Raw genomic sequence first — 56,291 nt, 5'->3', positions numbered from 1 at the left:
GTGCCCAGCAGCGAGCCGCCGGCGCTGTAGCCGATGTACGTGGTGCGGGCGTCGGGCCGGGTCTCGAGGTCGAGGGCGTGGTCGAAGGCGGCCAGCAGGGGCCCGCCCCGCTCGTTGAACGAGGTGGTGATGTTGTCGGGGACCTCATCCGGCAAGTCGGTGCCCTGCCAGTAGAAGGAGACCGTGCCGGCGGGCGGTTCGCCGTTCACCGCGTCGAGCCGGGCCGAGTAGGCCTCCAGCTGACTCAGGTCGGCGCCGGTGCCCGGGACCAGGGCGGCCACCGTCCTGGTGTCCGGCGTCAGGGTGCCGTTCATGGTGACGATCCTGCCGTCGCCGTCCAGGCTGACCAGGACCACCTGGGATTGATGGCCGACGGCGTAGTCCAGTCCCGTCCTCAGCGTTGCCAGCCGGTCGTGTTCGGCCTGCCAGGTCTCGAGGTCGGCGGTGTACTGCCGGTAGGCCCGCTGGTAGACCATCCGCGGGTGGCCCTGCTGATTCCCCGCGGCCGCGAGGTAGTCGCTGAGGTCGGGCTGTGGGCCCAGCTGTGCCTGCCGGGACACCGCGGTTTCGCGGTAGCCGGCGGCGGTGATGGTGTTGGCCCGGATCCGGCTGGCGAAGGGGATGCCGTTCAGGCTCCCGAACACCGCGGGGTAGAGCAGCAGCATCCGTTCCTGTTCGGCCGGCGCCAGGGTGAGCCAGGCCTCGCGGATTCCCGCAATCCCGCCCTCGGTCAGCGCGGCGTCGCCGGCCATCGCCTCCGCCATGACGGCCTCGGACGAGCCGGGCATCCGCCACGCGGGCAGTTTGTGGGCGGCCAGCAGGGCGGCACCCTCGGGGTTGGCCGCGGCCCAGGCCCGCAGTTCCTCGTCGGTCAGGCCGGCCAGGGACGGCAGGTACGACTCCGGCGTCAGCGGGCCGAACCGCTCGTCGAGACCGCTGGTGAAGTGGGCCCACGGCGGGGAGGACGGACCGGCGGCCAGCAGCGGGGTGGGCGGCAGCGAGTCGACGGTTCCGCCGCCGATGGCCCGCAGGGCGGCGGCGGTTTCCGCGGTCAGCGCCTGCCAGTCGGCCCGCAGGGAGCGGACGCGTCCGTTGAAGGCCTCCGCCCGCTGCTCCGCTTGGTCCGCCTCGTCGCCCTCCTGTGAACCGGCATCCTTCAGCGCCCTGGCCAGGCCGGGGCGTGCCGCCGCGAGTTCTTCGGCCTCCGCCTGCAGCGCCCGGCCGGAGGCGACGAAGGCCGTGACGGCTTCCCGGGCGGCGGCCAGCGCCGCGGTCCATTCCTGCGAGGGACCCTCCAGCTCGTTCAGGGCGGAGTGGACCTCCAGTTCGGTGTCCGGTTGCTGATAGGCGACGCTCAGCCCGGCCCAAGCGGCACCGGCATCGACCAGGTAGTTTGCCGCAGACGCGGCGCGCAGGGACATCTCCCGGACCGCATCGCCGAGCCGGTCCCAGGGGACGTTGATCTCCGGGACGCTGCCCAGCCGCACCGTCACGGCTGCGGCACCCGCCCGAAGCCGCGCGGGGTAAGGACGGCCGAGTGGCCGGCATTCAGGGACTCGGCGAAAGCGGCGGCGTCTGCGGACATCCGCCCGTCCGCCTCGACGAACAGCTCCGCGGTTTCGGCCACGACCCGCGACTTGTTGTACACGAGGCCGGCAATCCGGTGGCCCACGTCCCGCCGCGGCGACCAGAACCCCGCGAACGCGTCGGCCACCTCCGTGGCGCTGCCGAACGACGACGCCGCCTCGTCGCCTGCCGCCGCCGTGTCGCCTGCCGCCTTGTCCAACGACTGGCCGTCCGCGGCCACGTCCACCAGAATCATGTGGAGCTGCCTCGGATTGATCCGCCAGCTGCCCATCCCGCCGCCCTCCCGCTTAACCGTTTCCCTCACACTGTTGCATGCGGCGCCGCGGAACTGAATGGGGACGACTCCCCATGGTTTATCGATTTGGTAGTTCCGGCGGCTTCAGGGCCCGGAACCCTGGCCCCCGGCGCGGGGCGGAGACATACTGGGGCTCCTTGCTGAATAGATCCGGGGAGGTTGCATGGAACGTCCGGAACAGTGGGGGGCCGCCCACCGGCCGACTGGACCCGAAACCCTGTATTCGCCGTTCATGGAATTCGATCCGGGCCAGCTGTCGTGGCGGAACCAGCCCGCGCCCGCGGAGCGCATCGGCCGCAGCTACAACGGCCTTCGCGTTGTGGTCGTCGTCGTCCTCTTACTGATCGGTTTCGGACAGTCATTGGTGATCGTCTCGATGCTGGCCAGCGCCGCATTAGGCGATGCTCCCCCTCAGTTGCCGGTCGCCGTCGTCCTGACGGCAGCCTGTTTCCTGGGCCTTGGCGCGATTGGCAGGCACTGGGGCAAGGCGGCGCCGAAAAAGGTTGCCCGGCAACTGGTCTTCGGCCAGGGCGGCGCGGCCTTGTCGGGCGGTTGGTCCCGGTTCCGGCGCGAGGACATCGCCAAGGGCGCGGAAGGCGAGCGGTGGACGGCGCAGGCACTGGAGACCCTGCTGGCCATTCCCGGGACCCGGATCTTCCACGGGCTGCGCTTCCCGGGCAGCCACGTGGCGGACATCGACCACGCCGTCATCAACGGGGACCGGGTGGTCTATATCGACTCCAAATTCTGGAAACCCGGGCAATACCAGTGGCTCGACCGGGAGACGCTGGCCTCCGTCCATCCGCGCGGGTTCAGGCGGCGGACCATCCACATGGACGTTGTGCAGACCGACCCGCGCACGGCCGGGGTTGCGGCCGAGGTGGCCTGCCACGTTATTGCCCATCCGAATGCGCCGGGCCCGATCACGTTCACGCCCGGGCACCAGATTTCTCCCACCGGCATCCCCATCACGGGGGTGCAGGCCGGCGTCGACGGCATCGGCCACTGGCTGCTGCAGGGGCAGAAGGCGGGAACGGTGAACCGCTACGCGCTGGCGAGGCTGCTTGCCATGCAGAAGAAAGCACCGGCCGGTACCGGTACGCGCCGGACCGGCCGCGGGCACCGGCACTGATCTTCCAGCGCGCGGGGCGCGAGGACAAGGGCCTGTCGAGACGGTGAACGACGGCGGCCGAGCTGCCTGCGACCGGACAGGATGCCCGGGCCGGACCAGCTGCGGCGGCCGTCGTGTTGTGGCTGGGGAGGTTTAGCTGTCGCTGACCGTAAAGCGGGTCTGCCGGTGCGCGGGCTTTTCGATCTCGTCCAGGATGGCCACGGCCATCGTGCCGGTGGTGGTGTGCGATTCGCCGTCGCCGGCATACAGGAGCCGGTCGTTGCCCAGCACCGGGGCGGTGGCGTCGCCGGGCATGAACAGCGCCGAGGGGGACACGCCGACCCAGTCGACGTCCGTGACACCGCGCAGGTATTCGAGCTCCTTCAGCTGGTTCTCCGGGATGGAGATCCAGGCCTCGGCGCCGGGGATGTTGCGGATGTCCTCGACGAACAGGTGGTCGTCGTCGCCGGTGGTCAGGCTGCCGGCGCCCAGGATGAAGACCAGGCGGGGTGTGGTTTCCCCGGCGAGCTCGACCAGCGAGCGGGCCAGGTCAACGTGCCGGTAGGCCTCGTGCGGAGCCGTGCCGAACGCATTGACGACGACGTCGAAGGCTGCAAGGTCTTCGGCGCCGAGGGAGAAAGCGTCGCGTTCCAGTACCGCGGCGTCCGCGCCGAGAACGTCCCCGGCCTTGGCGGCGCTCCGGACGATGGCTGTTGTCTGGTGGCCGCGCTTGGCCGACTCGTGGAAGAGGGCGCGTCCGGCGTTGCCCGTGGCTCCGATGATTCCGATCTTCATGCTGTCCTTACGTTGGCGTGATGACTTTCAAAAGGCTTGGCCTCTGCTAAGTCCAATCGATTGAAGCATCAACTTATTCCGACGCGAGTGCCTCTAGGCGACGGACCGCCCGCTCCCCGGCCGGCCGTAAGTGCCGCGGAGGCGACCGCCCGCTCAGTCAGGGCCTGCCGTCGTCGTCGTTAGGCGGGCAAGTGAGGGCATGGGCCGGGAGGCCCAGCTAGGTGGCAGGCGGGGACACAGCCTCCATGACGCGGCGCAGGACGTCGCTGCGGGACCCAACCGCGTCGACGACCTGCCAGTCCAAGGACCCGGCCCTTCGCAGGTAGACGTTGCGTGCCGCCAGCAGGTAGTCCGCCGACTCGGAATCCTCGCCCCGCGCGATGATCCGGGTGTGCGCGGCCTCGGCGGGCAGATCCAGCAGCACGACGGCGTCTGGCCGAGGCAGGGCTCGCACCAACCAAGGCAGGACGCCTCCCGGCGGCAGGCCGCGCACGTCACGAAGGACCTGCTGGCAGTGCAGGTGCCGGTCCATCACCGTGGTCCCGCGGAAGGCTGCCGCCCGGAGGTGGGCAGCCAGCACGTTCACAATGCGCACCATCGACTCGAACCGGTCGGCCCAGCGCGGAGTAATGCCGATGCCGAGGCGTGCAGCTGCCCGGGTCAGCCAGCGCCGTCCGGCCGGGTTGCGCACTAACTGCGCGTAACGGCCCGCCGCCCGCTCAACTTCGACCAGCGAGGCCGCGGCCGTCGTCTTCCCGGCTCCGTCGATGCCGAGGATAACGACGGTTCTCCGCGGGTGCCGCCGCGGGCCGAGTCCGGTTTCCGTGGGCAAAAATTCCCTGCTCTCCTGTGGTGATGTCTCCTCAACAACGCACGCGCGGCCGGGATCGATGCCCGGTCGGGCTGTGAATTTGCTGAGACATGCCGAGCAGGCGAGGGGCTCCGAGCCAGAAAGACGACGGCGGCACGTGAGCGCCGTCGTCGTCCCTATGGGGCGATCGGTACCGCGAAATTCAGGCAGGCAGGTGCGGGTAGTCTTCCGAGCGGTTCTGGAAGGCGAGGACCGCCGGGTTGGCGATGACGCCGTCGCGGATTTCGATGGCCCGGCTGATCGTGTCGTCCTCGAGCCAGCTGCCGGGGCCGCCCATCACGGTGCGCAGGAACGGGATCAGGGCCGTGCTGATCTCCCAGGTCGCGGAATTCCACAGGTACGACGGCGTGTGGTCCACGGCGTAGTAGCTCACGTGGTCGCCGACCTCGAACGTGGGTTCGGCAAAGGTCGTCATCTTCGCCCAGCTGAAGCCCATGCCTTCGTCGCAGGAGACATCGACGATCAGGCTGCCCGGCCGGAAGCCGTCCAGATCCGCCTCGTCGAGGTAGATCAGCGGGTTGTTGGGATCTTGCAGCGTGCAATTGACCACGATGTCCCGCTCGGCAAGGAAGGGAGCCAGCGGCACCCGTCCGTCGTCGTCGGTGATGACGTGGCTGAGGTGCGGGGCGGTGGCGTCCTGGTCGAACTGGGTGATCCGCGCGGAGTGGATCGGGGATCCGACGGCGGCCGCCGCGCGGTTGGTCAGGACTTGCACGTCGTGGATGCCGTGCGCGTTCAGCGCGGTGACCGCGCCGCGGGCGGTGGCTCCGAAACCAATGACGACGGCGGTGAGCGGGCGGCCGTAGTCGCCGGTGGATCCTGCCAGCTCCAGAGCATGCAGGACCGAGCAGTAGCCGGCCATCTCGTTGTTCTTATGGAAGACGTGGAGGGCGAATCTGCCGTCCGCGGCCCAATGGTTCATGGCTTCGAAGGCGATCAGCGTCAGCCGCTTGTCGATGGCCAACTGGGTGATGGCGCGGTCCTGGACGCAGTGCGGCCAGCCCCAGAGGATTTGGCCGTCGCGGAGTTCGGCAAGGTCTTCCGGCTGCGGCTTGGGCAGCACCACCACGTCCGCTGCTGCAATGAGTTCCTCGCGCGGCGCCATGCGTCCCACCAGTTGTTCCAGGTGCGCGTCGGACACGCCGAAGCGCTCGCCGTAGCCCCGTTCGAGGATGATCCGCTCGCGGAGGTCGGCGTCGAGGCGCTCGATGTGCGCAGGATGGAGGGCCAGCCTGCGCTCATCGGGCTTTCGCGTCGTTGCCAGGACTCCGAGCGAGAGCAGAGTCAAAAGCCTCAGCGCTTCTTGATAGTGGTCAGGGTCTCCGAGGCTGCCGCGCCGGCAGCCTTGGCCTTCTTGTCGCTGCGCTTTTCCTTGATGGACTTGCCCGATTTCTTCGATGCGGTCTGTCGGGGAGATTTGTCGGCCATGAGTGCCTCCTTGGCGCCAGCGAAGAATGCTGCGCCTTAACGGGAGCACAGACGTGCTCCGTACTCCTGACCATACGCCATCGCGCGTCAGGCAGGTGCTCCGGTGACCGTCGGCGGTGCACGTTGTGGCACGGCGGCGGGAATGGGACGGCAATCCAGCTGCAGCCGAAGACGACGGTAGGGGTGCGCCGTCGCGGGGCCGTCCTGAGTCCTGGTCCCATCGACAGCGGCCGGAGACGTCGAGAGCGGCCGATAACGCCGAAGGCGGCCGATAAAGTCGTCGTCTTGTCGGATATGGGCCGCTTTCGACGCGGGTGCTTCTGCATTGGGACATGGCAGGGGCCGCGAGGCTCGAAGCACCAGGGCAAAGCGGCCTCAAGCACCAGAGCCCCGCGAGGCTTGGAGCCCCAGAGCCCCGCGAGGCTTGGAGCACCAGAGCCCTGAGGCGTGGAACTGGAGCACCTGAGAGCCCGTGATGGAAACACCACTACGCTGGATCTCAGACGTGAGTAACCGGGAGGGTGGATGTCCGAGACGACGATAACCGAGGTGATGGCCGAGCTGGCCGCGCTGGAGGATCCGAAGGTGCGCGAGGCGAATGAGAAGCGCGGCGACGACCACGGCGTGAACCTCGGCAAGCTGCGCGCCGTCGCCAAGCGGTTGAAGACCCAGCAGGACTTGGCGCGCGGGCTGTGGGCCACGGGCAACACGGCGGCTCGGCTACTGGCCCTGCTGATCTGCCGGCCGAAGGATTTCGGACCCGACGAACTGGACGCCATGCTGCGCGAGGCGCGCGCGCCCAAGGTGCACGACTGGCTGGTCAACTACGTGGTCAAGAAGAGCCCGCACGCCGAGGAGCTGCGCGTGGCCTGGACCGGCGACGCGGATCCGGTCGTCGCCAGCGCCGGGTGGGCGCTGACCACCGAACGGGTGGCGAAAAAGCCCGAGGGCCTGGACCTCGAGGGACTGCTGGACACCGTCGAGGCCGAGATGAAGGACGCGCCGGACCGCCTCCAGTGGGCCATGAACCACACCCTCGCCCAGATCGGCATCGACCACGCCGAGCACCGCGCCCGCGCGATCAACATCGGCGAACGCCTCGGGGTGCTCAAGGACTACCCGACGCCGCCGAACTGCACGTCCCCGTATGCGCCTGCCTGGATCAACGAGATGGTGAGCCGGCAGGCCAAAGCCTGAGCGCTCGTTAGCGGCGCCGTTGCGAAGACCCGCACCGGAGCCGCCCCCTCAGCGGATCTTAGGCGGCGACGGCGACTCGAAGGTCAACCGCAGGCGTCTACAGCACCTTCGCCAAGAACGCCTTCGTCCTCTCCATCTGCGGGTTGGCGAGCACATCAGCCGGCGCGCCGGATTCGACGATGGTCCCGGCATCGAAGAAATGAACGGTATCGGCAACCTCACGTGCGAAGCCCATCTCGTGGGTGACCACCACCATGGTCATGCCTGCACGGGCGAGTGCCTTCATCGCCTCAAGGACTTCCTCGACCAACTCCGGATCCAGTGCGGAAGTGGGTTCGTCGAAGAGCATGATTTCGGGGTCCATGGCCAGAGCGCGCGCAATCGCCACGCGCTGTTGCTGTCCGCCGGAAAGCTGGTGCGGGCGTTTCTGCGAATGGTCGGCCAGGCCCACCTTCGCCAGTTCATGCAGTGCCCGGGTGCGGGCGGCGGACTTGGAGACGCCTCGGACCTCGGTCAGCGCGCAGGCGACGTTTTCCTCGGCAGTCAGGTGCCCGAAGAGGTTGAAACGCTGGAAGACCATGCCTATGCGCGAGCGGAACGCGGCGAACTGCTTGGGGGTCCACTCGTAGTAGCGTCCATTCCGATACTCGTACCCGACGTGCCGCCCGTGGACCAGCAGCGTGCCGTCGTCGTACGCCTCCAGCGCATTCAGGCAGCGCAGGAAGGTGGACTTGCCCGAGCCGGAGGGCCCGACGATGCAGCTGACCTCGCCGGCGGCAACCGTGAAGTCCACGCCGGTGAGCACCTGGTGGGCGCCGAAGGACTTGGTGACGCCGTGGGATTCCACATGCAGCTTGTGCGCCCGAGCCGTGGAGGCGGTACCGCCGGCGGCCGTCGCGGGGGATGACGCGGAGACAGGTTCGCCGGCGCGAGGTGCAGGGGAGGCGGAAAGGCTGTTGGGTTCGGTAGTCATGGGAGATCCTTTCCGGCCGTGGCGACATCATCCGCCGCGCGCGGTTCCGCCGTCGTTCTCTTGGCTGTAACGGTCTTGAGCAGGAAGCCCGGCCTGCGGACCAGACGCACGGCGTCGGCTCCGAAACGGGCCTCGAGCTTGGACTGAAAAAAGGTTGCGATGGCGGTCATGACCATGTACCAGAGCGAGGCAACGATCAGCAGTTCCATGATCAGGTTGTTCTGCTTGTAGATCTGACTGGCGTTGGTCATCAGGTCGTTGCCCGCGACGACGTACACCAGCGACGTGGTCTTAAGCATAGAGATGAACTCGTTGCCGGTGGGCGGGATGATGATGCGCAGCGCCTGCGGCAGCACGATCTTCCGCATCCGCTTGCCCGGGGTCATGCCGAGCGCATACGCGGCCTCGCTTTGGCCGGCGTCGACGGCCTGGATGCCGGCGCGCACCGTTTCAGCGAAGTACGCCGCAAGGTTCAGCCCTAGCCCGAGCAACGCCGCGTTGAACCCGGTCATCACGTCATTGGTGTTCCACATATAGCCGATGTTGGTGAACGGGACCTGGATGATCAGCGACGGGAACAGGAAGGCCAGGTTGTACCAGAAGATCAGCTGCACCAGCACGGGGGTGCCGCGGAAGAACCAGATGTACAGCGTGGATAGCCAGTTCAGCACTGGGTTGTGCGAGAGCTTCATGACTGCCAGCAAGACGCCGAGGACCAGCCCGAGCACCGTGGCGAGCACGGAGATCATCAGGGTGACCCAGATCCCGTCGATAATCTTGGGGAAGAAGAGGTACTCGGCGACCTTGCCCCAGCGGATGTTGGGGTTGGTGGCCAGCGTGAAGGCCAGCCAGGCGAAGACCACCACGGCCAGCGTCCCCAGAATCCACCGCTCGGGGTGGCGGAGCGGGACCACGGTCACGGCGGTGCCGTCGGGCCCGCTCAGCTGCCTGGGCCGATTGCTGCGTCGGAGCGCTTGGCTCATCTGCGCCCCCTATTTTCCGTCGTTGATTGTGGCAGTGTCGATCGCCATCTGCTGGACGTTCCAAGCGGCGAGGATCTTCCCATAGCTGCCGTCGTCGATCAGCTCCTGCAGGGCCTTTTGCACCGCGTCGATCAGTTCCTTGTTATCCTGCTTCATCGCGATGCCCCAGACGCTTTCATCGCCTTCGATGGCCACGGCTTCCAGGACGCCCTCGGAGGTCTGCGCGCGGTAGGCGGCGACGGGGTAGTCGTTGATTCCCGCGTCGGCGCGGTCGTTGCGCACCTGCAGGATGGCGTCCTGGTCGCCGGAGAACTTCAGGATCTCCAGTCCGTCTTTCCCGGCGGCCTTGCAGTCCTTGTCAAAGCCCTCCGCGAGGGCGAGCGAGGAGCCGTTGTCCACGACGGCCACAGTCTTGCCACAGGCCGTCGACGGGTCACCCATGCCGGCGGGATTGCCCTTCTTGACGACCCAGCCGTTGCCGGCCTGGACATAGTCCACGAATGTGACGGTCTTGCGCCGCTCTTCGTTGTCGGTCATGGAGGACATGATGATGTCGTAGCGCCCGGTGGTGATGCCCGGGATCTGCGCGTTGAAGTCCTCGTTGTTGATGGTGATTTTGACGCCGAGCTTGTTCGCGATCGCCCGGCCGAGGGAGGGGTCCACCCCGATCAGTGTCTTGCCGTCCTCGGCGAGCAGTTCCATGGGCGGGTAACCCTCGGAGGTGGTCATTTTGATGCCCTCGGTCTTGATCGACTCGGGCAGGCCGGCGGCCAAATCGGCGTTCGGCGTGATGCCGTCGATGACGGACTTGGCCAGGTCCTCATCGGGTGCCGGTGCGGCGCTGAAGGAGGTGTCCTCGTTGCCGGCGGCGTTGCCCTCGGTGGAGGAGAGTGACTGCCCGCCGCAGGCCGTCGTGGCCAGCAGTGCCAGCAACGCAGCGGATGCCATGACGCCGGAGCGGAGGGTACGGACTCGGGTGATGTTCATGCGGTCTCCTTGGTGCGGATGGTTGGAGCGGATTGTGTGCTGGAGGTGTGTAGCGGGCGGAGCGGTTACACGTCCCTCCGGTACCGGAGGGACCCCCCAACGGCGGTAGCCATGACCGGAATGTCGCGTAGCTCGGCGGGACCGACGGCGTAGGGGTCGGCCCCGAGGGCCGTGAAGTCGGCCAGCATTCCTGGGCGCAGCCGGCCCTTGGTCGCCTCTTCGCCGGAGGCATGCGCGGCGCCGGTGGTGTAGCCGGCGATCGCCTCGGCGACGCTCACCCGCTCGCCGGGCTGCCAGCCGCCGACGGGCTCGTTGTCACGGTTCTGCCGGGTCGCGGCGGCATGAATCCCGTGTAAAGGGTCGGGCAATTCCACGGGCGCGTCGGAGCCGAAGGCGGGAAGTGCGCCGGCGTCGATCAGCGAGCGCCACGCGTAAGAGGCCAGTTCGCGGCCAACGAGCAGGGTGGAGGCCAGCGGGATGTCGGACGTGCAGTGGGTGGGCTGCATGGAGGGAACGACGCCGAGGCGCGCCACGCGTTGCACGTCCGCGGGGCGTAAATGCTGCGTGTGTTCGATCCGGTGCCGCAGTCGGCTGGCTGCTCGTTCGGTGTGGCCCGTGATGTTGGGGGAGACATCGAGCGGGTTGCGGACCAGGTCCTGATAGGCATCCAGCACCAGCTGGTTGGCGCGGTCCCCGATGGCGTGAGTAGCGACCGCGATTCCGGCGCCGGCGGCCCGGCGAACCAGTGCGAGCAGGTCGAGATAGGGGATGACCTCGATGCCAGTGTTCCCGTCCTCGCCGGGGAAGGGCTGGTTCATGTGACAGGTGTGGGAACCCAAGGCGCCGTCGGAAAAAAGCTTTACCGGACCGGTGCTCAGCCAGGCGTCGCCGTTGCCGGTGGCCCGCCCTTCGTCGATCGCTTGGTCCAAGGCGATGCGCGGGATCGCCTTATGTACGCGCAAATGGAGGTTGCCGCCATCGCGCAGAGACCGGTATGCATGCAGGCAGTCCTCGCCATCGAAGTCGTGGATGCCGGTGAGCCCGACGGCTAGCAGGCGTTGCTGGGCCTCGGCAAGCTGTGCCTCGAGGTCCCCGGCCTCGGCGCTGTGCATGATGTCGCTCAGTTGGGCATGGGCCGTCTCGCGCAGGATGCCGGTGGGATGGCCGTCGCCGTCGCGGACGATTTCACCACCCACCGGATCCGGCGTGGAGGCGTCGATGCCGACGGCCGCCAATGCCGAGGTGTTGGCCCAAACCGTGTGCCCGTCGATGCTTGGCAATGCGGCGGGCCTGCCACCTGTGGCGGCATCCAGCGCTTTGCGGTCCGGTTGAACCGGCACATCCCAGGCGTTGAAGTCCCAGCGTCCGCCGAAGACCCAGGCCGATGCCGGCAGCGCCTCCGCGTAGTTCCTCACCCTGTCCAGGGCGTCCTCGAGGCTGGTGGCGCCGCGAAGGTCCAGGGCGGCAATTTCGCGGGCGTAGTTCGCGGTGTGGATATGGGCGTCGGTCAGGCCCGGAACCACTGTGGTGCCACCGAGGTCGATGGTTTCGTATGTACCGGTGGCGTGGGTGCGCATTTCCTCGGGTGTGCCGATGGCGAGGAGGCGTTCGCCCCGGGTCAGCAGCGCGGTGGCCCGGGGAAGCCCGGCCCATTGGGTGTAGAACGTGGCATTGACGTAGAGGCGTTGCTCAAGCATTCCTAATCCTTTGCGGCATGCTAGCGCCGAAAGCGGCATGCCCAAGCGTGTCTTGCGGAACTTCTTCGTCCCGTTCGCAACACTCTAGGCGACGATGTAGCAAACTATGACGTACAACACAGCGGTGATTCGACGAACTCAGTTCAAGGAACGCTAATGCTCAACCTGATCCACCTGCGCACCCTCGTGGAAGTGCTGCGGCTCGGTTCCTTCACGGCGGCCGGCAATCGGCTGGGATACACGGCCTCGGCGGTGTCCCAGCAGATGTCGGCACTGGAGAAGGACATGGGCACGCGGTTGTTCGTGCGCAGCGCACGCAGCGTGCAGCCCACGCAGGCCGCGCATGCAGTGGGCCAACATGCGCTGAAGCTGTTGCGTGACGTCGACGGGTTGTTGGCCGCGGGGGCCGCCGCCAGCGGAGATGCGGTACGCGAGTTGCGCATCGGGGCATTCCCCTCGGCCGCGACGTTCATCTTGGGGGACGTCCTGGAATCAGTGCAGTGGCGGGAGCTGGGTGCGCAATTGAAAATTTCTATCGGGGAACCGAGCGCCGTCGTGCCGGGAGTTCGAGTCGGTGGGGAGCTGGATGCGGCCCTTGTGTACCAGGTGGGCGAATCCGGGCTGGTCCTGCCCCAGGGGGTGACCCGGCATTGGCTGGGGGAGGACCCGTTCCGCGTCGTTATTCCCGCCGCGGCGGGCTACCGGGAAGACCAGCGGATGGACGTCAATGCGCTGGGCGCGATGCCCTGGATCATCCACCTGCGCGGTTCCAGCGACGCGAACGTAGTTGACGCAGTGCTGGCCAACGCCGGCCTGCACCCGCGTATCGTGGCTTCCAGTGACGACTTCCACGCGACGCTGCGGCTGGTCGCCGCCGGCCATGGGGCAGCTATGGTGCCGCAACTGGCGATGGGCGCGCGGCCAACCGGACTGACGGCCGTGCAGGTGCCCGAGCTGCAGCTTTCCCGGAAGCTCATGGCGTTGTCGGCCGAGGACGCACCCGCGGACCTCGTCGGGGAACTAGTGGGGTGTTGCGAGAACCTGTTGCAGCCGGAGAATTGAGGCGTGGGGACCCGGGGACGCGACCACCCCCGCTGATCCGGTGGCGACCAGCGCCGGCTGGGGCGCTGAACCCCAAACTGCACGTCCCGTACGCGTCCATCTGGGCCAACGAAATGGTCAGCAGGCAGGCCAACGCTTGCTACCGGCGCGGGGCGGCAAGCTCCCGGCATCCTTAGGCCAGCCGGAGATCCGTGATGCAGGTGGCGCTGTCGTCGGTCGTGGAAAAGTCCGCCGAGCCGGAGTGGCCGTCGTAGGTTACTTCGATGGTGCCGTGGATGTCCCCGGGGACCCAGAACCCTGCGAAACCGTTGCTGAAGGTTGCAATCTGCTCATCCACCAGCGTCTTCCCGGTGGTGTCCTCAGTGATCTTGACGCTCATGTCCTTGTTGCCCAGCTCGCCAAGGCAGGTCGTCAGGCTGTGGTAGAAGCAGTCGTGGGTCTGGGTGAGATATGGGGCGACCGAGATGTAGGAACGGTCCTCGGGCAGGTCCAGCGTTACCTCGTTGTGGCCGGCGGTGAGCAGTAAATCGCCCTGCCGGACAGATGCCATCAAGTCGGTGGGCCGCTCGGCAGTGTCCAGCCGGTCGAGGTGGTCGATGATGCCGACCGCGTCCATATCGTCAAGCCCGAAGCCGACGAGGAATTCGGCGTCCGTGGCCTCCCCCGCGGAGGTAGTCCCGGGGGCTGGCGCGCAGGCAGTCAACATCAAGGCAAGCGCAGCCGCGGCCACAACGGCCCGTTCCATATCCATCTCCTCATCCCCGCACCATGGGCAACGCGGGGCCTACGGTGGTGATCTGTCCGCAAGAAAAGGACGACGACGGCACTTGTGCGCCGCCGTCGTCCTCATGAAGGGTGAATCAGTGCTGCGGCTCGCGGGCCTTCAGCAGGGGCGCGAAGAACTCGGCCAGCTCAGCGGTCGCGGACAGCGGCAGCACGTTCGCCACGTACTGGTCCGGCCGGACCACCACGATGGCGCCGTCGCGGGAGATGCCGCGGACGTCGAAGATGTCCTCATCCTTGGCGGTGCCGAAGACCTTCTCGAGGTTGGTCAACTGGAACGGGCCCACCTCGGGCTTGAACACGGCGGGTACGGCGTTGATGTCCACTTCCTCGTGATGCTGCTGGTAGATCACCTTCACATCGAACCAGGCGTCGAGGTCAGCGCCCTCAGGCCGGGCGGCGAGCGGGGAATCCGGTGCGGTCACCAGCCACTCGGACAGGTTGGCAACGGCCGCGGACTCGCCGGCCTGCGCCTGGTCGGCGAAGACATAGATGCGCCAGCGCCCGTCGGCCTCGGCCAGGTGGCCCAGGTGCAGCGGGTTGGTGTCGCAGACGCGGGAGACCTTGGCGGACTTGAAGCGCTTGCCGACGGGGAAGCCGGTGGCCAGGTCCGGGTGGCTGCGCGCGCCGGTCAGGATCGACTGGGCGTACTCGGTCATGAAGCCGGCCGGGAATTCGGCGGTGCGGACGTAGAAGTCCTCGAGCTCCGTGGGATCGGCGAACTCCTCGGGCTTCTTGGCCATCATCGTCGACCATTCCTTGTCGAAGTCGATGAGGTCCTTCGCCACCACCTGGCGCTCCGCGGAGTACGTGGAGAGCAGGCTCTCAGGGCTGCGGCCCTCCAGCACGTGTCCCAGCTTCCAGGCGATGTTGAAACCGTCCTGCATGGAGACGTTCATGCCCTGCCCGGCCTTGGCGCTGTGCGTGTGGCAGGCGTCGCCGGTGATGAAGACGCGCGGCGTGCGGGTGCCGACGTCCTCGGGCAGCAGGTCGTCGAACCGGTCGGTGAGGCGGTGGCCCACCTCGTACACGCTGTGCCAGGCGACGCTGCGCACGTCCACCGTGTACGGGGTCATGATCTCGTTGGCCTTGGCGATGATCTGCTCGATAGAGGTCTGGCGGATCTTGCCGTTGTCGTCGTCGGGCACCACGCCGAGGTCCACGTACATGCGGAACAGGTAGCCGCCCTCGCGCGGGATCAGCAGGATGGACCCGCCGTCGTGCGACTGGATGGCGCACTTGGTGCGGATGTCCGGGAAGTCGGTCTGGGCCAGCACGTCCATGACGCCCCAGGCATGGTTGGCGCTGTCGCCGGCCAGGGTGCTGCCGATCGCGGCGCGGACCTTGCTGCGGGCGCCGTCGCAACCCACCACGTACTTGGCGTTCACGATGCGCTCCGAGCCGGCGTCCGGGCCGGCGCTGCGGATCAGCGTCACCTTCACCGGGTAGTCGCCCTCGTCGGCAACCTCGAGGGTCTTGAATTCCCAGCCGTAGTCAGGCGTCAGGCGGGTGGGCGAGTTGGCCGCGACCTCGGCGAAGTAGTCCAGCACGCGCGCCTGGTTGACGATCAGGTGCGGGAACTCGCTGATGCCCATCTCGTCGTCGACCGCGCGGCCGCCGCGGACAATATGCTTGGGATTCTCGGTGCCCGGGCGCCAGAAGTTCATCTCGGTGAGCCAGAACGCCTCGGCGGTGATGCGCTCGGCGAAGCCGAAAGCCTGGAAGGTCTCCACGCTGCGGGCCTGGATGCCGTCGGCCTGGCCGAGGACCAGCCGTCCCTCCCGGCGCTCCACCAGCCGCGTGGTGATGTTCGGGAACTGGGCCAGCTGCGCGGCCGCGAGCATGCCGGCGGGACCCGAGCCCACGATGAGGACGTCGACCTCGTCGGGAAGCTCCTCGGGGCGGTCGATGCCTACGCCGGCTGCCGGCTTGACGCGCGGGTCTCCGGATACGTAACCGTGGTGGTGAAACTGCACGGGTGTCCTCACTTCTATTGCATCTGCGGCCGTCGCCAGTGTTCTATATTTGAACACCGGGTTCTATAACTGAATAACCGTTCGGTTGCAGATACTGTACGGCAAACATGACGCAGCTAACAAGTAACGCCGCTGTCAGCGGGTGATCCTCCGGGTCCGGCGGCGTGGTCCTCTCTAGCCGCCTGACTTGGGTGTGCGGGGACGGAAGGGCGGAATCGCGGTATCGCCGCACGCGGGGTTGCCCTGCGTGAAGTGATGGGGGTCACGAAAACTGTAACCGGCGGATGTTGACCGTAGAATCCGGCCAGCAACGACTCCAGATGCTGCGAGAGGACTTTCTGTGACCATCCCTTATTACGACGCCGATGCCGTGCGTGCCGCTGTTCCGTTCAGTCGCGCGGTGCGCGCCATCGAAGAGGGGCTGCAGTCCGGCGTGGATCCGGAATTGGACAGTCCCCGGTTGTTCAGCCCCGCGCCGGACGGGGAGTTTCTGCTGATGCCGACCGAGGGCGGCGGCCGCTACAGCGGGGTGAAGGTGGCGACAATCGCGCCGAAGAATCCGGCCCGCGGGCTGGAGAAGATCCAGGGCATCTACGTCTTGTTCGACGCCGAGACGCTGGCCCCGCTGGCGACGATGGACGGCGCGGAGCTCACAGCCATCCGCACTCCGGCTACAACCTTGGCGGCCGTGAAGAACATTGCGGCGGCGGCACCGGACGGCGAGGGCTTTGGGGATGCCCCGCAGGTGCTGGTCTTCGGCGCGGGGATACAAGCGCTGAACCACATCCGCGCCGCCAAATCCGTATTTCCGAACGCGGGCTTCGCGGTCGTCGGCCAGCGTCCGCAACGCATCTCGAACCTGATCGCCGTGCTGGCCGCGGAGGGAATAGAGGTGGCCGACGCAACCGGTGCGCCGGACGCTGCCGTGGCGGGCGCCGACGTCGTACTTTGCGTGACATCCTCGCCGAAGCCGCTGTTCGACGGCAGGCTGCCCAAGGACGGGGCGATCATCGCGTCGGTTGGGCAGCACGGCTTGGACGCCCGGGAGGTCGACGCGGCGCTGGTGCTGCGCAGCGACGTGGTCGTGGAAGGCCGGGCTTCGTCCTGGCGGGAGAGCGGGGACCTGATCCCGGCCCGCAGCGTGGAGGAATGGCGGCAAATCCAGCCGCCGAACCTGCGTGACCTTGTGCAGGGCAAGCTGGTCCGGCGCCCGCGCACGTGCTGCCTCTACACCGGCGTCGGCATGGCCTGGGAGGACCTGGTGACGGCGGCCGTGGTCTATGAAGAGGGCGGGCCGCGCGTTACCGGTGCGCGTACGTGAGGCAGTCCGCGTTGTCCGCGCCGGGACCCACGTGAACTTCGGGCGCCTGGCACATGAGGTGGTCGTTGTGGGTGCACTCGGTCCGCTGGCAGGCGCCGACGCTGGCCAGCACCTTGGGCAGCCCGCCGTGCACTCCGGTGTCGATAAAGGTGGCACAGGCGGCATGGTTCTCGCCGCCGGCCACGGTGATGGCGGCCGCATTGCATTCGCTGTGATCGTTGAAGGAACAGTTGGTCACTGAGCAGTCGCTGACGTGTGAAGTCACAGTCATGGCACTTCCTTCCATCCCGGGACCGCCCCGGGTTGGGCGGCTCCATTAACTACGGTAGGCCCGATGCGGACGATCAAAAAGGCATAAGAATGTGAGGTAATTGTCAGCGCGACAATAGGCGCCGGGCCCGCGGCTCAGGCGGCCGCGCGGCTGGCTGTCCGGCCGTGTACCAGGTAGTACAGCGGGATGCAGGCGAGCATGAGCAGGCCAAGCCAGCCGTACATTCCGTCGAAGCCGGTCAGCGGCACCAGCAGGCCCAGCAGCACCGGGCCGAAGCCGGTGCCGATGTCCAGCATCAGGTAGTAGGTGGCCAGGGCGGTGCCGAACCTCCGCTCCGCAACCAGCCGGACGGTAATGGCCTGCGTTCCGGGCAGCAGGGTCCCGAACCCGAGGCCGCTCAGCACCGCGGAGGCGACGACTATCCGGGTGTCCGGCCCGAGCGCCAGCAGCGCCAGGCCGGCGGCGAACAGCACCAGCGCGGGATACAGCACCACGTTGTCGCCGCGGCGGTCTTGGACCCTGCCGGCGGTCAGCCGCGACACCAGCACCGCGGCGGCAAACACCATAAAGAACAGCGCCGCCGCATCCGCCGCACCCGCGGCAGCGGCATACGAGGTGAGGAACGAGAGGATGCCGGAAAACGCCAGCCCGCTCACCAGCAGCACGGTGGTGATCGGCAGGACCTCGGGCGCGAACACCTTTCCGAGCAGGACCGCGGGGGTTCGGCGCTTCCTTTCAGGCTCGCCGCCCGGACCGCGCTGATTGACGACGGCGGTGGGCGCCGCCGGCGCTTCCGGCAGTTTCAGGATCAGGGTCACCGCCAACGCCGCGACGGAACAGGCCGCACAAAAGAGGAACGCGCCCTCGTAACTGCCGTCAACAACCAGCACCACCGCCAGCAGCGGCCCGAGGGCGGTGGCCAGCGTGGTGGAAACGGCGAAGTAGCCGGTGCCTTCGCTGCGGCGGGCGGGCGGAATCAGCGCCTGCGCACCGGCCGTGACGGCGGTGTTGGCGAGGCCGAAAGCCACACCGTGGGCCAGCCGCAGGACCACCAACGAGGTGAGGGAGTTTGCCGGGATGTACAGGAGGGAAGCCGCGACGAAGGCGGCCAGGCTGATCAGCAGCATCCGCCGCCGGCCCGCGTTGTCGATCAGCGGCCCGGCAAAGAACCGCGAGACGAGCGCCCCCAAAATGAAGGCGCTGGACGCAAAGCCGGCCCCGGCGTCGGAGGCTAGGAACCGCTGGGCCGCGTAGAGGGCCATGGACGTCATCAGCAGGTAGAACACGATGTAGATGAACAGATTCGCGCCGATGGCCAGCACGAAGTTTCTGCTCCACAGCTTCTCCTGCATGCGGACGGCCTCCTAGCCTGCCTGGACCGGTCCTCGTTGTCCCAGCGTTCCGGGCAGACCAGCAGTCCTGATTATGCCGCCGGGCTACACTTCCGGCACGCACGGACCGGTGCCCAGCAGCGCCAGGCCCGCCCGGTCGCCGTCGGCCAGTGCAGTCACGCCGTTTGCCCCGGCATACATCAGTTGCTCCGGATCATCCACATGCGCCAGCCCCAGCACGTGGCCGAGCTCGTGGATGATGACGGCGCGCACGTGCTCCCGACCGTCGGGATATGTGAGGACGTTCCGGAGCGCCGGCGCATCCAGGGTGATCTGGCCGGCGACGAGAACGTGCGGCGTTCCCCGTGCGCCGACCGAGGAGCTGCCGCCGAGTCCGGCTATATCTCCGGCCAGCCGGGACACTTCGTCGGGATCCGACCACGTGATCAGCACCGGCGCCCACCGCTTGCCGTACCGCTCCGGCTGAAAGCGTTCGCGGCCTTCCTCGGCGAAGGCCTCGTCAGTGGGTCCGTCGTAAACGAACTGCAGTCCGCTGGCCGCGGAAACCTCGGCGATGGCTTCCTGAATGATCGTGTCGCCCCCCGGCGGCGCATTGTCCGGACGGACCACGTAGTGGATGGGGCGGCAGGGGTCATAGGCGAGGAAGGGCTGCGAGGACTCCGGCGGTGTTGCGTACAACTCGTAGGCGTCCGACTCCGCGACGGCGGGCGGCCGGCCCAGGGGGTTGTCGGCGGCTTCGACGCCGCGGGGCGGAATGTCCGCGCCGGGAAGGTAGGGGGCTATCGCCGGCATGACGTGTCGGCTGAACACGCCCGGGGCGAAGCACAGGGCGATGACGAAGGCGAGGGCCAGCCCGGTCGACAGGCGGCCGGCGCGGCGCGGGGAGGTACCCCGCTGCACGGAACGCGGGCGGGACTTTGCCGCCGGGGTCGGCCAGCCGGCAGCGGGCCCCTCGGCGGGCCGGGGCGGGGAAGAGGTTCCCAGTGCCTCGTCCAACGCCCATTGCGGGATCCTCCCGCTGGGTGACCGCTTGACGCCCGGCTGCCCGGGCCGGGTTTGCGCCCCGGGGGACGCGTCCCTTGCCAGTCCCTCTGCCCGGTGCTGCATCTGCTTCCCCCAACTACCCCAATTCGGCTTCGCCGAACGACGACAGCAGCAAAATTATACGTTTCATCAAAAGGGAACCACCAGGGTAGAGGCAGCTCCAGGGCGGCCGCCGGCCAGAATAATTCCGCGGCCTACTGCCGCTCGGACGCCCGCACGGCCGACAGCCCGCCCGCGGCGAACGCCACCGTGCACGCGAGGACAAGAAGCAGGGGAGCGGTCCAGCCTCCGGTGACCGTGTTCAGCCATCCGGCCACCGGCGGTGCGCAGGTCGCGGCCAGATATCCGCCCGTCTGGATCCGGGCGGACGCGGAGGCCGCCTCGTTGTCGTTGCGGGCCACGCGCGGGATGACCGAGAAGATGGCCGTGAACCCGCCGCCCTGGGCGATCCCTCCCGTGATGGACCAGAGAATGTAGGCGTCGGGTGCCAGGAGCAGGCCGAGGGGGAGGGTCATCCACAAGACGGCGATGCCTGCCGTCGGCACCCAGAGCCGGGTTCGTGCTGCCACGAGCGGCACGCCGAAAGCGCCGACAATGGCGGCCACCTGGAAGAGCGAGGCCGTGGCTCCGGAGGCGGCAATGGACATGCCCCGGACTTCGGACAGCAGCAGGGGCAGCCAGGTGGTCGTTCCGTAGTAGGCGGCGGACTGGCCACAGAAGGCCAAGGTCAGCAACCAGATGATCCACCTATTGGGCCGCCCGCCGCCGGTCTTCGGGCGCGGCAGCGACGCCGTTCCGGATCTACCGGTGCCAACGGGTTTGGCTGCGGCGGTATCGGCGGGCGCTTCACCGGACGCGCGGTCCGGCCCGGCTGCCAAAGCCGCGCGCCGCCGTCGCGCCGTCGGCAGCCAGTAGGCGAGGCCGAGGATTGCCAACACGCCCCAGGCCGCCAGTGCCCACCGCCAGCCGACGAGCGCGGCGAGCGGGGCGGTGCCCAGCAAGGTCGCCATGGAGCCGACGTTCATCGTGGCCGAGTAGACGCCGGTGGCAGCGGAAACGCGGTTCCAGGGCACGTCGCGGCGAATCAGCACCGGAACCACGATGTTGCCGAGCGTGAGCGCCGCGCCGATGATCACCGTCCCTGTCAGCACCACCGGTACCGGGCCCAAGGATCGGATCACGGTTCCGGCCAGGACGCCGGCCAGGCACAGCACCACCGTAGCTTCCGGGCCCCAGCGCCGGATCGTCTGTGTGGCCAGGGGAGTAGCCAGCGCGAAGAGCAGCACCGGCAGTCCCGTGAGCAAACCCGCGCCCGCGGCCGACAGCCCGGTGTCGGCGCGGATGTCCCCGACGACGGCGGTGGGCGCGATGATCGGTGCACGCAGGCTTAAAGCCAGGATGGCGATGCCCAGAAGCACCCACGGCAATGCCGGCCGGGAGGCGAATGCGCGGACCGTGGCTGGCTCCTTCGGGTCATGTGGGCGGCAACGGAGAATCCCCCAGTCACCCTAGCCGAAGTGATCGGCGCCACCGCTGATGGTTTACGTCGAGGGTGGGCATCGCCGTCATTATTCGCGGCAGGCCTGCGCCGGGACGGGATTCCTTCTGCCCGGTGGTAAAGTCGGGAGAAGTATGCTTTCCGTCCGCACCCGCTGCACGGAAGGCCGTCGAAGCGCCTCGGGCGCATCGGCCACCCAAGACTTCAGTGCCGGCAACTCCGGCTTCGGGCGTTGATGCCCGGCAACACACCGCACCACAGATCGGAATCCATGAACACCAAGCCGTTGCAAACTCCTCCGAAACTCGCCAAGGACGCCTTGCGCATAGTCCCCTTGGGCGGACTGGGCGAGATCGGCCGGAACATGACGGTGTTCGAGTTCGGCGGCAAGCTGCTGATCGTGGACTGCGGCGTCTTGTTCCCCGAGGAGCAGCACCCGGGCGTGGACCTGATCCTGCCCGACTTCTCCTACATCCGCGAACGCCTCAACGACGTCGTCGGCATTGTCCTCACCCACGGGCACGAGGATCACATTGGCGGCGTGCCGTACCTGTTGAAGGAACGCGCCGACATCCCCGTGATCTCCGCGAAGCTGACGCTGGCCTTCGTGAAGACCAAGCTGCAGGAACACCGCCTGAACGCCAAGATGGTGCAGGTCAAGGAGGGCGACCGGAAGAAGTTCGGTCCGTTCGACCTGGAATTCCTGGCCGTCAACCACTCCATTCCGGACGGACTGGCCGTGGCCATCCGGACCGGGGCGGGGCTGGTGCTGGCAACCGGCGACTTCAAGATGGACCAGTTCCCGCTGGACCGCCGGATCACCGACCTGGCCGGGTTCGCGCGGCTGGGCGACGAGGGCGTGGACCTGTTCCTGCCGGATTCCACCAACGCCGAAGTCCCCGGTTTCCTCGCTGCCGAGGCCGATCTGGTGCCGGCCATCGATACGGTCATGCGCACCGCCCCGCGCCGCGTGATCGTCTCCAGTTTCGCCAGCCACGTGCACCGCATCCAGCAGGTCATCGACGTGGCACACAAGTACGGCCGCAAGGTCGCCTTCGTGGGCCGGTCCATGGTGCGCAACATGACGACGGCGCGCGAGCTCGGCTACCTGAACATCCCGCGCGGGGTGCTCGTGGACTTCAAGGAACTGGAGAAGCTGCCGCCCACCAAGGCCGTGCTGATCTGCACCGGCTCCCAGGGCGAGCCGATGGCTGCGCTGGCCCGCATGGCCGGCGGCGACCACATGATCGACCTGACCGAAGGCGACACCGTGCTGCTGGCGTCCTCGCTGGTGCCGGGCAACGAATCCTCCATCTACCGGCTGATCAACGACCTGACCAAGCGCGGCGCCAACGTGGTGCACAAGGGCAACGCGAAGGTGCACGTCTCCGGCCACGCCTCGGCCGGCGAGCTGGTGTACTGCTACAACCTGGTCCGCCCGAAGAACGTGCTGCCCGTCCACGGCGAGCACCGCCACCTGAAGGCCAATGCCGAACTGGCCGTTCGTACCGGCGTGGACCCGAAGCGCGCGCTGATCGTGGAAGACGGCACCACCATCGACCTGAAGGACGGCGTGGCCCGGGTTTCCGGCCAGATCGCAGCCGACTACGTCTACGTGGAGAACATGGTGGCCGGCGCGGCCACCGAAGCCTCCCTGCAGGACCGGCTCCGGCTGGCCGAAGACGGCGCAGTCACCGCGCTGCTGATCGTCAACCCGGACACCGGGCGGCTGGAGGAAGACCCGGAGTTCTTCCCGGTCGGCTTCGCCCCGGCGGTCGAGCAGTTGGAGAAGGCCACCGGCATCGTGGAGAAGACGCTGATGCAAATGCGCGGCGACAAGACCGGCCCGGACGCCGAGAAGGCGATCGCGCAGGCCCTGATCCGCTGGTCCGACCGGGCGCTGCGGCGCAAGCCCGTGGTCACGGTCATCATCGTGGAGGCGTAGCCGGCCCGTTCGCCACAGCGAAGAAAGCCGGGAGGGACGGACGGGCATAAGCCCGTCCGTCCCTCCGCTCTTTTAAGGAGCGCTCCTGCCTCCCGCTCACTGCCCGAGGGCCGGCGGGTTCCGGCAGCCCGTGGAGGAATTCCTGGTCACCGGCGCTCCTTCTGCCGTGAATCAGCCGTTGGCCGCCGGCTTTCCCGGGCGGCGAGCCTGCCCGAAAGCGGTCCCAGCACGATGAGCGAGGCCCAGGTGAGCTTTCCCGCCGTCCCGCCGGCGGCGAAGGCCACCGGGATCGATATCGCGAAGACCAGCGGCGGGACGAGGGAATCGAGCACGAACGCCCGATGCTGCCTGCGGTTCATCGGCTCGATCTCGAGGCGGTTCCTGCGGGCGATCTCGAACATGGCCAGCTGCGCCAAGGCAGCGAGGGCAAGGTTGGCTGCGTACAGCACGGTCGACAGTTCCAGGGACGAGGTTTCGGGGTCGCTGATGCCCTGCGTGGTGAACGGAATCAGGATGACGAAGGAGGCAGCCACCAGGTTCGCCGTCGTCGTTGCGGAATCCAGCGCCGAGAGCCGTTGTATCAGGCGGAGGCTCATCCGCCAGAACACGGCGATCACCACGAAACTCAGGACGAAACCGGCAAGCTGATGCACCAGGCCGGAGCCTGCCAGCGACCGGAGGTCTTGCCATGCCTCCGGCGAAGGAGCATCCAGGTTGGTGATCAGCAGCGTGATGGCAAAACCGTAGATCACGTCGTAAAAGCCGATGCCGCGGTCAAACTCGCTGGACTCCCGGGCCAACATGGCGGAATTGCGCTCCGGCTGTTCGGAATGTTCCGCGGAGCTTTCGGGGCCCGCGCCGTATGCCGGCGGTTCGCCGTCCCGGGGTTGTGCCACGAGATCAGCGTGGCGCAAACCGTGGTCACTATGCAATGGGCGGAAGGCGCGAGGGCGGCGCCCGCCTCTGGTCGGGACTGAGGCCCGATGGTGTACCCCGCACCGCCGTCGTTGGTGGCGCAGTGGCGCGGCGCGGGAAAGCGCCGCGCCACTGCTGGCAAGGCCGGCTACGGGACCGGGATGGTCCCGGCGTAGTCGGTGTTGTAGCCGGTGACCGGCTGATGCGGGATCTCCTCCCAGCGGTCCGCGTCCTCCTGCTGGACTTCGCCGGTGGCCAGGCCCAGGAGCAGTTCCTTCATGGCGAGCAGATTCTGCCTGACGCTCTTGCCCCTCGCCTTCTGGCCGAGGCTGCCGTCGGACGTGTTGCCGGACGTTTCGAAGAAGACCACGGGGTTGGAGTGGCCCTCCGGGTTCATTCCCTGATAGTCCAGGCCCAGCATCATGGCCGAGACCACGCCGCCCTTGATGTCGATCTCAAGGCCGTTGCCCACCTGGTAGCGGTCCATATTGATGGAACCGTACTGGGAGAGTTCGTCGTAGACGTGGACGTGCATCTGGCGGGTCAGTTCGTCGTAGGCCCCGTCTTTGATCCCCGGCAGGGTCGGTCCGCCCGGGGCGAGCGAGATGCCCAACGACAGCGTGACGTCGTCGCCGGTGCCCCACTCCTTCTTCAGGCCCTGGTGGTGGATGTCGATCCCGTAGGCCGGCTTCACATCGGTCCAGTACTCGTAGAAGGCCAGCGACTCGTTGGCCACGAATCCGGTGGGCGTCCAGTCCCGGTTCAGGTCGATCCGCTGTTCCCGCCCGTTGGCGCCGAACTCCGGCAGATCGGCGGCCTGGTCCCAGAGCACGGTGTGGCGGATGTTCGCCTCTGAACCGTCCGGGTTGTACATCGGGATGAAGTGGAAGGTGAACTTCTCGCGCAGCAGCTGATAGTCCGCCGAACCGTTGGTGCCCAGGTCCTTCAGCAGCGACAGGATCGACTCGGTGCCGTAGGGTTCGTTGCCGTGGATGCGGCCCTGGATCCACACATGCTCGGCGCCGGTGCCGACGGTGGCCACCCAGAGGTCGCGGCCCTGCTCGGACTTGTTGACCTGCGTGCCGGCCTCCTCCAGCGTGAAGGCGTCCACGCCGAAGCGGCTGTTCTTTTCCAGCTTCCGCAGTTCCTTCACGAGGTCGTCATAGGTCAGGATGCTGGCGGTATTGGTGTTGCCCTCGGTGGAGGGGAAGTTGGCATCCGCAAGAACAGGGGTTGCGGCGCTAAAGGGAATGACGACGGCGAGGGCCGCCGCCGCGGCCAGGCTGCGGTAGCGCCGGGGCTTGGTCGAACCGTGGCTGGTGCTGCTTTTGGGCTGGTGCGTCACTGCATGTCCTCCAAAGGTTGAGCGATTCATGCTTCAGCGCAGCCGGCTCAGGCGGCTGCGCTGAAGGGATCGGCGGCTCGAGGGAACTGCCGGTAATGAGACGCTAGCGGTGGGTCCCGGGATTGCACCAGAGTTCAGGGGCGGATCGCGGACTGCCACCCCATAGTTGCCGGCCGCGGCGTCCAACGACCCGCCACGGCTGCATCCGGGGTCCGGGAAACCGCGCGGCGGCCGCCTGCCGCCGCCCCGCACGGCTACCCGTCGCTCCGGGCAGGGGATAACCTCGACGTGTGACCCCTGAGGAACTGGTCAACCTGGCGCATCTGCGCCGGGCGCGGGACCTGATCGACCGGGACTTTGCCCGGCCTCTCGATGTGCCGACGATGGCGGCGAAGGCGCTGATGTCGCCGGCGCATTTTTCGCGCCGGTTCAAGGCGGCCTACGGGGAGACGCCCTACAACTACCTGATGACCCGCCGGATTGAGCGCGCGATGGCGCTGCTGCGCTCCGGGGCGAGCGTCACGTACGCGTGCATGGAGGTGGGCAGCACCTCGCTGGGATCGTTCAGCACCCGGTTCACCCAGCTGGTGGGCGAAACCCCCAGCGCTTATCGGGCCCGGGAGCATCCGGCGGCCGAGGCGATGCCGCCCTGCATCGCGAAGCTGCTGACCCGGCCCGTGAACCCGAGATCGAGCAGGATCGAAGAAGCGGCCGCCCCGGCCCCTGCGTAGGTTGGGTGCATGAGCATTTCACTTCAGTACTGCAACATCACGGTCAATGACCCCGCGGAATCCATCCCGTTCTACCGGGACGGCCTGGGGCTGGAAGTCCGCAACGACGTCGCCAACGACGGCTTCCACTGGATCACCATGGGCAGCCCCGACCAGCCCGGGCTGGAGCTGGTGCTGTCCGCTCCCCACGCCGGGCGCTCGCAGGCCGACGGCGACCAGCTCCAGGAGCTGCTGGTCAAGGGCGTACTGCCCATGCTGGTCTTCAGCACCGATGACCTGGACGCCGCCTTCGAACGGCTGGTGTCCATCGGGGCGGAGGTCCTGCAGGAGCCCATGGACCAGCCGTGGGGACCGCGCGACTGCGCCGTCCGCGACCCTTCGGGCAACATGATCCGAATCAATCAGGACAAGTAACCCCGGAACGACGGCGGCCGCTCACCGGTTGAGGCGAGCCTCCGCCGTCGTCCCATACCCCGGCATGCGTCCGCGGGTCACGTGTCCGTGACGGGCGCCGCGTGGGGCAGCAGCGACGACGGCGCCGCTCCGACCATCACTTCCACGGCGCGGGCGAGGTGGGTGTGCCGGTCGCTGACCCCGTTCCAGCGCACCAGCCCCTGGGCATTCAGCCCGTCGATCATGCCCAGAACCTGCCAGGCCACGGTTTCCGCGTCCGGCGTGGTGAATTCGCCGGCGGCAACGCCCGCCTCGAGCAGCTCCCGGATCACCGCCTGCCACGCGTCCATCTGCGCGCGCACGCTGACTGCCAGCGCCTCGTTCCGGCGGCCCAAGGACCACGCTTCCACCCATACCGCCGTCACATCCAGCCGGCGGTCGTCCAGGAGCGTGTCAAGCAGCAGGCCGAGGCCCTGCCGGGGCGTGGGCCTCTCCGCCAACATGGCCGACACCTCATCGATTTCGGCGGCCACGATGGAGGTGAAGGCGCCGGCCACGAGGACGTCGACGGTGGGGTGGTAGTGCGCCACCAAGCCCGGGGCCACACCGGCCCTGCCCGCCACGTTGCGCAGGGTGATCGCGGCAAGGCCCTGCTCGAGCCCGATGGCCCGGGCCGCTTCGGCGAGTTCCGCGGCGCGTTCGGCGGGCGCCTTGCGCGGGGTGCGTTTGGGTGTGCTTGACATCACAGAACAGTCTAGAGTAACTTCGCTGCATTATTGATCAAGCGATCAACAAGCGGGCCGGGCGGCCCTTCCTGTTCCTCACGAGACGGAGGCCTCTGTGGCTTGGAGAATGCCGGCGGAAACCGATCCCCATGAGCGCACCTGGATGGCGTTCCCGCGGGCCGGCCTGACGCTGGGCGCGGATGCGGCGTCGGCCGAGGAAGCGTACGGCGCCTGGGTCGCGGTCGCGCATGCCGTCGCGGAGTTCGAACCGGTTGCCATGGTGGTCGACCCGACGGAGCGGGAGCGCGCCGGCCGCATGCTGGATGGCGGTATCGACCGGCTCGAGGCGCCGCTGGATGAGTTCTGGATGCGTGACATCGGCCCCACCTTCGTGGTCGACGACGAACGGCCGGACGTCCTGGGAGCGGTGGACTGGACCTTCAATGGCTGGGGCGCGCCGGCTTGGGCCGAGTGGGAGAAGAGCCGCGGCATCGGAAGCTTTGTTGCCGCGCAGGCAGGCGCCGAACTCGTCACCTCCCTGCTGGTGAACGAAGGCGGCGCCATCCACGTTGACGGCGAGGGCACCGTGCTGGTGACCGAAACCGTGCAGCTCGATCCCGATCGGAATCCGTATGCGGACAAGGGGCGGGTGGAAGCGGAACTGGCCCGCACGCTGGGCGCCACGCATACGGTGTGGGTCCCCCGGGGCCTGACCCGTGACTACGAGGACCTGGGCACGCGCGGGCACATAGACATGGTGGCCGCCCTTCCCTCGCCGGGACGAATCCTGCTGCACATGCAAAACGACCCCGCACACCCCGACTTCGACGTCAGCCGGTCCCTGCGGTCCTTCTTTGAGACTCAGGTCGATGCGGCGGGCAAGCCGTTCGACATCGTCGAACTGCCCGCCCCGGACACCCTGAAGGACGAGGAGGGTTTCGTCGACTGGAGCTACGTCAACCACCTGGTGGTCAATGGCGGCGTCATCGCCTGCGGCTACGGCGAGGAGCGCGCCGATGCGCTGGCGGCCGAAATCCTGGCCGAGGCCTACCCCGGCCGCCGCGTAGTCACGGTGGACGCGCGGCCGATACTGGCGCGCGGCGGCGGGATCCACTGCATCACGCAGCAGCAACCCAAACTCGGCGCGAAGGCGGCAGCATGAGCCGGTTCGACGTGGTCGAGGCCTCGATTGCCCAACTGCGCGAGGCGCTGCGCACGGGGCAGGCGACCAGCGAGGAACTCACGCACGCCTACCTGGAACGCATCGCCGCCTACGACCACGGCGGCATCCGGCTGAACGCCGTCGTCGTCATGAATCCCGAGGCGCTCGCGGACGCCCGCGCTTCCGACCGGAGGCGTTCGCGCGGAGAAACCCTGGGACCGCTGGACGGCATCCCCTATACGGCCAAGGACAGCTACCTGGCCGAAGGCCTCACCGCCGCCGCGGGCTCGCCCGCCTTCAAGCATCTGGTCGCCAGGCGGGACGCGTTCGCCATCGAACGGCTGCGCGCGGCAGGGGCAGTGCTCCTGGGCCTCACCAACATGCCGCCGATGGCCAACGGGGGCATGCAGCGCGGCCTCTACGGACGCGCCGAAAGCCCCTACAACGCCGACTTCCTGACGGCCGCCTTCGGCTCCGGCTCATCCAACGGCTCCGGAACCGCGACCGCGGCAAGTTTCGCCGCCTTCGGCCTCGGCGAGGAGACCTGGTCCAGCGGCAGGGCGCCGGCGTCGAACAACGCGTTGTGTGCCTACACCCCGTCGCGCGGCATCATCTCGGTCCGGGGCAACTGGCCGCTGGTCCCCACCATGGACGTGGTGGTGCCGCACACCCGGACCATGGCCGACCTGCTGGAAGTGCTGGACGTGATCGTGGCGGACGACCCCGAAACCCGCGGCGACTTCTGGCGCCTGCAGCCCTGGGTGCCCATCCCCGCCGCCTCGTTGGTCCGGCCGGACTCCTACCCGGCCCTGGCGCCCCGCGGACTCCAGCAGGCCCGGGACGCGCTGCAGGGAAAACGGTTCGGCGTGCCCCGCATGTACATCAACGCCGACCCCGATGCCGGCACCGGCGAGGACCCCGGCATCGGCGGTCCCACCGGGCAGCGGATCGAGACCCGGGCCTCCGTCATCGAGCTGTGGGAAGCTGCCCGCCGGGACCTGGAGGCGGCGGGGGCCGAGGTGGTCCCCGTCGATTTCCCAGTCGTCTCCAACTACGAGGGCGACCGCCCCGGCGCCCCGAAGATCGGCACCCGCGGCCTGGTCAGCCCGGAGTACCTGCGGCGGGAGATCCTGGATCTCTCCGCGTGGGCGTGGGATGACTTCCTCGCCGCCAACGGGGACCCCGCGCTCCGGACCCTGGCCGACGTGGACGGGTCAAAGATTTTTCCGCACCCGCCCGGAGCCCTGCCCGACCCCTACGACGATTTCGACGACATCGCCGCCTATCCGGCGCACGTGCGCGAACACGGCGTTGCCTCGTTCACCGACATCCCCCATCTGGAGGAGGGGCTGCGGGGACTCGAGGAAACCCGCCGGGTGGACCTGGAAGCCTGGCTGGACCACCACGCGCTGGACGCCGTCGTCTTCCCGGCGGTGGCGGACATCGGCCCCGCGGACATGGACATCAACCAGGCTTCGGCAGACCTTGGCTGGCGCAACGGCGTCTGGGTGGCCAACGGGAACCTCGTCCCGCGCCACCTCGGCATTCCCACCGTCACCGTGCCCATGGGCACGACGGCGGACATCGGCATGCCCGTGGGACTCACCTTCGCGGGGCGCGCCTACGACGACAACGCCCTGTTGGCCGTGGCGGCCGCCTTCGAGGCGACCGGCGCCCGCCGCACCGAGCCGCCGCGGACCCCGCGGCTCGGCTGACGGCCGGGCCGGCCAGCAAGGGGCGGGCCGGCACACGCGCACCTGATGGGCCCGGCCCGCAATTTCCGGGGGGCTAGGCGTGCGGCAACTCCTGGACCACGAGGAACATGGCGCCGGTCGGGTCGGTCAGGGTGGCGACGCGACCGAAGGACGTGTCTTCGGCGGGCTGGACCACGCTCCCGCCCCGGGCGGTCGCCTTGGCGACGGCCGCGTCGGCGTTCTCGACGGCGAAGTAGATGCGCCAGTGCGCCGGGACGCCCTCGGGCAGCCAGGCGCCGGCGTCCATGATCCCGGCCGCCGCGGTGTCGCCGGAGCCAAGCGTGGTGTAGCGGAACTCGTCGGTGTCGCTCATGACGTCCGTGTCCCAGCCGAACACGTCCTGGTAGAACTTCACGGTGGCGGGGTAGTCGCGGGTGAAGAGTTCGTGCCAGGCGGGGGAGCCAGGCTCGGCGGCCAACTCGTAGCCGGTATGCCCGGCGAACTCCCAGAGGCCGACGGCGGCCCCTCCGGGGTCGGCGAGCATGCCCATCTTGCCCTGTTCGGGAACCTCCATCGGCTCAACGTAGACCTGGCCGCCGTGGGCCGCGGCGATGCTGGCGGTGGTGTCGATGTCATCCACGCGCAGGTAGGTGGTCCACGTGTCCGGGGTGTCGGCCTGCTGACTCTGCATGATGCCCGCAACGGCATGGCCGTCCTTGAAGGCCATGATGTAGCCGCCGTACTTCTCCTGGTCGCCGATCTCATAGGTCCAGCCGAAAAGCTCCGTGTAGAACTGCTTGGCCCTGTCCGGATCGGAGGTCATCAGGTCCACCCAGCAGGGTGCACCGGGGGCGAGGGTGGGCTTGGGCATGGCTGGCTCCTGTTCCGCGGTTGAGTGGAAACAAGCGCGAGCCTACTCGGGCCCGGGTCGCGGCGGCAACGGATTTTCCGGCCTAGACGCTCTCAGCGTTTCGGATATATTGCGGTCGGCGCCTGTGAGGGCTGCCGCCGATCCTGTCCCACAGGACCATCACTGCCGCCACCGGGCCCAGTACAGGGACCAGTAGCGCCGCGGCTGTGAGGCCAATCCGGATGAAGGGTCGACCCCTTCCGGCGACTGTCAGCACGAGAAGTGCACTCAGAAGGTGGACTGCACCGACCGCAATGAGGGTTCCCACGAGCGTTTGGCCGACCAGTTGCATCGCGTAGTTCAGCTGCCCCACGGGGTCCTCGGGGATGAAAGCAGCGACCATATCCGTTCCGTTCATAAGCATCCTCTCCTGACTCGGTCTGACCCCAGAAGGGAGTCACGCTCCGTACCCGCGGTGCCCTGTCGACTGCGCGGCGGGACGGGTCACACCTGGCGGTGCCGGGCACATCGCTGCGTTTGCCGGTGGCGCTCAGGCAGGCAGGGCCAGCGGTCGAACGTCCCAGCGGGCTTGGCTGCCCGGGTGATCGATCTGTCGGCAAATGCACTGCTTAGTGCGACGCAGTCCTTGCCCGAGGCTGCCGCGAGAAACCACAGAGGTGTGTCAGCCCGGCAGTGTCAAATTCTGGACCAACTTCCTCGTCGCTTTGCCCCTTGTACTGCCCAAATACTGTGGCTGGTGCATCGGCTGGCGACAGTTGCGCCAGGAACGCGGCTTCGAAGGGCGTTCTGAACCGCTTCTCCGACCGCGTGCGCATCAGCGCTTCATTAAGGGCTCCAAACTGATTCTGAGAGAAGCTAACCGCCAATCAATACTCCTTTTGACAAATTCAAGCGTTCGTCCAAGAACGTGTGCGGTGCATACCGAAATACGTTCAGCGCCCGGTTCTTCCACGCCGGGCGGGACACCACAAGCCTAGCCAAACTAGTTTGGTTAGGCAAACCGAATTTATGTACATCTCATGTACGCCGCGCCACTGTTGAACGGGAAACGCCCTGTCTGTGGCGTGTCCTGTTCAAAGGAGAGGTGACCGGGCGTCGGAACGGCCGGAACCGCCCCGGCGTACGGACTTGCGTTACGGCGCGTAGGACTCCGCCGGCACGTAGCCCTCGCCCGTGTGCTCCTGGACCTGCACCTCGGAAATCGGGGCCATGTTGGTGGTGGTGTCCACGCTGAGGCCGTCGAGCAGCAGCGGCGGCTCGAAGTCCTTGACGTTGCGGACCGCTTCCATCAGCGCCGCGTGGGTCGGCTCAGCCATGTTTTTGAACGCCTCCTCGAGGGTGGCCGCGGTGGCGTAGCCCCAGAGGCAATGCGGGATGATCTGATCGGCGGTATCCGGGGCGTACTCCTTGATGTCGGCCAGGAACTGCTTCACTTCCTCGTCGTCGGTCTGCGTGGGTTGCTTGGTGAAGCCGGTGCTGTACACGTTCGGGAAGGCGCTGGCATTGCCCGGTTCCAGCACGTCCCGCTCGTTGGCGGCCACGGCCGCCAGGAAGATGGACGGGGTCCAGCCAAGGTCCTGCGCGCGGACCATCGACGACGCCGTCAGCGCCGGCACCGTGTTGGCCGAGAAGAAGACGTCGGCCTCGCTGTCCGCCAGTTGGGCCATCTGCGCGTCCACCGTCGGGTCGCCCGGTTCGAACGTGGCCCGCTGGACGATCTCCACCTCCGAGCCGTCGATGGCGTCCTCGAGCCCGGCAACAAACTCGTTGCCGGCGTCGTCGTTCTGTTCCAGCACGGCGACGGTGACGGCCGTGCCGGAATCCACCAGGAACTTGCCGAACGAGTTGCCTTCGGCGTAGTAGGTGGGCATCCAGCCGATGGTCCACGGGTTGGCCTCGGGGTCTTCGCTGAACACCGAGTCTCCGGAGGCCACGAACACCTGCGGGAACTCTTCCTCGGTGGCCACCGGCATGACGGCCAGGTTGGTGCGGGTGCCCAGACCGTTGACGTCGGCGAAGACGCCCTCGGCGATCATCTGCCGGAAGTTCGCCACGGCGCGGCCGGGATCGTAGGCGTCGTCGTACGCTTTGAGCTCCACTTTGCGGGTCTTGCCGTCGCCGAATTCCACCCCGCCGTCCGCATTGGCGGCGCCGAAGTAGGCCTCCATGCCCGCAACCAGGCAGCTGCCCGGCGCGCCGGCCACGCCGCTGAGCGAGGTGGTGCTGCCGAGCAGGATGCTGGTGTCGGTGATGCCCTGTTCGGCTCCGCCGCCCTCCGTGGCGCCCGGGCTGCCCTCGGGCGAGTTGCCGCCGTCGCCCCGGCCGCAACCGCTGAGCGCGAGCGTGAGGGCCGCCGCGGCCGCCACGGCACCCTTGGCGCCGCGTCCGATCTGCCGTGTTCGCATTGTTCTCTCCTTAGCCTTGTGGGCCTTGTGCTGGATCGGTGAAATGCCCCCTGCCGGCTCACATCGCCGTGGTGGTCGGGGTATGGACTTCCGGGCCGGTGTCGGGAGCCTTGAGGGCGGCCTCGGGCTCCGCGCGTCTGCGGCGCATCCGCCGCAGCAGCGCCGGCAGGGTCACCAGCCCGCCGGGGGCCAGGAACAGGATGACCAGCAGGGCCGCTCCGTAGATGATCGGGGTGTGCGAGGCGTCGATTTGCCCGGCCAGGACCGGAATGAAAACGAAGAAGAGTCCGCCGAGCAGGGACCCGAGAATGCTGGCCGACCCGCCGATGATCATGGCCGCCAGCATGTTGATGGAGACCACGAAGCTGAGGGTGGCCGGGGACATGTATTGCACGGCGGCCAGGTACAGGAAGCCCGCGACGCCGCCGTACAGGGACGCGACGGTGAACGCGAGGACCTTGTACCGGTAGTTGGAGACGCCCATCGCGGTGGCCACGGCCTCGTTCTCGCGCACGATGGCGAAGGCCCGTCCGATCCGGCCACGGGTCAGGTTGGCCGCCAGCACGAAGAGCACGGCGGCGATGCCGAGCACCATGTAGTACCGCCACTGGTCGTCGGCCAGGTCGGTCCAGTCCGGGGCGTTCATCCACTGCACGGTGATGCCGACGGAGCCGCCGGTGAAATCGTCCAGCCGCTTGGCCAGCCGGTCCGCGATGATCGGCAGCGAGATGGTGACCATGGCCAGCGAAACCCCGCGCAGCCGGACGGCGGGAAGGGCGACCAGGAAACCGACGACGGCGGGGATCAGGGCGGCGAGTACGAAGGTCAGCAGCACCGGCCAGCCCTCGGTGACGCCGTACGCGGTGACGTAGGCGCCCAGCCCCATGAATGCGCTTTGGCCCAGCGAGATCTGCCCGGCGTACCCGGTCACGAGGTTGAGCCCCAGGATCGCGACGGCGAAGGCGGCGACCACGGTCAGCTGGTAGTTTACGTAGGGGATGAGCTGCAGCGGCGCCAGGACCGCCAGCACGACGACGACGGCGGCGGCGGCGATCCGGAACCAGTGCGAGGCGAAGACGTTGCGCTTCATACCCGCACCACCTCTTTTTGCCCGAAGAGGCCCTGGGGCCTGACCAGCAGCACGATGAACATGGCGACCAGCGGCACGGCGATCTTGAGGTCGTCGCCGATGAAGTCGATGTAGGCCCCGGCGAGGTTTTCCACCACGCCGATCAGGCCGGCGGCGACCACCGCGCCCAGCGGGCTGTTGAGTCCGCCGAGGATGGCGGCGGCCAGGGCGTAGACCAGCACCTGGTCAAGCATGTGCGGGGACAGGAAGACTTTCGGGGCGATCAACACGCCCGCGATGGCGCCCAGCACGGCGGCCAGGGCCCAGCCCACCATGAGCAGCCGGCCCACCGGGATGCCCGAGAGCGCGCTGGACTCGGGGTTGTCCGCGACCGCCCGCAGGGCCAGGCCGAGCTTGGTTTTCTTGAACAGCAGCTGCAGTGCCAGCACCACCAGCAGCAGCACCACGATGTTGCCCAGCGACTGATAGCTGATGAAGGCTCCGGCGACCTGGAAGGTGCCCAGGGGGAAGAGCGAGGGGAACTGCTGGGAGTTGTAGCCCCAGAACAGGCCGGCCAGCCCGGTGAACAGCACCAGCAGGGCCACCGTGACGATGATGGCGGTGTCGGGCAGCCCGCGCTCGAAGCGCCGCATGATCAGGCGCTCCACCCCGGCGCCCAGCGGCGCCGAGACCAGGATCGCCAGGGGAATGGCGAGCGCCGGCGGAATGCCGGCCTGCCACAGGGTCCAGGCCAGGAAGGTGGAGAACACGGCCATGGCGCCCTGCGCAAAATTGATCAGCCCGGTGGCACGGTTCACCAGCACGATGGCCAGCGCCAGGGCGGCGTAGATGGCCCCGTTGCCCAGGCCGTCGATGATGAGCTGAAGGAACAGTGAATCCACGGCTCACCCGCCCAGGTACGCTTTGCGGATGGCGTCCAGGCCCATGAGCTCTTCGCGCGGCCCGGACAGCACGGCGTGCCCGGTTTCCAAGACCGTGGCCTCGTCCACAATGGAGAAGGCCAGGGCGGCGTTCTGTTCCACCACCACCATGGACAACCCCGTTTCGGTGCGCAGTTTGGTGATCGCTTCGTAGACCTGGCCGGCGGTGCCGGGCGCCAGCCCCAAAGACGGCTCGTCCAGCAGCACGAGCTTGGGCCCGGACATGAAGGCGCGCCCGATTGCGAGCATCTGCTGCTCACCGCCGGACAGCGCGGCGGCCGGTGTCTTGCTCCGCGCCGCGAGCTGCGGGAAGAGATCGAAGTAGTGGTCCCGGTCGGCGGCGACGCCGCGCTGGTCCTTGCGCCGGTAGGCACCGACCAGCAGGTTGTCCTGCACGCTGAGGTTGGCCAGGGTGCCGCGGTCCTGCGGCACGTGGGCGATGCCCAGCCGGGCCACCTGGTCGGGCCGCATCCCGCCGATCCTGCGGCCCTCGAAGGTGATGTCCCCGCTGGTCTTGACCATGCCGCTGATGGCGCGCAACGTCGTGGTCTTGCCGGCGCCGTTGGCGCCCAGGATGCCGGTCGCGCCGCCGTCGGCCACGCTCAGGCTGATGCCGTGCAGTGCCACGGCCCGGCCGTACCAGGCGCGCACGTTGGAGAGTTCGAGGAGGCCCGTCATGCCGCCCCCTGCCCGAGGTAGGCCTCGACCACGCGCGGATCCTGCCGGACCTCGGCCGCCGTGCCCTCCGCCAGCTTCCGCCCCTGGTTGAGCACGGCCAGGCGGTCCGTCACCGCGGAAATCAAGCCCATGTGATGTTCGACGACGACGATGGTCAGCTCGAATTCCGCGCGCAGGTTCCTGATCCAGCCGATCAGGTCCTCCACTTCCGCGTGCGAAAGCCCGGCGGCCGGCTCATCCAGCAGCAGCAGTTTGGGCTGGCTGAGCAGCGCCCGGCACAACTCCACGCGCTTGCGGAAGCCGTGGGCCAGCTCGCCGGCCGGCAGCCGGGTGGCCCAGCCCAGGTCCAACCGGGCAAGGACGTCATGGGCCTGCCGGCGGAGCGCGCGCTCGCCGCGGACGGCGTGCGGGAGCCGGAGCGCCCAGGACAGCGCACCGCCGGACAGCCGTGAGTGGCCGCCGAGGAGCACGTTGTCCAGCACCGTTTGGTCCAACTGGAGCGCGGGATGTTGGAACGTGCGGGCCAGCCCCATCCGTGCCAGGGCGGACGGCGCGCGGGAGAGGACGTCCGCGCCGTCGATGCCGATGAACCCCGACGACGGCTTGTAGTGTCCGCTGACGCAGTTGAACAGGGACGTCTTGCCGGCGCCGTTGGGGCCAATGAGCCCGAAGACCGTCGAGGGTTCCACCTCGAAGGAAACAGAATCCAGCACCGTGATGCCGCCAAAGTGCAGAGAAACATCCTCGACGGTCAGCCGGGCCGTCATGGCCGCACACTCTCTGCCGTACGCCACATGGATTCAACGCTTCCTGGAGGCGGGAGACTGCTCATTCCGGCGCCGTGGGCCGGCTGGTGCTAACAAGAATGTTGACATTGAAGCTAACGATGTGATCTATCTCATGTCAAGGCGGTGATGGGAACGTTATGGCCGCCGTCGTCAGGCAGGGGAAGCAACAGGCGTTCGGCGGCTGCCACGGCTGCACCGCGGAAAGGCGGACACGATGTCTGGCTCCATCCCGTATCTCTTCAGGGGACACCGCCATGCTCCCGAGGAGCGCGGCGGCCGTCCGCCGCAGCCGCGGACCGAACATCTGCCGGGTATGGTCATCGAGCGGGACGTCGCCGTGGCCGCGTCGTCCGGCGCGGTGATCCGCGTGGATGTCTACCGGCCCGACGGCGCGGTGCCCGCCGCTCCGCTGGTCAGTTGGTCGCCGTACGGTAAGCACATCACCGAGCAGCTGGGCGTGGTCCGCCCGACCAGCGGGGTGCAGGCCGGTTACACCAGCGGGCTGACGACCTTCGAGGCGCCGGACCCCGCCTTCTGGGTGCCGCACGGCTACGCCGTCGTCGTGGCCGACATCCCGGGCACCTGGTACTCGGAGGGTGCGGCAACCTACTGCTCTCCGGAGGAAGCCAGGGACTTCTACGACCTGATCGAGTGGGCCGGCGGGCAGGAATGGAGCAACGGCAAGGTCGGGCTGTCCGGCGTCTCCTACCTGACCGTCTCCCAGTGGCGCGTGGCCGAGCTGGACCCGCCGCACCTGGCCGCAATCAACCCCTGGGAAGGCTGGACCGACACCTACCGGGAAGTCGCGCGGCACGGCGGCATCCCGGAAACGTGGTTCTGGCCCTACATCTGGGAACGCTGGGGCTACGCCACCGGCCCCATTGAAGACCTGGAAGCCGAGACGGCCGCGCATCCGTTCTACGACGCCTTTTGGGAGTCCAAGAGCGCCGAATTGGAGAAGGTCACCGTCCCGGCGTTCGTCGTCGCCAGCTGGTCGGACCAGGGGCTGCACACGCGGGGGACCCTGGAGGGCTTCCGCCGGATTGCCTCCGAGGAGAAATGGCTGTACGTGCACGGCCGGAAGAAGTGGGCCGAGTACTACCGCCCCGGCATGGTGGAGCAGCAGCGGGTCTTCTTCGACCACTTCCTCCACGGGCGGGACGGCGGCCTGGCGGACTGGCCGCGGGTGCGGCTGGAGGTGCGGGACCGCTTCTACGAGGGGAGCACCTACGCTGCCGCGGATTGGCCGGCGCCGCAGACCCGGTACCGCACCCTTTATCTCGATGCCGCGGCCGGCTCGCTCGCGGACGAGCCGCCCGCCGCAGAAGGGGCCGCCGTTTACGACTCGCTGGGCAGCGGGCTGCGGCCGCACCGTGCGGAATTCAGCCTCGCCTTCCGCGAGGAGGCCATGCTCGTGGGCCACGCCAAGGCCGTGCTCTTCCTGTCGGCCCCGGACGCCGAGGATTTGGACGTCTTCGTGGCACTGTTCAAGAAGGACCGGGACGGCACGGTGGTCGGCTTCCCCTACTACGCCATTTTCGACGACGGCCCCGTCGCCGTGGGCTGGCAGCGCGCCTCCCACCGTGAACTCGATCCGGACCGCTCCACCGACTACCTCCCGGTGCTGGCCCACCGGCGGGCCCTGCCGCTGCCCCAGGACGGCCCGGTCCGGCTGGAGATCGAGATCCTGCCCTCCGGTACCCGCTTCGAGGCCGGGGACACCCTGGTCCTGGTGGTGCAGGGGTCCGACGTCATGCGCTACCCCAAGCCCGACCTCTACGCCCGGCACGAGGACTCGGTCAACCGCGGGGAGCACCGCATCCACACCGGCGGGCAGTCCGCCTCGCACCTGGTGCTCCCGCTGTTCACCGCAACCCCCGGCTAAACGAAACACGGCCGCGGCCCCTTGGCCGCGCACGGGGGCCAGCCGCCCCGGCCGCGGAACCAGATCACGGAAGGGAACATGACATGCCTGCCGAAAACCTCGAAGATGCCATCCAACGCACCGGCAATCCGGTGGAGCTGCTGCGGAATCTGCCCGCGCTGCCCATCGTCTTTCCGATCCAGCCGGAGTTCACCAACTGGCGGTCGGAGCAGCGGGCCTGGGACCAGTCCGTCGCCCTCCTGGACCAGTCCCACCACATGACCGACCTGTACCTCAACGGACCCGACGCCCTGAAGCTGCTCAGCGACCTGGGCGTGAACAAGTTCGCCAACTTCCGGCCGGACACCGCGAAGCAGTTCGTCGCGGTCAACGAGGACGGCCACCTGATCGGTGACGCCATCCTGGCCTGCCTGGCCGAGGGCAGCTTCAACCTGGTGGGCCATCACATGGTCGTGGACTGGGTGGAGTTCCACCTGGGGAAGGGCGGTTACGACGCCACAGCCGAGCGCGACGGCAACTCCCTGGTCCGGAAGGGCACCCCGAAGATCTACCGGTATGAACTTCAGGGGCCGCAGGCGCTTCCGCTGGTGGAGAAGCTCACCGGTGGGCCGGTTCCAGACGTGAAGTTCTTCCACATGACCGACTTCACGATCGCGGGCTGCCGGGTCCGGGCGATCCGGCACGGCATCGCCGGCCAGGCCGGGTTCGAGATCTTCGGCCCGTGGCAGGAGGGCGAGCGCGTCCGCCAGGCCATCCTCGAGGCGGGCGAAGAGCTTGACCTGCGCCAAGTGGGCGCCAAGGCCTACTCCACCTCCCCGCTCGGCTCCGGGTGGGTGCCGACGCCGGTGCCCGCCATCTTCAGCGGAGACCGGCTCGCCGACTATCGGAAGTGGCTGCCGCTGGCGTCCGCCGGGTCCCTCGGCGGAAGCTTCGCCTCCCCGAACATCGAGGATTACTACCTGACGCCCTGGGACCTGAACTACGGCCGCGTGGTCTCCTTCGACCATGACTTCCTGGGCCGCAGCGCCCTGGAGCGGATGCGGGAAAACCCGGCCCGCGAAAAGGTCACGCTGGTCTGGAACAGCGACGACGTGGCCGGCGTGTTCAAGTCGCTCGGCGAGGACGGGCTGCCGGCCAAGTACTTCGATATGCCCAAGGCCCGCTACGCGTTCTACCAGGTGGACCAGGTGCTGGCAGGCGGGGAACCCGCCGGCCTGTCCTTCGACTGCGGCTATGCGGCCAACGAGCAGGCCTTCCTCTCGCTGGCCACCGTGGAGAAGCGGCACAGCGCACCCGGCACGGAAGTCACCGTGCTCTGGGGCGAGGAGCCCAACACCCGCAAGCCCCAGGTCGAGCCGCACCGCCAGGTGGAAATCCGGGCGACGGTCGCCCCGGTGCCGTACGTCGACTTCGCGCGGAAGACCTACCGGTCCTGACCCCGGGCGCGCGGCCGCGTCGATGATCAACGGGCTCGGCGGCGGCAGCAACGTGGCCCGGACGCGCGGCAACCTCTAGAACACGATGGTGCTGTTGCCGTCGCGCAGCACCCGGTCCTCGCAGTGGGCCATCACCGCGCGGGACAGGACGCTGCGTTCCACGTCGGCGCCCAGCCGGGCGAGGTCCTCCGCGGAGTCGCTGTGCGAAACCCTGATGACGTCCTGGTCGATGATGGGCCCCTCATCCAGGTCTTCGGTGACGTAGTGGGCCGTGGCCCCGATGAGTTTGACGCCGCGTTCCTTGGCCTTGCGGTACGGTGCCGCGCCGATAAAGGCGGGGAGGAACGAGTGGTGGATGTTGATGACCGGGACGCCCACCTCCTCCAGGAAGCCGGGCGAGATGATTTGCATGTACCGGGCCAGGACCACCAGGTCCACGTTGCCCTTCAGCAGCTCCAGGTGGCGCCTCTCGGCCGCGGCCTTGTCCTCCTTGTCCACCGGCACGTGGAAGTAGGGGATCCCGAACTGGCGGACATCGGAGCTGAGGTCGGGATGGTTGGAGACGACCATGGCGATGTTCACCGGCAGCTCGCCCCGCCGCTGCCGCCAGAGCAAGTCCAGCACGCAGTGGTCGGACTTGGACACGAAGATCGCCACGCGTTTCTGCCGGCTGACTTCCACCAGCCGCCACGACAGGTCCGGGTCGCCGGACAGTTGCTGCTCCAGGCTGTGTGCCAACTGCTCCACCCGGGCCGTCAGGTGGGGCAGATGGAAAACGGTCCGTTGGAAAAACCGGCCGCCTTCGGGATTGGTCGAATGCTGATCCAGCGAGACGATGTTGGCGCCGGCCTCGGTCAGCAGGGTGGAAACGCTGGCGACGATGCCCGGCCGGTCGGTGCCCTGGACGATCAACCGCCCCTGGTCTTCTGTCGACGGCGCTCCTGCCGGGGGCTTCTGCGGGTAGGTAGTCATGGCGCACTGCCTTCCGATGGCTCGCAGTTTGTTGCGAATAATTTAGCAGGCCCGTGGCCCCGAGGCTCCTGGTGGGAAGGGACCGATGTTGCCCGTCCTTTGGCACGCACGGAAAGTGAAACCAGAATTGTTGACGATTCTGGTTCCCGGTGGTTGACTTCCCCTAGGACAACCACCCCGGGAGGACCCTTGAGCGACACCGAGCCGGCTTTGCTGGTGGTCAGCGCGCACGCGGGCGACTTCGTCTGGCGGGCCGGCGGCGCCATCGCCGCCGCGGCACAGCGCGGGGAACGCGCCGTCGTCGTGTGCCTGTCCTACGGCGAACGCGGCGAGTCCGCCAAGGCCTGGCGCGAGGGCAAGGAACTGGAAGAGATCAAGGCGATCCGCCGGCAGGAGGCGGAGAACGCCGCCGCGGCGCTCGGCGCCGAGGTCCGGTTCCTGGACGCCGGCGACTATCCGCTGGTGCCCACGCGGGACCTGGTGGATGAGCTGGTCAGGATCTACCGCGAGGTCAAGCCCACGGTGGTGCTGACCCATCCGCTGGCCGACCCCTACAACGGTGACCACCCGGCCGCGGCACGGATGGCGTTGGACGCGCGGGTGCTGGCGCAGGCCATCGGCTACGACGCCCCGGGCGATCCGCTGGGCGCCCCGCCGGTGTTCTTCTTCGAACCGCATCAGCCGGAGCAAAGCGACTTCAAGCCCAACGTCTTGCTCGACATCACGGCGGCCTTCCCGGCCAAGCGCACGGCGATGGAATGCCTGCCGGCGCAGCAGCACATGTGGGACTACTACACGGACCTGGCCACGCGCCGCGGCGTGCAGGTCAAGCGCAACGCGGGGCCCAACCTCGGCTTCCCCACGGACACCAAGGGCGAGGCGTACATGCGCTACTACCCGCAAGTGACCGGCACGCTGGCATGAAAAACGTCATCGTCACCAACCCGCGCCGCGCCGACCTGGCCGACGCCAACGCGCTCGCCGGCTTCGGCGTCGCCACGGTCCACGAGGCGATGGGCCGCACCGGCCTGGCCGGACCGCAGTTCCGGCCGATCCAGTCCGGCATCCGGGTGGCCGGCACCGCCGTCACGGTGCTTTGCTGGCCCGGCGACAACCTGATGGTCCACGCTGCCATTGAGCAGTGCCGCCCCGGGGACATCCTGGTGGTCACCACCACGTCCGAATGCACCGACGGCCTGTTCGGCGAGCTGTTCGCCACAGCCCTGCAGTACCGCGGCGTCCGCGGCGTGGTCACCAGCACCGGGGTGCGCGACGTGGCCGAACTGCAGGCGATGGGCTTTCCCGCCTGGTCCGCCGCCGTCCACGCCCAGGGCACGGTGAAGGCGAGCGCCGGGGCGGTCAACGTTCCCATCACCCTGGGAAGGGTCGCTGTCCGGCCCGGCGACGTGATCGTGGCCGACGACGACGGCGTGGTCTGCGTGCCGCGGCTGGAAGCACCGGCGGCGGTCGAGGCTTCGCAGGCGCGCCTGGACAAGGAGGAAAAGACCCGGTCCCGGTTCCAGGAGGGGACGCTGGGCCTGGACTACTACGGCTTGCGGCCGGTGCTGGAGAAGCTCGGCGTTCAGTACGTGGCGGCCGAAGACTATGACGGCTGAGCACGACGGCGATGCCCGGCCCCTGGACGCGGCCGCCGGCGCCCCTTCCGGAGCCGGCGGGGACTACGACTACGGCGTCCGCTGCATGCTGATGCGCGGCGGCACGTCCAAGGGCGTCTACTTCCTGGCCGCGGACCTGCCGGCTCACAGCGGCGACCGCGACGACCTGCTGCTGCGGATCATGGGCAGCCCGGACGCCCGCCAGATCGACGGCATCGGCGGGGCCCACCCGCTGACCAGCAAGGTGGCGGTCATCTCGCCGTCGGCCGGCGAAGAGACGGACGTGGACTACCTGTTCCTGCAGGTCGCCGTGGACGAGGCGACGGTCACGGACAGCCAGAACTGCGGCAACATCCTCGCCGGCGTCGGACCCTTCGCCGTCGAACGCGGCCTGCTTCCGGCGCAGGAAAGCACGACGGCGGTGCGCATCCGGATGGTGAATACAGACAGCAGGGCCACGGCCACCTTCCCGACGCCCGGCGGCCGGGTGGACTACCGCGGGGACGCGGCCATCGACGGGGTGCCCGGTACCGCCGCCCCGGTCACCCTGGACTTTGCCGACACCGCCGGCTCCTCCACCGGGGCGCTGCTGCCCACAGGTCGGGAGGCGGACGTGGCGGACGGCGTCGACGTTACCTGCGTGGACAACGGCATGCCGTCGGTCCTGCTGCGGGCGGGCGATGTCGGGGTCACCGGCTACGAGGACCCGGCCGAGCTGGAAGCCGACACCGCCCTGGCGGACCGGCTGGCCCGGATCCGGATTGAGGCGGCGAAGCTGATGGGCATGGGCGACGTGTCCGGCAAGACCGTGCCGAAGCTGGTGCTGCTCTCCGCGCCGCGCAACGGGGGCACGGTCAACACCCGCAGCTTCCTGCCTGTGCGCTGCCACACGTCCATCGGCGTGCTCGGTGCCACCACCGTGGCGGCCGGCATCCAACTGCAGAACGCCGTCGGACACGAACTGGCCCGGCTCCCCGCCGGCGGAAGGCCGCTCCGGCTCGAGCACCCCACCGGCTACCTGGACGTCGGCGCGGAACTGGCCGAGGGCCCCGCCGGCGTCACCACCACGTCCTCCACGGTGCTGCGGACGGCGCGGAAGCTGTTCGACGGCACCGTCTTTCCCCGAGACCGGGTGGCCCCGCAACCACGTGAAGGAAGACCATGACACCCCAGCACCGCGACATCGCCCACCTGGGCAACATCGAGCTGTTCACTGACAAGTTCGACGAGAGCTACTGGTTCTTCAACGACCTGCTGGCCATGCGGGAGGTCGCCCGCGCCGGAGACTCGGTTTTCCTGCGCACCTGGGACGACTACGAAAACTGGAGCATCAAGCTCACCCCGCGGCAGGCCTCCGGCGTCGGACTGGTCGCGCACCGGGCGGCCTCACCCGAGTCGCTGGACCGGCTGGTGGCTTCGATCCAGGAGTCCGGGCAGGGCGGACAGTGGCGGGACGGTGAATTCGGCGTCGGGCCGTCGTTCCACTTCACGGACCCGGACGGCCACCCGATGTCCGTCTACTACGAGACCGAGTGGTACCGGGCCACGGACGACAAGCCGGCCCTGAAGAACCAGGCGTCCCGCTTCCCCGGCCACGGGGTCAACGCCCGCCGGCTGGACCACATTAACTACCTGGCGGCCAACGTGGAGGAGAACGCGAAGTTTTCGGCCGACGTCCTGGGCCTGAAGGACAGCGAACTGATCCGGCTGGACAACGGACGCACCGCGGCCCATTGGTTCCGGTTCGGCCAGAAGTCCTATGACCTGGTTTACTCGGCCGACCACCTGGGCGCCTCCGGCCGCCTGCACCACATCGCCTTCGCCCCGGACACCCGTGAAGACATCCTCAAGGCCGCCGACATCTTCCTGGAGAACGGCATCCACATCGAGTCCGGTCCGCACAAGCACACCATCAACCAGACGTTCTTCCTCTACGTCTACGAGCCGGGCGGGAACCGCATCGAGTTCGCCAACGCCGGCGCGCGGCTCCTGCTGGCACCGGACTGGGAACCGGTGGTCTGGACCGAGACGGAACGGAAGAAGGGGCAGGCCTGGGGGATGCAGACCATCTCGACCTTCCATACCCACGGCACGCCGCCCGTCGAGGTGCCGGACGCGCACTGAGAACCACATGGGCTAGGTTATTGGCAACAACTTCGTCAGCACACTCTCTCAGCATGGAGCAGCCTCCCGTGAGCACCGCCAGCCAGATAGCAGCACCCCGCTCGACCGACTCGGCCGCCGTCGTCGCCGGGCTCAAACGGGCGATCGACCGGGGCGAACTCGTGCCCAACCAGCGGTTGGTGGAGGCGGATATCTGCGCCGAGTTCCATGCCAGCCGGGCCACCGTCCGGGCGGCGCTGGCGGAGCTGACGCTGGAGGGGCTGGTGGAGCGCATCCAGAACCGCGGCGCCCGGGTGCGCGCGGTCGCGGTGGAGGAAGCGGTGGAGATCACCGAGGTCCGTGCCGCCCTGGAAGCCATCTGCGCGGCCAAGGCCGCCGAACAGGTCACCGACGAGGACGTGCAGGAACTGCAGGCCCTGGGCGAGGCCATGAGCCGGGCCGTGGCCGCCGGCGAGCTGCTGCAGTATTCGGACCTGAACAAGACCCTGCACCGCCGGGTCGTCGAACTGAGCCGGCACGAAACGGCGGCCGCTCTGATCGCGCGCCTGCGCGGCCAGAGCGTCCGCTTCCAGTTCCGGCTGGCCATGCAGCCGGGGCGGCCGGCCGTCTCCCTGCCCGAGCACCTGGAGATTGTGGACGCTGTTTGCGCCAAGGACCCGGAACGGGCCGCCGCAGCCATGGATAAGCACCTCAAGAGCGTTGCCGATGCCATCACGCGGGCGGCCGAGGACCCCGGCCGCTAAAGAAGCCGGTTCCCCTGCCGCCCGCAACCGCACAGCATGCCTTCGGCCAATGGAGGCATGGAAGAGACGCCGGCCCCCGGCCGGCGGGGATAGGGGAATCATGAGTGCACAGAACCTGCAGGACGTCCTGGACCAGGCCGGCAATACCGTGGAGCTGCTGCGCAATTCGCAGATCGGCGCCTATGTCTATCCGGTGGTGGCACCGGAATTCACCAACTGGCGCAGCGAGGTCCGGGCCTGGCGGGAGACCGCCGTGCTGTACGACCAGTCCCACCACATGGACAACCTGTTCATCAAGGGCCCCGATGCGTTGAGACTGATTTCCGACACCGCGATCAACTCGGTGGCCACCTTCCCGGTGAACAGGGCCAAGCAATATGTCCCGACGACGCCCTCCGGGCACGTGATCGGAGACGGCATCCTCTTCCACGAGGCCGAGGACCAGTTCGTCTACGTGGGACGTTCCCCCGCGGCCAACTGGCTGCTCTTTCACGGGCAGACCGGCGGGTACGACGTGGAGCTGGAGGTGGACCGACGGTCGCCGTCGCGGCCAATGGGCAAGCCGGTGCAGCGCAGGTACTGGCGGTTCCAGATCCAGGGTCCGAACGCGTGGCAGGTCATCGAAAAGCTCAACGGCGGCACCGTGGAGCAGCTGAAATTCTTCAGTATGGACCACATGCAGGTGGCCGGGGCGCAGGTTCGCACGCTGCGCCACGGCATGGCCGGCGCCCCCGGGCTGGAGCTCTGGGGGCCCTACGAGTCCTACGAGCGCGTCCGCGAGTTCATCCTGGAGGCCGGCCGGGAGTTCGGCCTCCTGCCCGTCGGCGCCCGGGCCTACTCGTCCAACACCTTGGAATCGGGCTGGATTCCGTCCCCGCTGCCGGCCATCTACTCCGGGGAAGAGCTTCGTCCGTACCGGGAATGGCTGGGTGCGGACAGCTACGAAGCCGTTAACGCCGTGGCCGGCAGCTTCGTCTCCGACAACATCGAGGATTACTACCTGAACCCGTGGGAGCTGGGCTACGGCTCGTTCATCAAGTTCGACCACGACTTCATCGGCCGCGAGGCGCTGGAGAAGATCGACGGCCAGGCGCAGCGGAAGAAGGTCACGCTGGCCTGGAACGCCGAGGACATGACCAAAATCTTCGCCTCGCTGTTCGACACGGAGGGAACGCCCTACAAGTACTTCGACCTGCCCAACGCCAACTACGGCTCCTCGAACTATGATTCCATTGTCGACGCCGGCGGCACGAACGTGGGCCTGTCTCTGTTCACCGGTTACAGCGCCAACGAGCGGCGGGCGCTGTCGCTGGCCACGGTCAACCCCGACGTGGAGATCGGCACGGAGGTGAACGTGGTCTGGGGCGAGCCCGACGGCGGCACCCGCAAGACCACCGTGGAACCGCACCGGCAGCTGGAAGTCCGGGCCGTGGTCAGTCCAGCGCCCTACTCCGTGACCGCGCGCAAGGAATACCGCGGCGGCTGGCGGACCGCCCAGGCCGTCTGATCCGGGGACCGTCCCGCAGGCCGTCTGAACCGGGGGACCGTCCCGCAGGCGGGGCCGGCCCCGTTCCTCTGGTGCCTCCGCGTCGGGCGGACGAAGGGCCGCCCGCTGCCGCGGTCAGCCCGCCGCCGTCGTCGTGGTCAGTGGCCTGCAGCGGCCGCCGCCTCGTCCAGGTGGGCGATGGCGCGGGTGTCTTGGAACGCGCGGACGCCTTCGATGCCCTGTTCGCGGCCGAAGCCCGAGTGCTTCATGCCGCCGAACGGCGCACGGAGGTCCAGGCGGGTCGCGCCGTGGTCGTTGACCCAAACGTAGCCGCAGACCAGCTGCGAGCCGACGGCGTTGGCCTTTTCCGTGTCCGCGGTCCACACCGAGCCGCAGAGGCCGGCCCAGGTGTCGTTGGCCAGGGCCAACGCTTCCTCCTCGGTGTCGAAGGGGAGGATCGGGATGACCGGACCGAACTGCTCCTGCGTGACAACGCGCAGCTGCGGGTCCGGGTCGACCACCAACGCCGGCCGCAGGAAGTTGCCGCCCTGCAGCTCCGGGTCCGTCGGCAGTTCCCCGAATTCCCGGACGTCGGCCCCGGCGGCCTTCGCTTCGGCGATGAGTTCTTCGACGAAGGTCTTCTGCGCAGGCTGGTGCAGCGGGCCCATGGTGGTGCCCTCGTCCAGGCCGTAGCCGACGACGGCCTTGTCCAGCCGCTCGGACAGCCCGGCGACCAGTTCCTCCAGCCGGGAGCGGTGCACATAGATGCGCTTGGCGGCCATGCAGATCTGCCCGGTGGTGTCGAAGACCGCGGCATACAGCCGGTCCAGGTGCGTGTCGTCCAGGACGGCGTCCTCGAGGACCACCGCCGGGTCGTTGCCGCCGAGCTCCAAGGTGACCCGGGTCAGGCTCTTGGACGCCATCTCCATCATCTTCTTGCCGCCGCCCACGCTGCCGGTGAAGCAGACCTTCGCCACGTCGTCGTTCTGGATCAGCCCGCCCATCTCGCTGTCCTGGCCGGTGACAATATTCAGCACCCCCGGCGGCAGCTTTTCCGCCACGCGCTGCACTACCCGGGTGATTGCCAGCGGGGTGGTGGGCGGCGGCTTGACGATCGCGGTGTTGCCAGCCAGCAGGGCGTGCGGCAGCGAGGCGCCCAGGATGGCGATGGGCCAGTTGAACGGAACGATCACCGTGACCACGCCCAGCGGCTGGTACGCCACCGAGGTGGTCACCGGGATGCCCGGGGCCGGTTCGAGGACCTTGCCCTGGTCCACCTCGTCCGCGAGCGCCAGGGCGAGCTGGAAGCGGATCTCGAAGACCAGGGCGTCCACCCAGGCCTCCATGCGGATCTTGCCGTTTTCCTGCGACAGGATCGCCGCGTCCTCATCACGGAGATCGGCGATGCCTTCGATGGCCGCGCCGAGCTGGGCGGCGCGCTCCTTGGCGCCGAGCGCAGCCCACGCCGGGAAGGCGGACTTCGCCGCGGCGACGGCGTCGGCCACATCCTGCCGGGTGCCGGCCGCCGCGTAGCCCACCACTGAACCCGGCTTGCCGGGGTCCGCTACCGCGTATTTTTCGCCGGAGTCCCGGACTTCACCGCCGATATAGAGCCCGGTAGTGACCTGGCCGGTTTCGCCGGTAGTGCTTGCTACGTCAGTCATCTCGAAACACCTCTCTGTGTTTTGACCGTTCCGGCCCCATGCCGGAACTGCAGGAGCGACGTTCTTCAGCGTCGGCGCCCCCGGCCGGCTGAAGGCGACAACCTCAGAGCGTGGTGGGCGCCAGTTTCCCCTGCCTTCAGCTTTGCCTATCCGCGGGGGGAGTGCTAGGGGTTGGCACGCCCTATTTTCCGGCTGGCGCCGCCCGCTTTAGTAGCCGCGGTACGGGTTTTCGTTCGTGCCGCCGCTGCGGCCCTGGTCGTAGCCTTCCTGCCAGGCTTGGTGCACGGAGGCCACCAGCCCGGCGAGCAGTTCGTAGGAAGGGTGGTCCGGTCCGATGTACACCATCTCTTCTCCGGCCCGGTTCAGGATGCTGTGGATGTGCGTGCTCATCGTGGTCTTTCCTTTGCAGTTCCGGGTATCTGCCGGCTGGGGTGACGCCACCCGTGGTGTCCTAGCTATTCTTGGGGGATGAGTGCTCCAGCACAATCAACCCTCGCGTTTGATGGCCGCTTCGCCCGCGAGCTTGCGGAGCTGGCCGTCCCCTGGCGGGCGCAGGAGGTCCCCGACTCGCGCCTGCTGGTTCTGAACGAGCCGCTGGCCGCCGAGTTGGGAATCGAGCCGGCCGCCCTGCGCAGCCCCGACGGGCTGCAGCTGTTGACGGGCAACCGGATTCCCGGTGATGCCACTCCGGTGGCGCAGGCGTACGCCGGACACCAGTTCGGCTGGTACTCGCCCCGGCTCGGCGACGGGCGGGCGCTCCTGCTGGGCGAGCTGACCGATGCGGGCGGCCGGCTGCGCGACGTCCACCTCAAGGGTTCGGGGCCCACGCCATTCGCGCGGGGCGGTGACGGCCAGGCCGCGGTGGGCCCGATGCTCCGCGAATACGTGGTCAGCGAGGCCATGCATGCCCTGGGCATTCCCACCACGCGCTCCCTGGCCGTCGTGGCCACGGGGCTCCCGGTTTACCGTGACACCGAGTTGCCGGGAGCTGTTCTGGTGCGGGTGGCCGGCAGCCATCTGCGCGTGGGAAGTTTCCAGTACGCCCGGGCCACGGGTGACGTCGACCTCCTGCGCCGGCTCGCCGACCATGCCATTGCCCGCCACCACCCGGCGGCCGCCGAGGCCGAGCATCCCTATCTGGCGCTGTTTCGGGCGGTCATAGGCACCCAAGCCGCGCTGGTGGCGCAATGGATGCTCGTGGGATTCGTGCACGGGGTCATGAACACCGACAACATGACCATCTCCGGTGAAACCATCGACTACGGGCCCTGCGCCTTCATGGACGCCTTCGATCCGGCCTCCGTCTACAGTTCCATCGACGAGGGCGGACGTTACGCCTACGCCAACCAGCCGCTTGCCGCCGAATGGAACCTCGCCCGGCTCGCGGAGGCACTCCTGCCGCTCCTGCACGACGATCAAGAGCAGGCGGCCGCCCTCGCGTCGGAAGCCCTGGGCACCTTCAGGAGCGAGTACAGCGCCGCCTGGCTGGCCGGCGCGAGGACCAAGATCGGCCTGGACGACGGGGTCGATTCCGCGGCGGCCACCCCGCTCGTGAACGATCTCCTGGCCCTGCTCCAGGCGGGCAAGGTAGACCACACGGCGTTCTTCCGCAGCCTCGGCGCGGCCGCCCGGGGCCAAACAGAAGCGGCCCGCCGCCTGTTTACGGACTCCGCAGGGTTCGATGACTGGCTGGCACGATGGCGCCCGCTCCGGCCGGACGCGGGATTGATGGACCGGATCAACCCCGTCTACATTCCCCGCAACCACCTGGTCGAGGAGGCCCTCGACGCCGCCACGCACGGAGACTTGGGCCCGTTGACCCGCCTCCTGGACGCGGTGACCCGCCCCTACGACGAGCGCCCCGGTCTGGAGCGTTACGCAGCCGCTGCGCCGGAAGACTTCGGCGCGTACCGGACTTTCTGCGGGACGTGAGCGCCGCCGGCAAGACGCCGGCGGGACGGGGGCCGATGCCCGGCAACGCGGCGCCCGATGGCCGCGCCCGGCACCTAATTGTCGAAGGATATCGGCCACCAGTATTTGGCGTCCTTGCGGGGCGAATCCGCCCTTTTGGCCGGTTTGGCGGGCGGCAGCCGAATGTAACCGCGGGGTCGGCTCTGTAATATGGGCGCAGACTACAGCGACCGCGACGGAAGGGTGATTCTTTGTTGAGAGCTATCAGCTACAACCTGCGGAAACACAGTGCGAGCGCGGAACTCGAGGACCTGACCGACCGCTACGACGTCGACGTGATGTGCCTGCAGGAAGCGGACACGGAGAAACTTCCGCACACGCTGGGACACCTGCGGTTGGCCAATTCGACCAAGGGAAACAGGCTGGGACTGGCCGTCTATTACGACGAGAACCGGTTCTCCGCCCTCGATACCAACACCTTCGAACTCAAGAAGTCGCTGCACGATTACGTGCTTGCACCCGCCCACGAGCGGCTGCTCGGGGTCAAGATGGTGGACAACGAGAGCAAACACGAAATCGTCGTCGGCGACTTTCACGCCGCGCCGCTGACGGCCACCAACTCCCTGCGCCGGCATCAGATCAAGGCCGGCCACGAAGCGCTGCTGGGCATGGGCGGCACCGGCGAGCAGATGACACTGATGGTGGGGGACTTCAACTACCCCTTCTTCACGAAAAACCTGATTGCGCACCTGAAGGAAACGGGCTACGAGCTCACCCTGAGCAACCGCCGCACCTACACGCGCTACAAGCTGTTCCGTGGCCACTTCGACTTCGCCACGTCCCTGGGCCTGGACATTCAAAGCGTGGAAACCCTGCCGCGCGGCCAGTCCGACCACCTGCCGATCCTGGTGACGGCGGAATACGTGGACGAGAACCGCGAGGCCCGCGCCAGCTGACGGGTTCGCCATATTCCGCCAACTGGCGGTCGGCTGAAGGTCTGACAGACGAGAACCAGCGGAAGTGCATGCGCCGAATGGCTGCCGCGGCGGCGGAGGCCCGCCCGCCCCTTGCCGTCGCCTTGGAATTGGAGGCGACCAGTGTTGCCAAAATCAGCAACGCCCCCGCTGTTTGACCGGGGGCGAGTTCCTGATAAAGGACCAGCCATCCGGTGGCGGTGGCGACGACGGGACTCAACAGTCCCAGTAGCGACACGCTAAACGCCGGCAGCAGCTGCAGCCCACGGAACCACAACGCGTAGGCCACAGCAGTTCCGATCACCGACAGGTAGATGTAGCCACCGATATTCGAACCGGTCAGCTGCGGCAGCGGGCCCTCCATGAGGAGGGCCAGCGGTGCCAGCAGCAAACCACCGGCCGTCAACTGCCAGCACGTAACGGCCAGAGCCGTATCCGGCTGCCCCCACTTCTTAGCCAGCACCAGGCCGGCGCCCATGGACAAGGTGCCGCCCAAGGCGGCCGCGACCCCCACCGCGTCGAGTCCGGCGTGTGATTGCAGCACTATCAGCGCGACGCCAAACAAGCCGACGGCCGCTGCAATGACCTTGGGGCCGGTCAGCCGCTCGCCGATCCAACGCGAGGCCAGGGCAGCCACCAGCAAAGGCTGCACGGCGCCAATGGTCGCCGCCACTCCGCCGGGCAACCGATGGGCGGCAACAAACAGCAGGGCGAAGAAAACGCCGATGTTCAGTGCGCCGAGCAGTGGGGCCTTCCACCACCAAGGGCCCTGCGGGAGCCGCCGGACAATCAACAGCAGGAGGAGCCCTGCAGGTAGCGCCCGCAGTGCCGCTGCCAGGAGCGGCTTGTCTGCAGGCAGCAGTTCGGTGGTGACCGCGTAGGTCGTTCCCCAGGTCAACGGGGCGAAGGCAGTGGCTGCCAGGAGGAGCCATCGATTGCTAAGCACTTAGCCAATATAGCTAAGCTCTTAGCGAATCGTCTATGCTGGATGCGTGGAAGACCCGGTAGCGAAAATTTTGGCGCAGTGGGCTGCGGAACGGCCCGACCTGGACGTTTCGCCTATGGCAGTGATTGGACGGATCACCCGCGCGTCGCGGAAGGTGGACGCCGTGCTGGCGGCAACGTTCGCCCGCCACGATCTCGATTCGGCCAGTTTTGACGTCTTGGCGACACTGCTGCGCTCGGGGAAGCCTTACACGCTCAGTCCACGGGAGCTGACCCAGGCCGCCATGGTGACCTCCGCCGCCATCGCCCAGCGCTTAAACCGGCTGGAAGAGCGGCGGCTGGTCACAAGGACCAAAGACATCACGGACGGCAGGGGCAAGCAGGTTACCCTCACGCCCGCAGGGCGGGACCTCGTCAACAAGGCTCTGCCCGACCATGTGAACACCGAACGCGCCCTGCTCGCCGGATTGACTCGGACGGAACGCGACCAGCTCGCGCGCCTGCTGGCCAAGGTGGAGCAAGCGGCCGAAGCGCGCTGCTAGCCGACCGGTACGAAGTCGGCTCCTACAACGAGCACGACCGGAACGGTTCCGCGGTCCTCGTACCCGGCAGCGGTCCACTTCCTGCTGAAACCGCCCGGCTGACCGGTGGCCCGGGGTAGTGGTGGCCCCGGCCGTCTGGCAATGTTGGGGGTAGAGCCCGTCTGGAGAATTCCAGCCGTCGAGCACAAAGGAGATGACGCCATGAAGGATTCGGTTCTGCGGCACGATCCCGTCCTTGACCGCACCAACCATGACGACGGCGGTGCTGCCGCGAGGGCGGACGGGGGTGCTGCCAGGGCAGACGGGGATGCCGCCGCGGCAGACGGCGGGAACACCGCCGTCGAGCCCCTCGCCGAACCCCAGGCGCCGGACATCAGCTTTGACGAGCAGTTCTACCCGGCCCGTCCCCGCTCGCTGCGCCCCACGGCCCGCCGCCGCCAGTTCGTCCCCGGCCAACCGCCGTTCGAGCCGGACGCGCGCAACAAGGTCTATGTGGAGTGGCTGCGCAACCAGTCCATGCTGGGCGACGCGAAGGTTTTGGGGCGCCAGCTCTCCGGGCAGGCCAGCATGTGGCAGAACCCGTTCGCGTACCCGAATCCGCGGGCGGCGGTGGAGCGGGCCTCGGTCTGGTTCACGGCCTACCCGCTGTCGCTGATCACCAGGCCCGGACAGACGTTCTTGGCGGCGCTGGGCGATGCCGCGCTCTGGGAGGCCTTCCAACAGATCGGCATCAAGGCCATCCACATCGGGCCGGTGAAGCTGGCCGGCGGCCTGACCGGCTGGAACCATACCCCCAGCGTGGACGGGCACTTCGACCGCATTAGCATGGCGATCGACCCGCTGTTCGGCACCGAGGACGAGTTCCGGAGCATGTGCGGGGTGGCCGCCGAACACGGCGGCACGATCGTGGACGATATTGTGCCCGGCCACACCGGCAAGGGAGCAGACTTCCGGCTGGCGGAGATGAACTTCCGCGACTATCCGGGCATCTACCACATGATCGACATCCCGGAGTCCGACTGGGACCTGCTGCCGGATGTCCCCGAGGGCGAGGACTCGGTCAATATCGACGTCGCGACCGAGCGCCGGCTCCAGCAGGCCGGCTACATCATAGGCGAACTCCAGCGGGTCATTTTCTACGAACCCGGCGTCAAGGAAACCAACTGGAGCGCCACCCCGCCGGTCCTGGACACCGAGGGCAAGGCCCACCGCTGGGTCTATCTGCACTACTTCAAGGCCGGCCAGCCGTCCATCAACTGGCTGGACCCCACCTTCTCCGGCATGCGCCTGGTGATGGGCGATGCCCTGCATTCGCTGGTGGACCTGGGGACCGGGGCGCTCCGGCTGGACGCCAACGGCTTCCTGGGCGTGGAGAAGAGCGCCGAGGAAACGCCGGGCTGGTCCGAGGGGCATCCGCTCTCAGCGGCGGCCAACCAGATCATCGGCAGCATGGTCCGCAAGGTCGGCGGCTTCACCTTCCAGGAGCTGAACCTCAGCATCGACGACATCAAGGCCACCTCGGAAACCGGCCCGGACCTGTCCTACGACTTCGTGACGCGCCCGGCGTACCACCACGCCCTGGTCACCGCGGACACCGAGTTTCTCCGGCTGACGCTGCGCCTGGCCATGGACATCGGCGTAGACCAGGCGTCGCTGGTGCACGCGCTGCAGAACCACGACGAGCTCACCTACGAACTGGTGCACTTCACCACCAAGCACAAGGACGACGTCTACGAGCTCGACGGCGAGGAGCTCACCGGCGCGGAGCTGGCCCACAAGGTCCAGCAGACCCTGCGGGACGGGATCACCGGCGAAGCCGCCCCCTACAACCTGGTCTTCACCGCCAACGGAATCGCCTGTACCACGGCCAGCGTGATCACCGCGGTGCTGGGCATCACCGACCTGGATTCGATCACCGAAGAGCAGTCGGCCGAGATCTGCCGCGTGCACCTGCTGCTGGCCATGTACAACGCGCTGCAGCCGGGGGTCTTCGCGCTCTCCGGCTGGGACCTGTGCGGGATGTTGCCGCTGGAGCGCAGCCGGGTGGCCCGGCTGATGTCCCGGGGCGACACGCGCTGGATCAACCGCAGCGCCCATGACCTGATGGGTTTCGACCCGACAGCCGAGACGTCAACCTCCGGCATGCCCATGGGCAAGGCCCTGTACGGCACGCTGCCCGAGCAGCTCGAGGACGAAGCGTCGTTCGCCCGGCAGCTGGCACGCATCCTGGCGGTCCGGGAAGAGCACGGCATCGCCAAGAGCGCCCTGATAGATGTTCCCGACGTCTCCCATCGCGGCATGCTGGTGATGGTCCACCAACTGGTCTCGGGCGGGCAAGAGGTCACGGTCCTGAACTTCTCCGGGCAGGAAATCGCCGGTACCGTCCGCTCCGAAGCTTTGGAGCTGGGCTCCGAAGTGACCGACGCGTTCAGCGGCGAAACAATCGGCACGGTGGACGACCTGCACAGCTTCTATCTCCACCTCGGACCGTACGCGGGCACCGCCTTGCTGATCGCGCCGCCGGTTGCCGAGGCCGACGACGACGCTCCCCAGGCGGGTGCCTGATCCGCTAGATCTCCCAGTCGCCGAGCCCCTCGGCGCCGTCGCCAAAGAAACCACCGAAGCCTGCGTTGTCTGCAAAGCCCTCACCGGCGGAGGCGACGGTGTCGCCGAATCCTTCCGCGGCGCCGGCCAGTCCTTCCCCGATGCCGGAGAATCCTTCCAGCAGGGGACCGGCGATGGCCGAGCCGACGAAGCCGGCGGCCACACCGGCCAGCAGGCCGGCGCCCAGACCTCCCGCGGCGCCGGCGGCTCCGGCGGCAAGGCGGCCGCCGCCCCGCCCCGTTCCGCTCCGGCCGAGGATCCGTTCCATGAAGCCCGGCTGCGCCAGTTCGGCGCGGGTAGCGGTCCTGGCCAGCGTCTCGGGCCGGTCGGAGGCGGCCCGCTCTGCCGCGGGGAGCTGGCTGTTGAGCTCGTCCCGGAGCATCGCGCGCTGCTGCGGGGTCAACCGGTTGAAGGCTTCGGCGTGGGCCCGCTCCATGTCCTGGGGCGGTGCAGTCTGCAGCATGTACTTGTATTTCGCGATGGCCGCCTGGTCGGC

General features: G+C 68.1%; 51 protein-coding genes and 1 pseudogene (2 of these 52 cut by a window edge). 21 read left to right on the top strand and 31 right to left on the bottom strand.

Going from position 1 to position 56,291, the window contains the following annotated elements:
* Both AC5RW2_RS17060 and AC5RW2_RS17055 read right to left on the bottom strand, forming a co-directional pair.
* Nucleotides 1-1,493 carry the 5' portion of an alpha/beta hydrolase gene (locus tag AC5RW2_RS17060; RefSeq protein ID WP_494024727.1) on the bottom strand. It extends 484 nt beyond the left edge of the window, so the window shows 1,493 of its 1,977 coding nt (coding positions 1-1,493); its start codon is at nucleotides 1,491-1,493; its stop codon lies beyond the left edge, outside the window.
* Nucleotides 1,490-1,891 carry a hypothetical protein gene (locus AC5RW2_RS17055; protein WP_494074284.1) on the bottom strand — a complete coding sequence of 134 codons (402 nt, stop codon included), beginning with the start codon at nucleotides 1,889-1,891 and terminating at the stop codon, nucleotides 1,490-1,492. The genes AC5RW2_RS17060 and AC5RW2_RS17055 overlap by 4 nt, the downstream gene beginning before the upstream one ends.
* A 154-nt stretch (nucleotides 1,892-2,045) precedes the next feature.
* Between AC5RW2_RS17055 and AC5RW2_RS17050 the strand changes: the two genes are divergently transcribed.
* The gene (locus AC5RW2_RS17050) at nucleotides 2,046-3,014 is read left to right on the top strand and encodes a nuclease-related domain-containing protein (RefSeq protein WP_494024725.1); all 969 of its coding nucleotides are present in this window, start codon (nucleotides 2,046-2,048) and stop codon (nucleotides 3,012-3,014) included.
* A 132-nt stretch (nucleotides 3,015-3,146) separates the two neighbouring features.
* Here the strand turns inward: AC5RW2_RS17050 and AC5RW2_RS17045 are convergent, their stop codons facing one another.
* The 4 genes from AC5RW2_RS17045 to AC5RW2_RS17030 form a co-directional block, all read right to left on the bottom strand.
* Entirely contained in the window at nucleotides 3,147-3,788 is a 642-nt protein-coding gene (locus AC5RW2_RS17045; RefSeq protein ID WP_494024724.1) for an NAD(P)-dependent oxidoreductase, read from the bottom strand.
* 217 nt (nucleotides 3,789-4,005) lie between these two features.
* Entirely contained in the window at nucleotides 4,006-4,620 is a 615-nt protein-coding gene (locus AC5RW2_RS17040) for a dTMP kinase (RefSeq protein ID WP_494024723.1), read from the bottom strand.
* 181 nt (nucleotides 4,621-4,801) lie between these two features.
* Nucleotides 4,802-5,947, bottom strand: coding sequence for a N(5)-(carboxyethyl)ornithine synthase (locus AC5RW2_RS17035; RefSeq protein WP_494024722.1), 1,146 nt, complete (start codon nucleotides 5,945-5,947; stop codon nucleotides 4,802-4,804).
* A gap of 5 nt (nucleotides 5,948-5,952) precedes the next feature.
* Complete coding sequence (locus tag AC5RW2_RS17030; RefSeq protein ID WP_494002157.1) at nucleotides 5,953-6,087, bottom strand: hypothetical protein; 135 nt, start codon at nucleotides 6,085-6,087, stop codon at nucleotides 5,953-5,955.
* A 525-nt stretch (nucleotides 6,088-6,612) separates the two neighbouring features.
* Between AC5RW2_RS17030 and AC5RW2_RS17025 the strand changes: the two genes are divergently transcribed.
* Nucleotides 6,613-7,284 (top strand): DNA alkylation repair protein, encoded by a 672-nt coding sequence (locus tag AC5RW2_RS17025; protein ID WP_494074283.1) that lies wholly within the window; start codon nucleotides 6,613-6,615, stop codon nucleotides 7,282-7,284.
* A 97-nt stretch (nucleotides 7,285-7,381) separates the two neighbouring features.
* Here the strand turns inward: AC5RW2_RS17025 and AC5RW2_RS17020 are convergent, their stop codons facing one another.
* The 4 genes from AC5RW2_RS17020 to AC5RW2_RS17005 all read right to left on the bottom strand — a co-directional run bounded on the left by AC5RW2_RS17020 (nucleotide 7,382) and on the right by AC5RW2_RS17005 (nucleotide 11,924).
* A complete protein-coding gene (locus AC5RW2_RS17020; RefSeq protein ID WP_494024445.1) occupies nucleotides 7,382-8,257 on the bottom strand; it encodes an amino acid ABC transporter ATP-binding protein in 876 nt (291 codons plus the stop codon).
* A complete protein-coding gene (locus tag AC5RW2_RS17015; RefSeq protein ID WP_494024444.1) occupies nucleotides 8,254-9,240 on the bottom strand; it encodes an amino acid ABC transporter permease in 987 nt (328 codons plus the stop codon). The genes AC5RW2_RS17020 and AC5RW2_RS17015 overlap by 4 nt, the downstream gene beginning before the upstream one ends.
* Nucleotides 9,241-9,249: 9 nt before the next feature.
* Nucleotides 9,250-10,227 (bottom strand): ABC transporter substrate-binding protein, encoded by a 978-nt coding sequence (locus AC5RW2_RS17010; protein WP_494024718.1) that lies wholly within the window; start codon nucleotides 10,225-10,227, stop codon nucleotides 9,250-9,252.
* A gap of 65 nt (nucleotides 10,228-10,292) precedes the next feature.
* Entirely contained in the window at nucleotides 10,293-11,924 is a 1,632-nt protein-coding gene (locus AC5RW2_RS17005) for an amidohydrolase (protein ID WP_494074282.1), read from the bottom strand.
* A gap of 156 nt (nucleotides 11,925-12,080) precedes the next feature.
* On the opposite strand from AC5RW2_RS17005, the gene AC5RW2_RS17000 reads away from it, so the two are divergent.
* Complete coding sequence (locus AC5RW2_RS17000) at nucleotides 12,081-12,986, top strand: LysR family transcriptional regulator (RefSeq protein WP_494024441.1); 906 nt, start codon at nucleotides 12,081-12,083, stop codon at nucleotides 12,984-12,986.
* Nucleotides 12,987-13,158: 172 nt separating this feature from the next.
* On the opposite strand, the gene AC5RW2_RS16995 is transcribed toward AC5RW2_RS17000, so the two are convergent.
* Together AC5RW2_RS16995 and AC5RW2_RS16990 are read right to left on the bottom strand one after the other, a co-directional pair.
* Complete coding sequence (locus AC5RW2_RS16995) at nucleotides 13,159-13,731, bottom strand: CueP family metal-binding protein (RefSeq protein ID WP_494074281.1); 573 nt, start codon at nucleotides 13,729-13,731, stop codon at nucleotides 13,159-13,161.
* A 115-nt stretch (nucleotides 13,732-13,846) separates the two neighbouring features.
* Nucleotides 13,847-15,745: an FAD-binding monooxygenase gene (locus AC5RW2_RS16990; RefSeq protein ID WP_494024715.1), complete on the bottom strand. Its 1,899-nt coding sequence runs from the start codon at nucleotides 15,743-15,745 to the stop codon at nucleotides 13,847-13,849.
* Nucleotides 15,746-16,085: 340 nt separating this feature from the next.
* On the opposite strand from AC5RW2_RS16990, the gene AC5RW2_RS16985 reads away from it, so the two are divergent.
* On the top strand, nucleotides 16,086-17,066 hold the full coding sequence (locus AC5RW2_RS16985; RefSeq protein ID WP_494013158.1) for an ornithine cyclodeaminase family protein: 981 nt from the start codon (nucleotides 16,086-16,088) through the stop codon (nucleotides 17,064-17,066).
* Here AC5RW2_RS16985 and AC5RW2_RS16980 read toward each other — a convergent pair.
* The 4 genes from AC5RW2_RS16980 to AC5RW2_RS16965 form a co-directional block, all read right to left on the bottom strand.
* Complete coding sequence (locus AC5RW2_RS16980; RefSeq protein WP_494002346.1) at nucleotides 17,047-17,331, bottom strand: DUF1540 domain-containing protein; 285 nt, start codon at nucleotides 17,329-17,331, stop codon at nucleotides 17,047-17,049. The genes AC5RW2_RS16985 and AC5RW2_RS16980 overlap by 20 nt on opposite strands.
* A 140-nt stretch (nucleotides 17,332-17,471) precedes the next feature.
* Nucleotides 17,472-18,689, bottom strand: a complete 1,218-nt coding sequence (locus AC5RW2_RS16975; protein ID WP_494074280.1) for an MFS transporter — start codon at nucleotides 18,687-18,689, stop codon at nucleotides 17,472-17,474.
* An 84-nt stretch (nucleotides 18,690-18,773) separates the two neighbouring features.
* On the bottom strand, nucleotides 18,774-19,796 hold the full coding sequence (locus tag AC5RW2_RS16970) for a matrixin family metalloprotease (RefSeq protein WP_494074279.1): 1,023 nt from the start codon (nucleotides 19,794-19,796) through the stop codon (nucleotides 18,774-18,776).
* 131 nt (nucleotides 19,797-19,927) lie between these two features.
* Nucleotides 19,928-21,160, bottom strand: coding sequence for an MFS transporter (locus AC5RW2_RS16965; RefSeq protein ID WP_494074278.1), 1,233 nt, complete (start codon nucleotides 21,158-21,160; stop codon nucleotides 19,928-19,930).
* Nucleotides 21,161-21,502: 342 nt separating this feature from the next.
* On the opposite strand from AC5RW2_RS16965, the gene AC5RW2_RS16960 reads away from it, so the two are divergent.
* On the top strand, nucleotides 21,503-23,176 hold the full coding sequence (locus tag AC5RW2_RS16960) for a ribonuclease J (RefSeq protein WP_494002171.1): 1,674 nt from the start codon (nucleotides 21,503-21,505) through the stop codon (nucleotides 23,174-23,176).
* Nucleotides 23,177-23,322: 146 nt separating this feature from the next.
* Here the strand turns inward: AC5RW2_RS16960 and AC5RW2_RS16955 are convergent, their stop codons facing one another.
* Together AC5RW2_RS16955 and AC5RW2_RS16950 are read right to left on the bottom strand one after the other, a co-directional pair.
* Nucleotides 23,323-24,072, bottom strand: a complete 750-nt coding sequence (locus tag AC5RW2_RS16955) for a TMEM175 family protein (RefSeq protein ID WP_494074277.1) — start codon at nucleotides 24,070-24,072, stop codon at nucleotides 23,323-23,325.
* Between the two features lie 167 nt (nucleotides 24,073-24,239).
* Nucleotides 24,240-25,436, bottom strand: coding sequence for a M14 family zinc carboxypeptidase (locus tag AC5RW2_RS16950; protein WP_494002173.1), 1,197 nt, complete (start codon nucleotides 25,434-25,436; stop codon nucleotides 24,240-24,242).
* 290 nt (nucleotides 25,437-25,726) lie between these two features.
* On the opposite strand from AC5RW2_RS16950, the gene AC5RW2_RS16945 reads away from it, so the two are divergent.
* Nucleotides 25,727-26,167: a helix-turn-helix domain-containing protein gene (locus AC5RW2_RS16945; RefSeq protein WP_494002174.1), complete on the top strand. Its 441-nt coding sequence runs from the start codon at nucleotides 25,727-25,729 to the stop codon at nucleotides 26,165-26,167.
* A 9-nt stretch (nucleotides 26,168-26,176) separates the two neighbouring features.
* On the top strand, nucleotides 26,177-26,581 hold the full coding sequence (locus AC5RW2_RS16940) for a VOC family protein (RefSeq protein ID WP_494013154.1): 405 nt from the start codon (nucleotides 26,177-26,179) through the stop codon (nucleotides 26,579-26,581).
* Nucleotides 26,582-26,658: 77 nt separating this feature from the next.
* Here AC5RW2_RS16940 and AC5RW2_RS16935 read toward each other — a convergent pair whose 3' ends face one another.
* Nucleotides 26,659-27,303, bottom strand: coding sequence for a TetR/AcrR family transcriptional regulator (locus AC5RW2_RS16935; protein ID WP_494074276.1), 645 nt, complete (start codon nucleotides 27,301-27,303; stop codon nucleotides 26,659-26,661).
* 97 nt (nucleotides 27,304-27,400) lie between these two features.
* Between AC5RW2_RS16935 and AC5RW2_RS16930 the strand changes: the two genes are divergently transcribed.
* Both AC5RW2_RS16930 and AC5RW2_RS16925 read left to right on the top strand, forming a co-directional pair.
* Nucleotides 27,401-28,447, top strand: coding sequence for an agmatine deiminase family protein (locus AC5RW2_RS16930; RefSeq protein ID WP_494002177.1), 1,047 nt, complete (start codon nucleotides 27,401-27,403; stop codon nucleotides 28,445-28,447).
* Nucleotides 28,444-30,162, top strand: coding sequence for an amidase (locus AC5RW2_RS16925; RefSeq protein ID WP_494074275.1), 1,719 nt, complete (start codon nucleotides 28,444-28,446; stop codon nucleotides 30,160-30,162). The genes AC5RW2_RS16930 and AC5RW2_RS16925 overlap by 4 nt, the downstream gene beginning before the upstream one ends.
* 73 nt (nucleotides 30,163-30,235) lie before the next feature.
* Here the strand turns inward: AC5RW2_RS16925 and AC5RW2_RS16920 are convergent, their stop codons facing one another.
* The 7 genes from AC5RW2_RS16920 to AC5RW2_RS16890 all read right to left on the bottom strand — a co-directional run bounded on the left by AC5RW2_RS16920 (nucleotide 30,236) and on the right by AC5RW2_RS16890 (nucleotide 36,872).
* Entirely contained in the window at nucleotides 30,236-31,012 is a 777-nt protein-coding gene (locus AC5RW2_RS16920) for a VOC family protein (RefSeq protein ID WP_494074274.1), read from the bottom strand.
* Between the two features lie 82 nt (nucleotides 31,013-31,094).
* A complete protein-coding gene (locus AC5RW2_RS16915; protein ID WP_494048927.1) occupies nucleotides 31,095-31,409 on the bottom strand; it encodes a hypothetical protein in 315 nt (104 codons plus the stop codon).
* Nucleotides 31,410-32,145: 736 nt separating this feature from the next.
* Complete coding sequence (locus AC5RW2_RS16910) at nucleotides 32,146-33,417, bottom strand: ABC transporter substrate-binding protein (RefSeq protein WP_494074273.1); 1,272 nt, start codon at nucleotides 33,415-33,417, stop codon at nucleotides 32,146-32,148.
* Between the two features lie 58 nt (nucleotides 33,418-33,475).
* Nucleotides 33,476-34,507, bottom strand: coding sequence for a branched-chain amino acid ABC transporter permease (locus AC5RW2_RS16905; protein ID WP_494074272.1), 1,032 nt, complete (start codon nucleotides 34,505-34,507; stop codon nucleotides 33,476-33,478).
* On the bottom strand, nucleotides 34,504-35,388 hold the full coding sequence (locus AC5RW2_RS16900) for a branched-chain amino acid ABC transporter permease (RefSeq protein WP_494074271.1): 885 nt from the start codon (nucleotides 35,386-35,388) through the stop codon (nucleotides 34,504-34,506). The genes AC5RW2_RS16905 and AC5RW2_RS16900 overlap by 4 nt, the downstream gene beginning before the upstream one ends.
* A gap of 3 nt (nucleotides 35,389-35,391) precedes the next feature.
* A complete protein-coding gene (locus AC5RW2_RS16895) occupies nucleotides 35,392-36,105 on the bottom strand; it encodes an ABC transporter ATP-binding protein (protein WP_494074270.1) in 714 nt (237 codons plus the stop codon).
* Nucleotides 36,102-36,872 (bottom strand): ABC transporter ATP-binding protein, encoded by a 771-nt coding sequence (locus tag AC5RW2_RS16890; RefSeq protein ID WP_494074269.1) that lies wholly within the window; start codon nucleotides 36,870-36,872, stop codon nucleotides 36,102-36,104. Before AC5RW2_RS16890 ends, AC5RW2_RS16895 begins: the two co-directional genes overlap by 4 nt.
* A gap of 235 nt (nucleotides 36,873-37,107) precedes the next feature.
* Between AC5RW2_RS16890 and AC5RW2_RS16885 the strand changes: the two genes are divergently transcribed.
* On the top strand, nucleotides 37,108-38,778 hold the full coding sequence (locus AC5RW2_RS16885; protein WP_494074268.1) for a CocE/NonD family hydrolase: 1,671 nt from the start codon (nucleotides 37,108-37,110) through the stop codon (nucleotides 38,776-38,778).
* A gap of 83 nt (nucleotides 38,779-38,861) precedes the next feature.
* Nucleotides 38,862-40,214, top strand: coding sequence for an aminomethyl transferase family protein (locus tag AC5RW2_RS16880; RefSeq protein ID WP_494074267.1), 1,353 nt, complete (start codon nucleotides 38,862-38,864; stop codon nucleotides 40,212-40,214).
* A gap of 75 nt (nucleotides 40,215-40,289) precedes the next feature.
* On the opposite strand, the gene purU is transcribed toward AC5RW2_RS16880, so the two are convergent.
* Nucleotides 40,290-41,186, bottom strand: coding sequence for a formyltetrahydrofolate deformylase (gene purU / locus AC5RW2_RS16875; protein WP_494074266.1), 897 nt, complete (start codon nucleotides 41,184-41,186; stop codon nucleotides 40,290-40,292).
* Between the two features lie 189 nt (nucleotides 41,187-41,375).
* Between purU and AC5RW2_RS16870 the strand changes: the two genes are divergently transcribed.
* From AC5RW2_RS16870 to ligM, 6 genes are all read left to right on the top strand, one after another.
* Nucleotides 41,376-42,110, top strand: a complete 735-nt coding sequence (locus AC5RW2_RS16870; protein WP_494013140.1) for a PIG-L deacetylase family protein — start codon at nucleotides 41,376-41,378, stop codon at nucleotides 42,108-42,110.
* Entirely contained in the window at nucleotides 42,107-42,802 is a 696-nt protein-coding gene (locus AC5RW2_RS16865; RefSeq protein ID WP_494074265.1) for a 4-carboxy-4-hydroxy-2-oxoadipate aldolase/oxaloacetate decarboxylase, read from the top strand. The genes AC5RW2_RS16870 and AC5RW2_RS16865 overlap by 4 nt, the downstream gene beginning before the upstream one ends.
* A complete protein-coding gene (locus AC5RW2_RS16860; RefSeq protein ID WP_494074264.1) occupies nucleotides 42,792-43,967 on the top strand; it encodes a 4-oxalomesaconate tautomerase in 1,176 nt (391 codons plus the stop codon). The genes AC5RW2_RS16865 and AC5RW2_RS16860 overlap by 11 nt, the downstream gene beginning before the upstream one ends.
* Nucleotides 43,964-44,926, top strand: a complete 963-nt coding sequence (locus tag AC5RW2_RS16855; RefSeq protein WP_494074263.1) for a VOC family protein — start codon at nucleotides 43,964-43,966, stop codon at nucleotides 44,924-44,926. Before AC5RW2_RS16860 ends, AC5RW2_RS16855 begins: the two co-directional genes overlap by 4 nt.
* Before the next feature lie 53 nt (nucleotides 44,927-44,979).
* Entirely contained in the window at nucleotides 44,980-45,669 is a 690-nt protein-coding gene (locus AC5RW2_RS16850; RefSeq protein WP_494074262.1) for a GntR family transcriptional regulator, read from the top strand.
* 100 nt (nucleotides 45,670-45,769) lie between these two features.
* Complete coding sequence (gene ligM, locus AC5RW2_RS16845) at nucleotides 45,770-47,176, top strand: vanillate/3-O-methylgallate O-demethylase (protein ID WP_494048916.1); 1,407 nt, start codon at nucleotides 45,770-45,772, stop codon at nucleotides 47,174-47,176.
* 137 nt (nucleotides 47,177-47,313) lie between these two features.
* Here the strand turns inward: ligM and AC5RW2_RS16840 are convergent, their stop codons facing one another.
* Together AC5RW2_RS16840 and AC5RW2_RS16835 are read right to left on the bottom strand one after the other, a co-directional pair.
* Nucleotides 47,314-48,819: an aldehyde dehydrogenase family protein gene (locus AC5RW2_RS16840; RefSeq protein WP_494074261.1), complete on the bottom strand. Its 1,506-nt coding sequence runs from the start codon at nucleotides 48,817-48,819 to the stop codon at nucleotides 47,314-47,316.
* A gap of 207 nt (nucleotides 48,820-49,026) precedes the next feature.
* The gene (locus AC5RW2_RS16835; RefSeq protein WP_494048914.1) at nucleotides 49,027-49,209 is read right to left on the bottom strand and encodes a hypothetical protein; all 183 of its coding nucleotides are present in this window, start codon (nucleotides 49,207-49,209) and stop codon (nucleotides 49,027-49,029) included.
* A gap of 78 nt (nucleotides 49,210-49,287) precedes the next feature.
* Between AC5RW2_RS16835 and AC5RW2_RS16830 the strand changes: the two genes are divergently transcribed.
* Together AC5RW2_RS16830 and AC5RW2_RS16825 are read left to right on the top strand one after the other, a co-directional pair.
* A complete protein-coding gene (locus AC5RW2_RS16830) occupies nucleotides 49,288-50,751 on the top strand; it encodes a protein adenylyltransferase SelO (RefSeq protein ID WP_494074260.1) in 1,464 nt (487 codons plus the stop codon).
* Nucleotides 50,752-50,984: 233 nt separating this feature from the next.
* The gene (locus tag AC5RW2_RS16825; protein WP_494025736.1) at nucleotides 50,985-51,686 is read left to right on the top strand and encodes an endonuclease/exonuclease/phosphatase family protein; all 702 of its coding nucleotides are present in this window, start codon (nucleotides 50,985-50,987) and stop codon (nucleotides 51,684-51,686) included.
* Between the two features lie 148 nt (nucleotides 51,687-51,834).
* On the opposite strand, the pseudogene AC5RW2_RS16820 reads toward AC5RW2_RS16825, so the two are convergent.
* Nucleotides 51,835-52,650 (bottom strand): annotated as a pseudogene (locus AC5RW2_RS16820) (EamA family transporter); the annotation flags it as partial.
* A 46-nt stretch (nucleotides 52,651-52,696) separates the two neighbouring features.
* On the opposite strand from AC5RW2_RS16820, the gene AC5RW2_RS16815 reads away from it, so the two are divergent.
* Nucleotides 52,697-53,191, top strand: coding sequence for a MarR family winged helix-turn-helix transcriptional regulator (locus tag AC5RW2_RS16815; RefSeq protein WP_494002198.1), 495 nt, complete (start codon nucleotides 52,697-52,699; stop codon nucleotides 53,189-53,191).
* A gap of 201 nt (nucleotides 53,192-53,392) precedes the next feature.
* Nucleotides 53,393-55,756, top strand: a complete 2,364-nt coding sequence (gene treS / locus AC5RW2_RS16810; RefSeq protein ID WP_494002199.1) for a maltose alpha-D-glucosyltransferase — start codon at nucleotides 53,393-53,395, stop codon at nucleotides 55,754-55,756.
* Between the two features lie 4 nt (nucleotides 55,757-55,760).
* Here treS and AC5RW2_RS16805 read toward each other — a convergent pair whose 3' ends face one another.
* Nucleotides 55,761-56,291: the 3' portion of a hypothetical protein gene (locus AC5RW2_RS16805; protein WP_494074328.1), read on the bottom strand. The gene runs 345 nt beyond the window's last position; only the last 531 of its 876 coding nucleotides appear in the window; the start codon falls outside the window, past its right edge; the stop codon is at nucleotides 55,761-55,763.

Source organism: Arthrobacter sp. B0316-1-20 (assembly GCF_059091865.1).
The sequence above is the reverse complement of the archived record's forward strand: the minus strand, read 5'-3'. Positions and strand labels throughout refer to the sequence as shown.

What these genes read in the sequence shown, in the direction of transcription:
- ligM (WP_494048916.1), top strand. Translation starts at nt 45,770, where the DNA reads ATGAGTGCACAGAACCTGCAGGACGTCCTGGACCAGGCCGGCAATACC.
- AC5RW2_RS16890 (WP_494074269.1), bottom strand. Translation starts at nt 36,872, where the DNA reads ATGACGGCCCGGCTGACCGTCGAGGATGTTTCTCTGCACTTTGGCGGC.
- AC5RW2_RS16895 (WP_494074270.1), bottom strand. Translation starts at nt 36,105, where the DNA reads ATGACGGGCCTCCTCGAACTCTCCAACGTGCGCGCCTGGTACGGCCGG.
- AC5RW2_RS16995 (WP_494074281.1), bottom strand. Translation starts at nt 13,731, where the DNA reads ATGGAACGGGCCGTTGTGGCCGCGGCTGCGCTTGCCTTGATGTTGACT.
- AC5RW2_RS16925 (WP_494074275.1), top strand. Translation starts at nt 28,444, where the DNA reads ATGAGCCGGTTCGACGTGGTCGAGGCCTCGATTGCCCAACTGCGCGAG.
- AC5RW2_RS16905 (WP_494074272.1), bottom strand. Translation starts at nt 34,507, where the DNA reads ATGAAGCGCAACGTCTTCGCCTCGCACTGGTTCCGGATCGCCGCCGCC.
- AC5RW2_RS16840 (WP_494074261.1), bottom strand. Translation starts at nt 48,819, where the DNA reads ATGACTGACGTAGCAAGCACTACCGGCGAAACCGGCCAGGTCACTACC.
- AC5RW2_RS17020 (WP_494024445.1), bottom strand. Translation starts at nt 8,257, where the DNA reads ATGACTACCGAACCCAACAGCCTTTCCGCCTCCCCTGCACCTCGCGCC.
- AC5RW2_RS16910 (WP_494074273.1), bottom strand. Translation starts at nt 33,417, where the DNA reads ATGCGAACACGGCAGATCGGACGCGGCGCCAAGGGTGCCGTGGCGGCC.
- treS (WP_494002199.1), top strand. Translation starts at nt 53,393, where the DNA reads ATGAAGGATTCGGTTCTGCGGCACGATCCCGTCCTTGACCGCACCAAC.
- AC5RW2_RS16975 (WP_494074280.1), bottom strand. Translation starts at nt 18,689, where the DNA reads ATGCAGGAGAAGCTGTGGAGCAGAAACTTCGTGCTGGCCATCGGCGCG.
- AC5RW2_RS17005 (WP_494074282.1), bottom strand. Translation starts at nt 11,924, where the DNA reads ATGCTTGAGCAACGCCTCTACGTCAATGCCACGTTCTACACCCAATGG.
- AC5RW2_RS17030 (WP_494002157.1), bottom strand. Translation starts at nt 6,087, where the DNA reads ATGGCCGACAAATCTCCCCGACAGACCGCATCGAAGAAATCGGGCAAG.
- AC5RW2_RS16935 (WP_494074276.1), bottom strand. Translation starts at nt 27,303, where the DNA reads ATGTCAAGCACACCCAAACGCACCCCGCGCAAGGCGCCCGCCGAACGC.
- AC5RW2_RS16915 (WP_494048927.1), bottom strand. Translation starts at nt 31,409, where the DNA reads ATGAACGGAACGGATATGGTCGCTGCTTTCATCCCCGAGGACCCCGTG.
- purU (WP_494074266.1), bottom strand. Translation starts at nt 41,186, where the DNA reads ATGACTACCTACCCGCAGAAGCCCCCGGCAGGAGCGCCGTCGACAGAA.
- AC5RW2_RS16940 (WP_494013154.1), top strand. Translation starts at nt 26,177, where the DNA reads ATGAGCATTTCACTTCAGTACTGCAACATCACGGTCAATGACCCCGCG.
- AC5RW2_RS16885 (WP_494074268.1), top strand. Translation starts at nt 37,108, where the DNA reads ATGTCTGGCTCCATCCCGTATCTCTTCAGGGGACACCGCCATGCTCCC.
- AC5RW2_RS17015 (WP_494024444.1), bottom strand. Translation starts at nt 9,240, where the DNA reads ATGAGCCAAGCGCTCCGACGCAGCAATCGGCCCAGGCAGCTGAGCGGG.
- AC5RW2_RS16860 (WP_494074264.1), top strand. Translation starts at nt 42,792, where the DNA reads ATGACGGCTGAGCACGACGGCGATGCCCGGCCCCTGGACGCGGCCGCC.
- AC5RW2_RS17045 (WP_494024724.1), bottom strand. Translation starts at nt 3,788, where the DNA reads ATGAAGATCGGAATCATCGGAGCCACGGGCAACGCCGGACGCGCCCTC.
- AC5RW2_RS16920 (WP_494074274.1), bottom strand. Translation starts at nt 31,012, where the DNA reads ATGCCCAAGCCCACCCTCGCCCCCGGTGCACCCTGCTGGGTGGACCTG.
- AC5RW2_RS16880 (WP_494074267.1), top strand. Translation starts at nt 38,862, where the DNA reads ATGCCTGCCGAAAACCTCGAAGATGCCATCCAACGCACCGGCAATCCG.
- AC5RW2_RS17050 (WP_494024725.1), top strand. Translation starts at nt 2,046, where the DNA reads ATGGAACGTCCGGAACAGTGGGGGGCCGCCCACCGGCCGACTGGACCC.
- AC5RW2_RS16855 (WP_494074263.1), top strand. Translation starts at nt 43,964, where the DNA reads ATGACACCCCAGCACCGCGACATCGCCCACCTGGGCAACATCGAGCTG.
- AC5RW2_RS16850 (WP_494074262.1), top strand. Translation starts at nt 44,980, where the DNA reads ATGGAGCAGCCTCCCGTGAGCACCGCCAGCCAGATAGCAGCACCCCGC.
- AC5RW2_RS16960 (WP_494002171.1), top strand. Translation starts at nt 21,503, where the DNA reads ATGAACACCAAGCCGTTGCAAACTCCTCCGAAACTCGCCAAGGACGCC.
- AC5RW2_RS16835 (WP_494048914.1), bottom strand. Translation starts at nt 49,209, where the DNA reads ATGAGCACGCACATCCACAGCATCCTGAACCGGGCCGGAGAAGAGATG.
- AC5RW2_RS17000 (WP_494024441.1), top strand. Translation starts at nt 12,081, where the DNA reads ATGCTCAACCTGATCCACCTGCGCACCCTCGTGGAAGTGCTGCGGCTC.
- AC5RW2_RS17025 (WP_494074283.1), top strand. Translation starts at nt 6,613, where the DNA reads ATGTCCGAGACGACGATAACCGAGGTGATGGCCGAGCTGGCCGCGCTG.
- AC5RW2_RS17010 (WP_494024718.1), bottom strand. Translation starts at nt 10,227, where the DNA reads ATGAACATCACCCGAGTCCGTACCCTCCGCTCCGGCGTCATGGCATCC.
- AC5RW2_RS16865 (WP_494074265.1), top strand. Translation starts at nt 42,107, where the DNA reads ATGAAAAACGTCATCGTCACCAACCCGCGCCGCGCCGACCTGGCCGAC.
- AC5RW2_RS16970 (WP_494074279.1), bottom strand. Translation starts at nt 19,796, where the DNA reads ATGCAGCACCGGGCAGAGGGACTGGCAAGGGACGCGTCCCCCGGGGCG.
- AC5RW2_RS16830 (WP_494074260.1), top strand. Translation starts at nt 49,288, where the DNA reads ATGAGTGCTCCAGCACAATCAACCCTCGCGTTTGATGGCCGCTTCGCC.